58 protein-coding genes, 2 tRNA genes, 1 pseudogene and 1 riboswitch (1 of these 62 running past the window's edge) are annotated in these 54,786 nt (G+C 70.5%); of the genes and pseudogenes, 39 read left to right on the top strand and 22 right to left on the bottom strand.

All coding sequences use genetic code 11. The features are described from left to right. Both K4B79_RS48750 and K4B79_RS39565 read left to right on the top strand, forming a co-directional pair. Positions 1-347, top strand: a pseudogene (locus K4B79_RS48750) (hypothetical protein) (it extends 57 nt beyond the left edge of the window). Between the two features lie 88 nt (positions 348-435). Next, positions 436-1,632 (top strand): SUKH-4 family immunity protein, encoded by a 1,197-nt coding sequence (locus K4B79_RS39565; protein WP_232032260.1) that lies wholly within the window; start codon positions 436-438, stop codon positions 1,630-1,632. Positions 1,633-1,717: 85 nt separating this feature from the next. On the opposite strand, the gene K4B79_RS39560 is transcribed toward K4B79_RS39565, so the two are convergent. Next, positions 1,718-1,789, bottom strand: a tRNA-Cys gene (locus tag K4B79_RS39560). A 427-nt stretch (positions 1,790-2,216) separates the two neighbouring features. On the opposite strand from K4B79_RS39560, the gene K4B79_RS39555 reads away from it, so the two are divergent. From K4B79_RS39555 to K4B79_RS39530, 6 genes are all read left to right on the top strand, one after another. Beyond that, positions 2,217-3,671 carry an MFS transporter gene (locus tag K4B79_RS39555; protein WP_232032259.1) on the top strand — a complete coding sequence of 485 codons (1,455 nt, stop codon included), beginning with the start codon at positions 2,217-2,219 and terminating at the stop codon, positions 3,669-3,671. A 32-nt stretch (positions 3,672-3,703) separates the two neighbouring features. Continuing rightward, positions 3,704-3,901: a FitA-like ribbon-helix-helix domain-containing protein gene (locus K4B79_RS39550; RefSeq protein ID WP_232032258.1), complete on the top strand. Its 198-nt coding sequence runs from the start codon at positions 3,704-3,706 to the stop codon at positions 3,899-3,901. Further along, positions 3,901-4,269 (top strand): type II toxin-antitoxin system death-on-curing family toxin, encoded by a 369-nt coding sequence (locus tag K4B79_RS39545; protein WP_232032257.1) that lies wholly within the window; start codon positions 3,901-3,903, stop codon positions 4,267-4,269. The genes K4B79_RS39550 and K4B79_RS39545 overlap by 1 nt, the downstream gene beginning before the upstream one ends. A gap of 120 nt (positions 4,270-4,389) precedes the next feature. Then, entirely contained in the window at positions 4,390-6,186 is a 1,797-nt protein-coding gene (locus K4B79_RS39540) for a DEAD/DEAH box helicase (RefSeq protein WP_232032256.1), read from the top strand. A gap of 356 nt (positions 6,187-6,542) precedes the next feature. Continuing rightward, positions 6,543-7,184: an IclR family transcriptional regulator gene (locus tag K4B79_RS39535; protein WP_232032255.1), complete on the top strand. Its 642-nt coding sequence runs from the start codon at positions 6,543-6,545 to the stop codon at positions 7,182-7,184. A gap of 75 nt (positions 7,185-7,259) precedes the next feature. Continuing rightward, positions 7,260-8,057: a S16 family serine protease gene (locus K4B79_RS39530; RefSeq protein WP_232032254.1), complete on the top strand. Its 798-nt coding sequence runs from the start codon at positions 7,260-7,262 to the stop codon at positions 8,055-8,057. Here the strand turns inward: K4B79_RS39530 and K4B79_RS39525 are convergent. From K4B79_RS39525 to K4B79_RS39495, 7 genes are all read right to left on the bottom strand, one after another. Continuing rightward, the gene (locus tag K4B79_RS39525) at positions 8,041-8,235 is read right to left on the bottom strand and encodes a hypothetical protein (protein WP_232032253.1); all 195 of its coding nucleotides are present in this window, start codon (positions 8,233-8,235) and stop codon (positions 8,041-8,043) included. The two genes, K4B79_RS39530 and K4B79_RS39525, sit on opposite strands and share 17 nt — an antisense overlap. Before the next feature lie 13 nt (positions 8,236-8,248). Then, complete coding sequence (locus K4B79_RS39520) at positions 8,249-8,827, bottom strand: ArsR/SmtB family transcription factor (RefSeq protein ID WP_232032252.1); 579 nt, start codon at positions 8,825-8,827, stop codon at positions 8,249-8,251. A gap of 102 nt (positions 8,828-8,929) precedes the next feature. Beyond that, a complete protein-coding gene (locus K4B79_RS39515; RefSeq protein WP_232032338.1) occupies positions 8,930-9,853 on the bottom strand; it encodes a glycine betaine ABC transporter substrate-binding protein in 924 nt (307 codons plus the stop codon). A gap of 53 nt (positions 9,854-9,906) precedes the next feature. Beyond that, positions 9,907-10,782 (bottom strand): ABC transporter permease, encoded by an 876-nt coding sequence (locus tag K4B79_RS39510; protein WP_232032251.1) that lies wholly within the window; start codon positions 10,780-10,782, stop codon positions 9,907-9,909. Between the two features lie 35 nt (positions 10,783-10,817). Continuing rightward, positions 10,818-12,131, bottom strand: coding sequence for a betaine/proline/choline family ABC transporter ATP-binding protein (locus K4B79_RS39505; RefSeq protein WP_374208572.1), 1,314 nt, complete (start codon positions 12,129-12,131; stop codon positions 10,818-10,820). After that, positions 12,124-12,771 (bottom strand): ABC transporter permease, encoded by a 648-nt coding sequence (locus K4B79_RS39500; RefSeq protein ID WP_232032250.1) that lies wholly within the window; start codon positions 12,769-12,771, stop codon positions 12,124-12,126. Before K4B79_RS39500 ends, K4B79_RS39505 begins: the two co-directional genes overlap by 8 nt. Before the next feature lie 20 nt (positions 12,772-12,791). Further along, the gene (locus K4B79_RS39495) at positions 12,792-13,280 is read right to left on the bottom strand and encodes an Lrp/AsnC family transcriptional regulator (protein WP_232032249.1); all 489 of its coding nucleotides are present in this window, start codon (positions 13,278-13,280) and stop codon (positions 12,792-12,794) included. A gap of 127 nt (positions 13,281-13,407) precedes the next feature. On the opposite strand from K4B79_RS39495, the gene hppD reads away from it, so the two are divergent. The 4 genes from hppD to nthA are packed head-to-tail and all read left to right on the top strand — an operon-like array spanning position 13,408 to position 15,757. Then, complete coding sequence (gene hppD / locus K4B79_RS39490; protein WP_232032248.1) at positions 13,408-14,553, top strand: 4-hydroxyphenylpyruvate dioxygenase; 1,146 nt, start codon at positions 13,408-13,410, stop codon at positions 14,551-14,553. A gap of 13 nt (positions 14,554-14,566) precedes the next feature. Beyond that, positions 14,567-14,863, top strand: coding sequence for an SH3-like domain-containing protein (locus K4B79_RS48070; RefSeq protein WP_269464511.1), 297 nt, complete (start codon positions 14,567-14,569; stop codon positions 14,861-14,863). Beyond that, positions 14,860-15,174 carry an SH3-like domain-containing protein gene (locus K4B79_RS48065; RefSeq protein WP_269464510.1) on the top strand — a complete coding sequence of 105 codons (315 nt, stop codon included), beginning with the start codon at positions 14,860-14,862 and terminating at the stop codon, positions 15,172-15,174. The genes K4B79_RS48070 and K4B79_RS48065 overlap by 4 nt, the downstream gene beginning before the upstream one ends. Then, positions 15,161-15,757: a nitrile hydratase subunit alpha gene (gene nthA, locus K4B79_RS39480; RefSeq protein ID WP_232032247.1), complete on the top strand. Its 597-nt coding sequence runs from the start codon at positions 15,161-15,163 to the stop codon at positions 15,755-15,757. The genes K4B79_RS48065 and nthA overlap by 14 nt, the downstream gene beginning before the upstream one ends. On the opposite strand, the gene K4B79_RS39475 is transcribed toward nthA, so the two are convergent. Beyond that, positions 15,720-17,156, bottom strand: coding sequence for a tetratricopeptide repeat protein (locus K4B79_RS39475; RefSeq protein WP_232032246.1), 1,437 nt, complete (start codon positions 17,154-17,156; stop codon positions 15,720-15,722). The genes nthA and K4B79_RS39475 overlap by 38 nt on opposite strands. 92 nt (positions 17,157-17,248) lie before the next feature. On the opposite strand from K4B79_RS39475, the gene K4B79_RS39470 reads away from it, so the two are divergent. Next, a complete protein-coding gene (locus tag K4B79_RS39470) occupies positions 17,249-18,655 on the top strand; it encodes an FAD-binding oxidoreductase (protein ID WP_232032245.1) in 1,407 nt (468 codons plus the stop codon). A 59-nt stretch (positions 18,656-18,714) separates the two neighbouring features. Here the strand turns inward: K4B79_RS39470 and K4B79_RS39465 are convergent, their stop codons facing one another. Continuing rightward, positions 18,715-19,197: an SsgA family sporulation/cell division regulator gene (locus K4B79_RS39465; RefSeq protein WP_232032244.1), complete on the bottom strand. Its 483-nt coding sequence runs from the start codon at positions 19,195-19,197 to the stop codon at positions 18,715-18,717. A 252-nt stretch (positions 19,198-19,449) separates the two neighbouring features. Between K4B79_RS39465 and K4B79_RS39460 the strand changes: the two genes are divergently transcribed. Both K4B79_RS39460 and K4B79_RS39455 read left to right on the top strand, forming a co-directional pair. Continuing rightward, a complete protein-coding gene (locus K4B79_RS39460; protein ID WP_232032243.1) occupies positions 19,450-21,126 on the top strand; it encodes an RDD family protein in 1,677 nt (558 codons plus the stop codon). Positions 21,127-21,215: 89 nt separating this feature from the next. Beyond that, positions 21,216-21,890, top strand: a complete 675-nt coding sequence (locus tag K4B79_RS39455) for an RDD family protein (RefSeq protein WP_232032242.1) — start codon at positions 21,216-21,218, stop codon at positions 21,888-21,890. A 45-nt stretch (positions 21,891-21,935) separates the two neighbouring features. On the opposite strand, the gene K4B79_RS39450 is transcribed toward K4B79_RS39455, so the two are convergent. Further along, a complete protein-coding gene (locus K4B79_RS39450; RefSeq protein WP_232032241.1) occupies positions 21,936-22,244 on the bottom strand; it encodes a hypothetical protein in 309 nt (102 codons plus the stop codon). 362 nt (positions 22,245-22,606) lie between these two features. Here K4B79_RS39450 and K4B79_RS39445 point away from each other — a divergent pair, with 362 nt between their 5' ends. Both K4B79_RS39445 and K4B79_RS39440 read left to right on the top strand, forming a co-directional pair. Further along, on the top strand, positions 22,607-24,958 hold the full coding sequence (locus K4B79_RS39445) for an immune inhibitor A domain-containing protein (RefSeq protein WP_232032240.1): 2,352 nt from the start codon (positions 22,607-22,609) through the stop codon (positions 24,956-24,958). 133 nt (positions 24,959-25,091) lie between these two features. Then, on the top strand, positions 25,092-25,433 hold the full coding sequence (locus K4B79_RS39440; RefSeq protein ID WP_232032239.1) for a hypothetical protein: 342 nt from the start codon (positions 25,092-25,094) through the stop codon (positions 25,431-25,433). Positions 25,434-25,687: 254 nt separating this feature from the next. Here K4B79_RS39440 and K4B79_RS39435 read toward each other — a convergent pair whose 3' ends face one another. Then, a complete protein-coding gene (locus tag K4B79_RS39435; RefSeq protein WP_232032238.1) occupies positions 25,688-26,275 on the bottom strand; it encodes an isochorismatase family protein in 588 nt (195 codons plus the stop codon). 137 nt (positions 26,276-26,412) lie between these two features. Then, entirely contained in the window at positions 26,413-27,759 is a 1,347-nt protein-coding gene (locus tag K4B79_RS39430; protein WP_232032237.1) for a nicotinate phosphoribosyltransferase, read from the bottom strand. Positions 27,760-27,817: 58 nt separating this feature from the next. On the opposite strand from K4B79_RS39430, the gene clpS reads away from it, so the two are divergent. The 8 genes from clpS to K4B79_RS39395 all read left to right on the top strand — a co-directional run bounded on the left by clpS (position 27,818) and on the right by K4B79_RS39395 (position 33,743). Continuing rightward, on the top strand, positions 27,818-28,135 hold the full coding sequence (gene clpS, locus K4B79_RS39425; RefSeq protein WP_007382360.1) for an ATP-dependent Clp protease adapter ClpS: 318 nt from the start codon (positions 27,818-27,820) through the stop codon (positions 28,133-28,135). 26 nt (positions 28,136-28,161) lie between these two features. Continuing rightward, complete coding sequence (locus K4B79_RS39420; protein WP_232032236.1) at positions 28,162-28,764, top strand: DUF2017 domain-containing protein; 603 nt, start codon at positions 28,162-28,164, stop codon at positions 28,762-28,764. A 385-nt stretch (positions 28,765-29,149) separates the two neighbouring features. Next, positions 29,150-30,589, top strand: a complete 1,440-nt coding sequence (locus K4B79_RS39415) for an amino acid permease (RefSeq protein ID WP_232032235.1) — start codon at positions 29,150-29,152, stop codon at positions 30,587-30,589. 126 nt (positions 30,590-30,715) lie between these two features. Then, positions 30,716-31,138, top strand: a complete 423-nt coding sequence (locus K4B79_RS39410) for a Mov34/MPN/PAD-1 family protein (RefSeq protein ID WP_232032234.1) — start codon at positions 30,716-30,718, stop codon at positions 31,136-31,138. Between the two features lie 39 nt (positions 31,139-31,177). Further along, the gene (locus tag K4B79_RS39405; RefSeq protein WP_232032233.1) at positions 31,178-32,200 is read left to right on the top strand and encodes a LacI family DNA-binding transcriptional regulator; all 1,023 of its coding nucleotides are present in this window, start codon (positions 31,178-31,180) and stop codon (positions 32,198-32,200) included. An 88-nt stretch (positions 32,201-32,288) separates the two neighbouring features. After that, entirely contained in the window at positions 32,289-32,384 is a 96-nt protein-coding gene (locus K4B79_RS48745) for a putative leader peptide (protein WP_310736469.1), read from the top strand. Between the two features lie 114 nt (positions 32,385-32,498). Further along, on the top strand, positions 32,499-32,777 hold the full coding sequence (locus K4B79_RS39400) for a MoaD/ThiS family protein (RefSeq protein WP_232032232.1): 279 nt from the start codon (positions 32,499-32,501) through the stop codon (positions 32,775-32,777). A 15-nt stretch (positions 32,778-32,792) separates the two neighbouring features. After that, on the top strand, positions 32,793-33,743 hold the full coding sequence (locus K4B79_RS39395; RefSeq protein WP_232032231.1) for a PLP-dependent cysteine synthase family protein: 951 nt from the start codon (positions 32,793-32,795) through the stop codon (positions 33,741-33,743). Between the two features lie 94 nt (positions 33,744-33,837). Here K4B79_RS39395 and K4B79_RS39390 read toward each other — a convergent pair whose 3' ends face one another. Continuing rightward, the gene (locus K4B79_RS39390) at positions 33,838-34,290 is read right to left on the bottom strand and encodes a type II toxin-antitoxin system PemK/MazF family toxin (protein ID WP_232032230.1); all 453 of its coding nucleotides are present in this window, start codon (positions 34,288-34,290) and stop codon (positions 33,838-33,840) included. Between the two features lie 212 nt (positions 34,291-34,502). Here K4B79_RS39390 and K4B79_RS39385 point away from each other — a divergent pair, with 212 nt between their 5' ends. Then, positions 34,503-35,255, top strand: a complete 753-nt coding sequence (locus K4B79_RS39385; RefSeq protein ID WP_232032229.1) for an MBL fold metallo-hydrolase — start codon at positions 34,503-34,505, stop codon at positions 35,253-35,255. 86 nt (positions 35,256-35,341) lie between these two features. Here the strand turns inward: K4B79_RS39385 and K4B79_RS39380 are convergent, their stop codons facing one another. Next, on the bottom strand, positions 35,342-36,595 hold the full coding sequence (locus K4B79_RS39380; protein ID WP_232032228.1) for a PTS transporter subunit EIIC: 1,254 nt from the start codon (positions 36,593-36,595) through the stop codon (positions 35,342-35,344). A 138-nt stretch (positions 36,596-36,733) separates the two neighbouring features. Then, complete coding sequence (locus K4B79_RS39375) at positions 36,734-38,026, bottom strand: PTS transporter subunit EIIC (RefSeq protein ID WP_232032227.1); 1,293 nt, start codon at positions 38,024-38,026, stop codon at positions 36,734-36,736. 127 nt (positions 38,027-38,153) lie between these two features. Between K4B79_RS39375 and K4B79_RS39370 the strand changes: the two genes are divergently transcribed. The 4 genes from K4B79_RS39370 to rdgB all read left to right on the top strand — a co-directional run bounded on the left by K4B79_RS39370 (position 38,154) and on the right by rdgB (position 40,401). Next, positions 38,154-38,387, top strand: a complete 234-nt coding sequence (locus tag K4B79_RS39370) for a glucose PTS transporter subunit EIIB (protein WP_232032226.1) — start codon at positions 38,154-38,156, stop codon at positions 38,385-38,387. A gap of 98 nt (positions 38,388-38,485) precedes the next feature. Continuing rightward, on the top strand, positions 38,486-39,223 hold the full coding sequence (gene rph, locus K4B79_RS39365; RefSeq protein WP_232032225.1) for a ribonuclease PH: 738 nt from the start codon (positions 38,486-38,488) through the stop codon (positions 39,221-39,223). 139 nt (positions 39,224-39,362) lie between these two features. After that, positions 39,363-39,764, top strand: coding sequence for a hypothetical protein (locus K4B79_RS39360; protein ID WP_232032224.1), 402 nt, complete (start codon positions 39,363-39,365; stop codon positions 39,762-39,764). A 34-nt stretch (positions 39,765-39,798) separates the two neighbouring features. After that, on the top strand, positions 39,799-40,401 hold the full coding sequence (gene rdgB / locus K4B79_RS39355) for an RdgB/HAM1 family non-canonical purine NTP pyrophosphatase (protein WP_232032223.1): 603 nt from the start codon (positions 39,799-39,801) through the stop codon (positions 40,399-40,401). Positions 40,402-40,446: 45 nt separating this feature from the next. On the opposite strand, the gene K4B79_RS39350 is transcribed toward rdgB, so the two are convergent. The 4 genes from K4B79_RS39350 to bcp form a co-directional block, all read right to left on the bottom strand. After that, positions 40,447-40,529: transfer RNA gene (locus tag K4B79_RS39350), tRNA-Leu, on the bottom strand. Further along, entirely contained in the window at positions 40,494-41,039 is a 546-nt protein-coding gene (locus tag K4B79_RS39345) for an HNH endonuclease signature motif containing protein (RefSeq protein WP_232032222.1), read from the bottom strand. The genes K4B79_RS39350 and K4B79_RS39345 overlap by 36 nt, the downstream gene beginning before the upstream one ends. After that, on the bottom strand, positions 41,036-41,677 hold the full coding sequence (locus K4B79_RS39340; RefSeq protein WP_232032336.1) for an HNH endonuclease signature motif containing protein: 642 nt from the start codon (positions 41,675-41,677) through the stop codon (positions 41,036-41,038). Before K4B79_RS39340 ends, K4B79_RS39345 begins: the two co-directional genes overlap by 4 nt. A 132-nt stretch (positions 41,678-41,809) precedes the next feature. After that, positions 41,810-42,277 carry a thioredoxin-dependent thiol peroxidase gene (gene bcp, locus K4B79_RS39335; RefSeq protein WP_232032221.1) on the bottom strand — a complete coding sequence of 156 codons (468 nt, stop codon included), beginning with the start codon at positions 42,275-42,277 and terminating at the stop codon, positions 41,810-41,812. Positions 42,278-42,370: 93 nt separating this feature from the next. Between bcp and K4B79_RS39330 the strand changes: the two genes are divergently transcribed. The 3 genes from K4B79_RS39330 to sugE all read left to right on the top strand — a co-directional run bounded on the left by K4B79_RS39330 (position 42,371) and on the right by sugE (position 43,591). Continuing rightward, positions 42,371-42,700 carry a DUF3618 domain-containing protein gene (locus K4B79_RS39330; RefSeq protein WP_067433449.1) on the top strand — a complete coding sequence of 110 codons (330 nt, stop codon included), beginning with the start codon at positions 42,371-42,373 and terminating at the stop codon, positions 42,698-42,700. A gap of 55 nt (positions 42,701-42,755) precedes the next feature. After that, complete coding sequence (locus K4B79_RS39325; protein ID WP_232032220.1) at positions 42,756-43,112, top strand: GroES family chaperonin; 357 nt, start codon at positions 42,756-42,758, stop codon at positions 43,110-43,112. A gap of 57 nt (positions 43,113-43,169) precedes the next feature. Further along, positions 43,170-43,239: riboswitch (guanidine-III (ykkC-III) riboswitch) on the top strand. A 31-nt stretch (positions 43,240-43,270) separates the two neighbouring features. Then, entirely contained in the window at positions 43,271-43,591 is a 321-nt protein-coding gene (sugE, locus tag K4B79_RS39320; protein ID WP_232032219.1) for a quaternary ammonium compound efflux SMR transporter SugE, read from the top strand. A gap of 21 nt (positions 43,592-43,612) precedes the next feature. Here sugE and K4B79_RS39315 read toward each other — a convergent pair whose 3' ends face one another. Further along, the gene (locus K4B79_RS39315) at positions 43,613-46,030 is read right to left on the bottom strand and encodes a transglycosylase domain-containing protein (RefSeq protein WP_232032218.1); all 2,418 of its coding nucleotides are present in this window, start codon (positions 46,028-46,030) and stop codon (positions 43,613-43,615) included. A gap of 295 nt (positions 46,031-46,325) precedes the next feature. On the opposite strand from K4B79_RS39315, the gene K4B79_RS39310 reads away from it, so the two are divergent. The 4 genes from K4B79_RS39310 to K4B79_RS39295 all read left to right on the top strand — a co-directional run bounded on the left by K4B79_RS39310 (position 46,326) and on the right by K4B79_RS39295 (position 49,897). Then, positions 46,326-47,126 carry an ABC transporter permease gene (locus K4B79_RS39310; protein ID WP_232032217.1) on the top strand — a complete coding sequence of 267 codons (801 nt, stop codon included), beginning with the start codon at positions 46,326-46,328 and terminating at the stop codon, positions 47,124-47,126. Further along, positions 47,119-48,012, top strand: a complete 894-nt coding sequence (locus K4B79_RS39305; protein WP_374208571.1) for an ABC transporter permease — start codon at positions 47,119-47,121, stop codon at positions 48,010-48,012. The genes K4B79_RS39310 and K4B79_RS39305 overlap by 8 nt, the downstream gene beginning before the upstream one ends. A 2-nt stretch (positions 48,013-48,014) precedes the next feature. After that, on the top strand, positions 48,015-48,986 hold the full coding sequence (locus K4B79_RS39300; protein WP_232032216.1) for an ABC transporter ATP-binding protein: 972 nt from the start codon (positions 48,015-48,017) through the stop codon (positions 48,984-48,986). 68 nt (positions 48,987-49,054) lie between these two features. Next, positions 49,055-49,897, top strand: coding sequence for a DUF1707 SHOCT-like domain-containing protein (locus tag K4B79_RS39295; protein WP_232032215.1), 843 nt, complete (start codon positions 49,055-49,057; stop codon positions 49,895-49,897). 22 nt (positions 49,898-49,919) lie between these two features. Here the strand turns inward: K4B79_RS39295 and K4B79_RS39290 are convergent, their stop codons facing one another. Beyond that, on the bottom strand, positions 49,920-51,254 hold the full coding sequence (locus tag K4B79_RS39290) for an SGNH/GDSL hydrolase family protein (protein ID WP_232032214.1): 1,335 nt from the start codon (positions 51,252-51,254) through the stop codon (positions 49,920-49,922). A 212-nt stretch (positions 51,255-51,466) separates the two neighbouring features. Between K4B79_RS39290 and K4B79_RS39285 the strand changes: the two genes are divergently transcribed. Both K4B79_RS39285 and K4B79_RS39280 read left to right on the top strand, forming a co-directional pair. After that, entirely contained in the window at positions 51,467-52,846 is a 1,380-nt protein-coding gene (locus K4B79_RS39285) for a DUF445 domain-containing protein (protein WP_232032213.1), read from the top strand. Positions 52,847-52,972: 126 nt separating this feature from the next. After that, entirely contained in the window at positions 52,973-54,427 is a 1,455-nt protein-coding gene (locus K4B79_RS39280) for an MFS transporter (protein ID WP_232032212.1), read from the top strand. The last annotated feature ends 359 nt before the right edge of the window (positions 54,428-54,786 follow it).

Raw genomic sequence — 54,786 nt, 5'->3', positions numbered from 1 at the left:
CGCCACCGGGTGTCGGCCGCCGCGGCGGACGCCTACGCGCGGCCGGGTTCACCGCCGCCGTCGTCGTGCAGGACGTGCTGCTGGGCGCCCACCTGACGGCGTATGCCGAACTGGTCCGCACCCGCCCGCTGTTGTACGTCGTGCTCCTGGCGCCGGGAGCCCAGACGGTGGCCGCCCGGGAGCCGAGACGGTGGCCGTCCGGGAGGGAGCCGGGCGAAGACGGAGAAGATCCTCGCGGGGAGGGAACGGGCGAGGGTGGCCTGAGCGTCTACCGGTGCGGGGAGCGCCGGGTGTTCCGGGGTGTCGCCGGGTTCGCGTTCCGAGGCGTTGTCAGTGGTGGCGCGTAGTGTTCTGGGCAGTGGGAGACGCGCTGCCGGGCCTGCTCGGCGGTGCGTGCCCCGGGGCGGGCGGGACGGCGGGCGAGCGGGGGAGCACATGGGCGGAATCGTGGGGGAGCGGGCGGGCCGGACGGCCGGGGAACACGTGGAGACGATCGAAGCCGTTGTGAGGGCGATCAGACTGACCGAGGCCGAGCTGGATCCGTACGTCACGCACACACCGACGCGTCACTGGCTGACCGGGCCCGGACTGCCGTACGACAGCGGCCTGTTCACCTTCACGGCGCTGGAGCGGCAGGGCCTGCGGACGGTGGCGGACTCGACGGGCGACCCGGACCGCCTGGCCGCCGACCTGCGGGACCAGCTGGTGATGGGCGGACTGCTGGGCGCCGACGGCCTGGAGCGACGCTCGGTCCTGCTGGACGGCGGGACGGGCGAGGTCTCGACGACCTCCTTCCTCCACGACCGCCCGGACCTGATGGGCCGCAGCCCGCTGGCGCCCTCGCTGGAGAAGCTGGTGCGGTTCGCGGCGGCGACCGACGAACTGGCGGCCCTGCGCGGCCAGTTCGCCTCCTACGCCGGACGCTTCGGCCAGAAGGCGGTCGCGGAGGCCTCCCGCCACCTGCTCACCCTCTTCGAGGAGGGCACGAACGGCGAGGTACCGCCGTTCTGGAAACTGGCGGCCCTCATCCGCCCCCTGTCCCTGGTCGCCGGCCCGGGCCGGGTCTCCGGGCTCGCCGTCGACCTCCCCCTCCGCCTGCTGGACCAGGAGTTCGGCCAGGGCCGCGTGGCGCGCTTCGAGGACGTCGACTTCCCCCCGACCCTCACCCACGAGCCCACCCGCCGCTTCCTGCGCGAGACCGGCCTCCCCGAGGACGGCTTCCTCTTCCACCTCGACACGGACGCACCGCTGGCGACCCTCGCCGAGCACCACGCCGACGACTGCGGCGCCCGACTCCCCGACCGCGCCGACCACCTGATACGCCTCGGCGACCTCACGGAGGGCACCACGCTGCTGCTCGACGGCACCACGGGCACGGTCCTCCACTGGAACGGCCCCGAGCGCACCCTCCGCCCCCTGAACACCGACGTCTCCACCCTGGCCTTCACCCTCTGGCTCCTCCACCACGAGCGCGCCCTCGACCCCCGCCCGACGACCGACACCTACGACCACCTCGCCATGCTGATGATCCAGGTCCTCTCCACCGTCGACCCCACCGGCACCGGCACCGACTGGCACTACTGGACCGACCTCCTCCAGGACCCGACGACGCGAGTCCTGTCCCCCGCCTGAACCCTCCGGGAGCGGACAGCCGAAGGGGCGGCCCCCTCACCCTCGGAGAGGTACCGCCCCTTCACACCGCCGTCTCCGGCACCAGAGGCCGTGGCGGGAATCGAACCCGCGTAACTCGCTTTGCAGGCGAGCCCCTCAACCACTCGGGCACACGGCCGGGTTGTCGGTGCGGGGTGGTGGTCCCCGTTCCGAACTCGGTGGATCGACCGTAGGGCGGTGGGAGGGGGCGGCTCAAGGGAATCGCGTGGGCCGCAATGGGACTGCCATACGCCGTTCATGAACGGGGTCGGCCCGGACGTCGGTCGTGGCGGGGATCGGACCCGCGTTACTCCCCGCGAGCGGAGCTCGCTGATGGATGCAGTGCAGGTGAGCCCCTCAACCGCTCGGGCGCACGGCCGGGTTCTCGGTGGGGCGCTGGGTGCCGTGCCGGGCCGGGCTTGGGCGGGTGATCGTAGCGCTCGCTTGGAGGTCGGCTCACATGGTGATTGCTGGAGCGGGAGTAGTGAGTCGTACGACCAAGGTCTCAGGGCAGAGGGATCCTTCGACAGGGGTCATTGTCGGCTTCGGCCCTTACTGTGGCGGGCATGGGCAGCCTGGGACGTCGTGATGTTGATGTTGAGGATGATGCCGTGCCCTCGGTGGTGGGCGGGCGTGGGGAAGGGGTGCTGGGGCGGGAGTACCGGGCGCTGAGTATCGGGATCGTGTCCGTCGTGCTGCTCGTCGCGTTCGAGGCGACGGCCGTGGGGACGGCGATGCCGGTGGCGGCGCGGGAGCTGGACGGGGTGTCGTTGTACGCGTTCGCGTTCTCGGGGTACTTCACGACGAGTCTGTTCGGGATGGTGCTGTCCGGGCAGTGGTCGGACCGGCGGGGGCCGCTCGGGCCGCTGACGACCGGGATCGCGGCCTTCGGGGCCGGGCTGCTGTTGTCGGGGACGGCCGGGGTGATGTGGCTGTTCATCCTGGGGCGGGCCGTGCAGGGGTTCGGGGGCGGGCTGGTCATCGTCGCGCTGTACGTCGTGGTCGGGCGGGTGTATCCCGAGCGGCTGCGGCCGGCGATCATGGCGGCGTTCGCGGCGAGCTGGGTGGTGCCGTCGATCGTCGGGCCGCTCGCCTCCGGTGCGGTGACCGAGCATCTCGGGTGGCGGTGGGTGTTCGTCGGGATCCCGGTCCTGGTGGTCTTCCCGCTGGCGCTCGCGCTGCCGCAGATCCGGCGCCGGGCGTCCGGGGCCGTCGACGGCTCCGCGGGCTCGGCGTCCTTCGACCGGCGCCGGATCCGTCTCGCCCTCGGCATCTCGCTGGGCGCCGGACTCCTCCAGTACGCCGCCCAGGACCTGCGCTGGCTGTCGCTGGTGCCCGGGGCCGCGGGCGCCGCCCTCCTCGTGCCGGCCGTGCTCGGTCTGCTGCCGCGCGGCACCTACCGGGCGGCGCGCGGGCTGCCGTCCGTCGTGCTGCTGCGCGGGGTCGCCGCGGGCTCGTTCATCGCCGCCGAGTCGTTCGTGCCGCTGATGCTGGTCACCCAGCGCGGACTGTCCCCGACGCTGGCCGGGTTCTCGCTCGCGGCGGGCGGCGTGACGTGGGCGCTGGGGTCGTGGGTGCAGTCGCGGCCGCGGGTGGAGCCGTACCGGGAACGGCTGATGACGGTGGGCATGGTGCTGGTGGCCGCCGCCATCGCCGCCGCGCCGAGCGTACTGATCGAGTCCGTGCCCGCCTGGACCGTGGCCGTCGCCTGGGCCTTCGGCTGCCTCGGGATGGGGCTGGTGATCTCCTCCACCAGCGTGCTCCTGCTCCACCTCTCGCCCCCGAAGGAGGCCGGCAGCAACTCCGCCGCCCTCCAGATCTCCGACGCCCTCTCCAACGTCGTCCTCCTCGCGGCGGGCGGCGCGGCCTTCGCCGCGCTCGGGGGCGGCGCGGTGAGTCATGCGGCGACCGAGGCGTCGGGCTCGCACCCGGCCGCGTTCGCCGCGGTGTTCCTGCCGATGGCGGGGGTGGCGTTGGTGGGGGCGTGGGTGACCACGCGGGTGCGTGACCAACGCCGGTGACACCACGTGGTACCGCGTAGTACCGTTGCGGCATGGCTGGACTGAACCTGCGGTTTACGGACGAAGAGCTCGAGGCACTGCGCGTCCGTGCGGCTGCGGAGGGGCGCAGCATGCAGGCCTTCGCGCACGACGCGGTGATCGCGGCCATAAACGAGCACTCGCGGCTGTTCAACGAGGCGGCCGATCATGTGCTGAAGGCGAGCGCCGAGCTGAACCGGAGGCTCGCCTGATGCACTACCTCACCCTGCCCGAGCTGTTGCACCTCGCGAAGCGGCTCGGGGCGGACGAGGTGCGCGACTACGGGCTGCTGGACTCGGCGCTCGCGCGTCCGCAGTCGAGTGTGTTCGGGCAGGACGCCTACCCGGACGTATGGCAGAAGGCTGCTGCGCTGATGGAGTCCCTCGCTCGCAACCACGCCCTTGTCGACGGCAACAAGCGCATCGCCTGGTACGCGACCTGGGTCTTCCTGCACATGAACGGGCACCCGCTGGACGCCGAATTCGATGTCGACGAGGCCGAGCGGTTCGTGCTGGACGTCTGCCAGGGAGCCTTGGACGTACCCAAGATCGCGGCTCAGGTGCCGCGCTTTGCACGCTGACTGTGACCTCGGTCCCACCCACGGGTCACCCGGCCTCGTCCGCACGTTGACACCGCCGGGCCGCCGGTAGGGTGGCCCGGTTGTCATACCCAGCCGAGCCGCCCGACCAAAACGGAGACCGTGTCTACCACCGCCGCCTCCACCACCTCCCACCACCTCTCCCCGGCCTTCCCCGGCCGCGCCCCCTGGGGCACGGCGAGCAAGCTGCGTGCCTGGCAGCAGGGGGCGATGGAGAAGTACGTCCAGGAGCAGCCGCGTGACTTCCTCGCGGTCGCGACGCCCGGCGCGGGCAAGACGACCTTCGCCCTGACGCTGGCGTCCTGGCTGCTGCACCACCATGTCGTGCAGCAGGTGACCGTGGTCGCGCCGACCGAGCATCTGAAGAAGCAGTGGGCGGAGGCGGCCGCGCGGATAGGGATCAAGCTGGATCCCGAGTACAGCGCCGGCCCGCTCGGCAAGGACTACCACGGTGTCGCCGTGACGTACGCCGGTGTCGGGGTGCGGCCCATGCTCCACCGCAACCGGGTCGAGCAGCGCAAGACCCTCGTCATCCTCGACGAGATCCACCACGCCGGTGACTCCAAGTCCTGGGGCGAGGCCTGCCTGGAGGCGTTCGAGCCGGCCACGCGGCGGCTCGCGCTCACCGGTACGCCGTTCCGGTCCGACACCAACCCCATCCCCTTCGTGACGTACGAGGAGGGGAACGACGGGATCCGGCGGTCGGCCGCCGACTACACCTACGGCTACGGCAACGCGCTGGCCGACCATGTCGTGCGGCCCGTCATCTTCCTCTCCTACAGCGGCAACATGCGCTGGCGCACCAAGGCCGGTGACGAGATCGCCGCCCGGCTCGGCGAGCCCATGACCAAGGACGCGATCAGCCAGGCCTGGCGTACGGCGCTGGATCCGCGCGGTGAGTGGATGCCGAGCGTGCTGCGCGCCGCCGACCAGCGGCTGACCGAGGTCAGGAAGGCCATCCCGGACGCCGGTGCCCTCGTCATCGCCTCCGACCAGGACTCCGCGCGCGCGTACGCCAAGCTGATCCGTGAGATCACCGGGAACAAGGCGACCCTCGTCCTGTCCGACGACGCGGGCGCGTCCAAGCGGATCGACGACTTCAGCGAGAGCGACGACCGGTGGATGGTCGCGGTGCGGATGGTGTCGGAGGGCGTCGACGTCCCGCGGCTGGCGGTGGGGGTCTACGCCACCACCATCTCCACGCCCCTCTTCTTCGCCCAGGCCGTCGGCCGCTTCGTGCGGTCCCGGCGGCGCGGCGAGACCGCCTCCGTCTTCCTGCCGACCGTCCCCGACCTCCTCACCTTCGCCAACGAGATGGAGGTGGAACGGGACCACGCCCTCGACAAGCCGAAGAAGGAGGGCGAGGAGGACCCGTACGCCGAGTCCGAGAAGGAGATGGAGGAGGCGAACAAGGAGCAGGACGAGGACACCGGCGAGCAGGAGCAGTTCGCCTTCGAGGCGCTGGAGTCCGAGGCCGTCTTCGACCGGGTGCTGTACGACGGCGCCGAGTTCGGTATGCAGGCCCACCCGGGGAGCGAGGAGGAGCAGGACTACCTGGGCATTCCCGGGCTCCTCGAACCCGACCAGGTGCAGCTGCTGTTGCAGAAGCGGCAGGCCCGGCAGATCGCGCACAGCCGTAAGAAGCCGGACGCCGAGGCGGACCTGCTGGAACTGCCCGCCGAGCGCCGGCCCGTCGTCTCGCACAAGGAGATGATGGAGCTGCGCAAGCAGCTGAACACCATGGTCAGCGCGTACGTCCATCAGAGCGGCAAGCCGCACGGTGTCATCCACACCGAGCTGCGGCGCGTGTGCGGCGGCCCGCCGAGCGCCGAGGCGACGGCCGGGCAGCTGCGGCAGCGGATCGCCAAGGTGCAGGAGTGGGCCACGCGGATGCGGTGAGGTCGTACGACCTCCTGGTCCGCCGGGGCTTGATCCGAGGGGCGTGTGCGCTGCGTGCGAGTGTTGTGCACCGACCGTGCGCGCGCCGTACGTAATGGGGCAAACCCCGATGCTCCGCCTCTGCCGCTGCCCGGATTCTGGACGGAGCCTTCCGCTCAGCGAACCCGCTTCGCTACTGTCCCGCTACGCACACGCCCCGTGGCAGCGCCGCCGCGGAGCGCAGCCGTGAAGCGACGCGGCCCGGACAGGCCGGGCCGCCGGCCGATCGGCGGCCTCTGAAGCGCGTCGCTGACGGGACTCGGTGACGCATCCGCCGCGACAGGGGCCGTCGACCTCACCACTAAGGAGTGGGCGTCGTGACCGCGGAGACCTCTCAGACGCTCGATCGGGGACTGCGTGTCCTCAAGCTGCTGGCAGACACCGACCACGGACTGACCGTCACCGAGCTTTCCCACAAACTGGGAGTGAACCGGACCGTTGTGTACCGGTTGCTCGCCACGCTGGAGCAGCACGCCCTCGTACGGCGTGATCTCGGCGGGCGGGCCCGGGTGGGGCTCGGGGTGCTGCGGCTGGGGCGGCAGGTGCATCCGCTGGTGCGGGAGGCCGCGCTGCCGGCGCTGCGGTCCCTGGCCGAGGACATAGGGGCGACCGCCCACCTGACGCTGGTGGACGGGGCGGACGCGCTCGCCGTCGCCGTGGTCGAGCCCACCTGGACCGACTATCACGTGGCGTACCGGGCGGGGTTCCGGCATCCCCTGGACCGGGGGGCCGCGGGGCGGGCGATTCTCGCCGCGCGGCAGCAGGGCCTGGGGGAGAGCGGGTTCATGCTGACGCACGGGGAGCTGGAGGCGGGGGCGAGCGGGGCGGCGGCGCCCCTGCTGGGGGTCACCGGTGTCGAGGGCAGCGTGGGTGTCGTGATGCTGGCCGACGCCGTGCCCGAGCGGGTGGGGCCCCGGGTGGTGGACGCGGCGCGGGAGGTCGCGGAGGCGTTGCGCTGACGGTTCCCGCGGCCAGGACGTACCCGCACCCCACCTGCGCCTGGCCTGAAGTCACCCCCGCGTTAGATTGATCCCGTGCTCTCTCGTCTCACGCGCCCCCGGGCCGTCGCCGTCTGTGCCGTGCCCGTCGTCGCCCTGATCGCGACGGCGCTCTTCGCGCCGTTGCCGTTCTCGCTGACGCAGCCAGGGCTGACGGCCGATGTGCTCGGGGAGAACAAGGGCACCCCGGTGATCACGATCTCGGGCGCGCCGACGCGCGAGACGACCGGTCAGCTGCGGATGACGACGATCGAGGCGACCAACCCGGACACCCGGGTCTCCCTCGGCGACGTGGTCGACAGCTGGTTCCGCACGGACCAGGCGGTCATGCCGCGCGACGCGGTCTATCCGAGCGGGCAGAGCGTCAAGGAGATCGAGCGGCACAACGCGGCGGAGATGCGGCAGTCCCAGGGTGACGCGACCGAGGCCGCGCTGAACTACCTGGACCTCGACGACCAGAAGGTCAGGGTCACGCTGAAGCTCGCCGACGTCGGCGGCCCCAGCGCGGGGCTCCTCTTCACGCTCGGCATCATCGACAAGCTGAACGGCGACGGCGCCGGCCGCGACCTCACCGGCGGCCGCGTCATCGCCGGTACGGGCACCATCGACGCCGACGGCACGGTCGGCGCGGTCGGCGGCGTGGCCCTGAAGACACAGGCCGCCAGGCGGGACGGGGCGACCGTCTTCCTCGTCCCCAGGGCCGAGTGCTCCGACGCCGAGGCTGAACTCCCCGAGGGACTGCGGCTGATCCCGGTGACCACCCTGAAGGGTGCGGTGAGCGCGCTGACGGCGCTGGAGACCGGGAAGGGCTCCGTGCCTAGCTGCCAGGGCTAGTCCCCGGTGCCAGGACCGGCCTTGGGGTGGCGAGGCGCAGTCCCACCTCTACGAGTGTCCAGCCCAGGCGGGTGCGCAGATCCCGCGGGGGCTTGGCGGCGAGGCGGTGGGCCTCGGCCTGGTCGCGGAGTTCGGCTGCGCGGGCGTGGTGCAGGGCGAGATGGATCTCGGGATGCATCGGGCGGAGCCTCTCAGTCCGTTCGCATGGGGAAGACGTGGTGGTGGATACGCACCTGCTCGGCGCCCGGGGCGCCTTCCGGCAGCGCGTGTGCGCGGTAGCCGTTGAGGAGTGCGTGGACCTTCTCGTTGAGCTCGCTCGCGAGGTCGGGCGTGAGGCGAAGCGTGAAGTCACTCACGTCCGAGGCGCCGACCCACTCCTCGGACCACTCGTGCCGGGTGCCGATGAACGTCGAGAGTTCCTGGGTGTGCCAGTTCGCGACCTCGTGCATGAACACGTTCGCAGCGCCCCGTACCGCCGGATCCGTGTCCTGGAGCAGGGACTCGTCGAACCGCACTCCCTGGTGGACCGCCCGCCACCACCGCTCCCGGCCCTTGCCGTGCTCCGGCGCGTCCTCGACGAAGCCGTACGCGGCGAGCTGGCGCAGGTGGTAGCTGGTGGCGCCGCTGGACTCGCCCAGCTTTTCGGCCAGTTGGGACGCGGTGGCGGGTCCGCCGCGACGCAGTGCGGACAGCAGCCGCATCCGTAGAGGGTGGGCGAGCCCGCGCAGCGTGCGGGCGTCGAGTTCATGAAGCTTCGGGTCCTCGGGCACGCGTACAAAGCTATCGTTGCAAAGCTTCCTTTGCAACGGACTCTTTGCATCGGACTCTTTGTAACGGGTCTTGGTGACTGCCCGCACCCCCTCGCCACCCCCTCACCCCTCCCGGACGAACCCCTCCTTCTCCATCCACTCCAACGCCACCTGGTGCGGATCCTCCCCCTTGACATCCACCTTCGCGTTCAACTCCCGCGCCACCGCGTTCGTCAGCCTCGCGGTGACCGGGTTCAGCACCTCCGCGATGGCCGGCCACTTCTTCAGGCTCTCGCTGTTGATCTCGGGGGCCACGTTGTAGTTGGGGAAGAACTTCCGGTCGTCCGCCATGACGGCCAGGTTCATGGAGGTGATGCGGCCGTCGGTGGTGAAGACCTCCCCGTACACGCAACTGCCCTTCGCGGCCTGGGTGTAGATGATCCCCGTGTCCATCTGGGTGACCCGGGAGGCGGGGAGGCTCATGCCGTACGCCTTCTCCATGCCCGGCAGCCCGTCGGCCCGGTTGGCGAACTCGCTCTCGACGCACACCGTCACCGCGCCGGGGTCCTTCCGGGCCAGCGCGGCCACGTCCGACAGCGTCTTCGTGCCGTACTTCCTGAAGTTGGCCCGGTTCATGGCGAGGGCGTAGGTGTTGTTGAGGGCGGCCTTCGGCAGCCAGGTGAGGCCGTTCTCCAGGTCGGCGTCGCGGACCGCCTGCCACTGGCGCTGCGGGTCGGCGATGGGGTCGCTGTTGCCCTGGTAGGTGATCCAGGCGGTGCCCGTGTACTCGTACATCCCGTCGGCGTCACCGGACTTGACGGCCTCCCGGGCGCCGATCGAGCCCTGGATGCCGGTTCGGTCGAGGACGTCCGCGCCGGCCGCCTGGAAGGCGATGCCCATGATCGCGCCGAGGATCAGCTGCTCGGTGAACTCCTTCGACGTCACGGTGAGATCGGCGCCCTTGAGCGGCAGCCCCCTGCCGATCGAGCCGGGCCGGACGTCGTCGACCATCGGGGAGCCGCTGGTCAGACCGCAGCCCGAGGCCATGACCAGGGTCAGGACCGGGGCCAGGGCACCGGCGATCGTCAGGCGGGCCCGCTTCACTTCCCCACCCCCAACCCCCGCGGCCTGAGCAGCAGTTCGGCCAGGGACGCCAGCCAGTCCACCAGCAGCGCGAGGACGACCGTGAGGATCGAGCCCAGCATCAGCACCGGCATCCGCTGGTTGGTGATGCCGGTGGTGATCAGGACGCCGAGACCGCCGCCCCCGCCGAAGGTGGCCAGGGTCGCCGTGCCGACGTTCAGGACGAGCGCCGTACGGACACCGGCGAGGATCAGCGGGACGGCGAGGGGGAGTTCGACCCGCCCGAGCACGCCCCACGAGGACATGCCGATGCCGCGGGCCGCCTCCAGCAGGGTCGGGTCGTTGGCGTCGAGGCCGGCGATGGTGTTCGACAGCACGGGCAGGACGGCGTAGATGATGATGCCGATCAGGGCGGCCTTCATGCCGGTGCCGAGCCAGATCACCAGCAGGGCCAGCAGGCCGATCGCGGGGGTCGCCTGGCCCATGTTGGCGACCGCCATGGCCGCCGGGGTCGCCCTGCGGAAGGCCCGGCGGGTGAGCAGGACGCCCAGTGGGATGGCGATGACCAGCACGAAGAACGTGGAGATCACCGTGAGTTCGACGTGCTGCCACAGGGCCTTGGACACCTGGCCGTTCGACAGCGCGTTCTCGGAGAGCGGGTCGAGGTCGGCCTGCCGGAACCACAGCCAGGTCGCGAGCAGGACCGCCACCAGTACCGCCGGGAGCAGGGTCAGCTGCTGCCAGGTGATCCGGGGCCTGAGCGGGCCCGGGGGAGCAGGCGACGCCTCGGCCTCCCCCCGCGCCTCCGACCCCGGCGCCTCCGACTCCGGCGCGCCCGACGCTCCCGCGCCCGACGCTCCCGCGCCCGACGCTCCCGCGCCCGACGCGTCCACCCCCGGCTCCCCCACCTCAGGTACCCCACGCCCCGTCACGCCTTCGTCACCCCTCCCGCGCCCTCCTGCTCGGCGTGCGTCTGCGCGGAACGCAGCTCCTCCAGGTCGTGCCGGTGGGCCATCGCCTCCAGCCGGTCGGCCTCCAGGAGGTCGTGGACGGAGTTCATCAGCGTCTCCACGTCGACCACCCCCGTGTACTCGCCGCGCCGCCCGGTGACCGCCACCCGCCCCGAGCTGTCCGTGAGCACCGCCTCCAGGGCGTCCCGCACGGTCGCGTCCCGGGTCACCGTGTCGCCGACCAGGGTCCCGGCGCGGGCCAGGGAACCCTTGGCGCGCATCAGGTCGCCACGCCTGAGCCACTTGTAGGGGCGGCCGCGCGTGTCGAGCAGCAGGATCTCGTTCGTACCGCTGGAGCGGAGCTTGTTGAAGATCTCCTGGAGGGGGTCGTCCACGGTCACCGTCGGATAGCCGGTGATCTCCACGTCCCTCACGCGGGTGAGGTTCAGCCGCTTCAGCGCCGCCCCCGCGCCGACGAACCCGGAGACGAAGTCGTCCGCCGGGTTGGTGAGGATCGCCTCAGGGGTGTCGAACTGGGCGATGTGCGAGCGCTCGCGCAGGACGGCGATGCGGTCGCCGAGCTTGATCGCCTCGTCGAAGTCGTGGGTGACGAAGACGATCGTCTTGTGCAGCTCGTGCTGGAGCCGGATCAGCTCGTCCTGGAGGTGGTCGCGGGTGATCGGGTCGACCGCGCCGAACGGCTCGTCCATCAGCAGCACCGGGGGATCGGCCGCGAGCGCCCGCGCCACGCCCACCCGCTGCTGCTGGCCGCCGGACAGCTGCCGCGGATAGCGGCCGTGGAACTCGCCGGGGTCCAGCCCGACGAGGTCGAGCAGCTCCTCCACCCGGTTCCTGATCCGCCCCTTCGGCCAGCCGACCATCTTCGGTACGAGGGAGATGTTCTGCGCGACCGTCATGTGCGGGAAGAGGCCGGCCGACTGGATCGCGTAGCCCACCTTGCGGCGCAGCCTGACCGGATCGATCTTCGTGACGTCCTCGCCGTTGATCCGGATGCGCCCGCCCGACGGCTCGATCAGCCTGTTGATCATCTTGAGCGTGGTCGACTTGCCGCATCCGGACGGGCCGACGAAGACGACGAGCTCGCCCGCCCTGATCTCCATGCTGACGTTGTCGACGGCGGGGCTGGGATTGCCCGGATACCGCTTGGTCAGGTTCTCCAGCTCGATCGAGGCACCGGACGCCGTCGTGGCGGCACCGGACGCAGTCGTCGAGGCACCGGAAGCCGAGGGAGAAGCTCCGGAAGCCGCCGTCTCAGGCGCTGTCTCAGACACGGATCCCCCTGGGAATGGTCAGCCGTCCGATCAGGACGTACACGGCGTCGAACAGCAGGGCCAGGACGATGATCCCGAGCGTGCCCGCCAGGACCTGGTTGAGCGCGTTCTTGCTGCCCAGGGAGCCGATCCCGCGGAAGATCTCGTTGCCGAGGCCGGGTCCGGAGGCGTAGGCGGCGATCGCCGCGATGCCCATCAGCATCTGCGTGGAGACCCGGATCCCGGTGAGGATCGGCGGCCAGGCGAGCGGCAGCTCGACCCGCACCAGCCGCATCGGCCGGGACATCCCGATGCCCTTCGCCGCGTCCACCAGCGCGGGGTCGACCCCGCGCAGCCCGACGATCGCGTTGCGCACGATCGGCAGCAGCCCGTACAGGATCAGCGCGATCACCGTGGGCGGCACACCGAGGCCGACGACCGGGATCAGCAGGCCGATCATGGCCAGCGACGGAATGGTCAGGATCGTCGAGGTGGCGGTGGTCGCGAGGTTGCCGGCCCAGTCGCTGCGGTAGGTGGCGACGCCGATGAGCACGCCGATCAGCGTGGCCGCGACCATGCACTGGAAGACGGCGGAGGCGTGCTGGTAGGCGTCAGTGAGCAGCTGCTGGTGGCGGCCCGCCAGATACTCCCAGAAGTTCACATCGCCTCACCCCGCGCCGGTTACGTCCGCTCCCGGGCCGCCTCCTGCTGGCTGGCCTGTTCCACCAGCGGGATGATCCGCAGAGGAACGGGGTTCTCCATGACGATCGCGGTGGAGGCCCGGACGATCCCATCGAAACCGACAACCAGGTCGATCACCCGCTGGAGATCGGCGTTGGAGCGCGCCACGAGCCGGCACAGCATGTCCCCGCTGCCGGTGGTGGTGTGCAGCTCCAGCACCTCCGGCACGGTCGCCAAGTGCGCCCGTACGTCGGCCCCTTGCCCCTGCCGGATCTGGAGGGTCGCGAAGGCGGTCACCGGGTAGCCGAGGGCCGCCGGATCCACCTCGGGGCCGAATCCGCGGATGACGCCATTCGACTGAAGCCGGTCCAGCCGCGCCTGCACGGTCCCCCGCGCCACCCCCAGCCGCCGGGACATCTCCAGCACCCCGATCCGCGGCTCCCGCGCCAGCAGCACGATGATCTGTCCGTCCAGATGGTCGATCGCCACAGCAGCCTCCCGAGCGGGTGGTCATCCTGTACAGAGGACCCCCATGATTGCGCACCGCACTGCACATATTGTCCAGCGGAATCGCGAACTATTGCGCACCTTGCCGTCACGGGACCACGCTTCCGCTATGACGCAGACCACAGACCACACTCCCGACACCGCCCGGCAGGCCGACCCCTTCCCGGTCAAGGGAATGGACGCGGTCGTCTTCGCCGTGGGCAACGCCAAGCAGGCCGCGCACTACTACTCCACCGCCTTCGGCATGCGCCTCGTGGCCTACTCCGGGCCCGAGAACGGCAACCGCGAGACCGCCGCCTACGTACTGGAGAACGGCTCCGCCCGCTTCGTCCTCACCTCCGTCATCAGGCCCGCCACCCCCTGGGGCCACTTCCTCGCCCAGCACGTGGCCGAGCACGGCGACGGCGTCGTCGACCTCGCCATCGAGGTCCCGGACGCGCGCGCCGCGCACGCCTACGCCGTCGAGCACGGCGCCCGCTCCGTGGCCGAGCCGTACGAGCTGAAGGACGAGCACGGCACGGTCGTCCTCGCCGCGATCGCCACCTACGGCGAGACCCGTCACACCCTGGTCGAGCGCACCGGCTACGACGGCCCGTACCTCCCGGGGTTCGTGGCCGCGACCCCGATGGTCGAGCCCCCGGCCCGCCGCACCTTCCAGGCGATCGACCACTGCGTCGGCAACGTCGAACTCGGCCGGATGAACGAATGGGTCGGCTTCTACAACAAGGTCATGGGCTTCACGAACATGAAGGAGTTCGTGGGCGACGACATCGCCACCGAGTACAGCGCCCTGATGTCGAAGGTCGTCGCCGACGGCACGCTCAAGGTGAAGTTCCCGATCAACGAGCCCGCGATCGCGAAGAAGAAGTCCCAGATCGACGAGTACCTGGAGTTCTACGGCGGCGCCGGCGTCCAGCACATCGCGCTCAACACCAACGACATCGTCGAGACGGTCCGCACGATGCGCGCGGCCGGGGTGGAGTTCCTCAACACCCCGGACTCCTACTACGACACCCTCGGCGAGTGGGTCGGCGACACCCGCGTCCCCGTCGAGACCCTGCGCGAGCTGAAGATCCTCGCCGACCGCGACGAGGACGGCTACCTGCTCCAGATCTTCACCAAGCCGGTCCAGGACCGTCCGACCGTCTTCTTCGAGATCATCGAACGCCACGGCTCGATGGGCTTCGGCAAGGGCAACTTCAAGGCCCTGTTCGAGGCGATCGAGCGGGAGCAGGCCAAGCGCGGCAACCTCTGAGTAGCCTGACCGCATGGCCAGGATCAACGACGTGGGCGGCACCCAGGGCTTCGGCCCGGTCGACACCACCGACGACACGGAGCCCTTCCACGCCGACTGGGAGGCACGGGTCTTCGGCATCTGGAACGCCCTGCGCGCCCAGGGGGTCTTCAACCTGGACGAGTTCCGGGACACCGTCGAGTCGATGCCGCCCACGGAGTACCTGGCGACCTCGTACTACGAGCGCTGGTACCTGGCCCTCGTCGCCCTCCTGGAACGCAAGGGCGTGATCGCGCCGGGGGAACTGGACGAGCCGGGCGGGGCACGATGACCGACCCGGCAGCCGCCCCGACGGCCGACGACCGCTTCGCCCCCGGCGCCCGCGTCCGCACCTTCCGCCACGACCCGCCGCACCACACCCGCCTGCCGAGATACGCGCGCGGCAAGCGGGGGACGGTGGTCGAACCGGAGGGCCCGGCCGCGCTGGCCGACGTCAACGCGCGGGGCCGCGGGGACGCGCCGGTCGAGCAGATCTACGCCGTCCGCTTCGCCGCGCGGGACCTGTGGGGCGAGGGCGACCATCACGTCGTACTGGATCTGTGGGAAAGCTACTTGGAAGAGGATTCCGATGACGAGCGGTGACCCCGCCGGAGGCCACTCGGACGCGTCGATCTCCCGGAAGGTGCGGCGGCTGGAGACCCTCCTGGAGGAGAAGGGGGTGCTCACCGGCACCCAGCTGGACGAGGCCCTCGACGCGTTCCTCGCCGGGGCGTCCCCCGCGAGCGGGGCGCGGGTGGTGGCCCGTGCCTGGACGGACGCCGGCTTCAGGTCCCGCCTCCTGGCGGACGGCACGGCGGCCGTGCGGGAGCTGGGGTACATGGAGGGTGCCGAGCAGCGGCTGCGGGTCGTGGAGAACACCGCGTCGACGCACAACGTCATCGTCTGCACGCTCTGCTCCTGCTACCCCCTGCGCCTGCTCGGCCCGTCCCCGAGCTGGTACAAGTCCGAGGCGTACCGCTCCCGGGTGGTCCGCGAACCCCGGGCGGTCCTGGAGGAGTTCGGCCTCAGGCTGCCCGAGACGACCGACATCACCGTGTGGGACTCCAGCGCGGAGACCCGCTACATGGTGCTGCCGCGCAGGCCGGAGGGGACGCAGGGGCTGGCGGAGGAGGAACTCGCCGCACTGGTCACGCGCAACGCGCTGATCGGCACGGCGGTCCTGTGAAGTCCGGTACCTCCAGCGAGGGTTCGCCCAGCTCCGTGAGCGCCTCCCGGGCCGCCCGCACCTGGACCGGCGAGAAGTACGGGTTGATCCGCAGCGCCTCCTGAAGATGCCGCCGGGCCGGCCCGTACCGGCCCAACTCCCGCTCGATCATGCCCCGGTGGTACGCGTACGGCGCGCTGCGCACCCCGCCGCCCCGCGTCCCGTCCGTCGCGATCGTGGCGAACCGCAGCGCCTCCTCGTCGTCCCCGGCCCGGTGCAGCGCCCACCCCAGCGCGTCGGCCACCTCGATGCCCGGCTGCCGCGCCCACTGGGTCCGCAACAGCCGTACCGCGGCGGCCGGATCACCGTGGTCCGCCTCGAACCGGCCGAGCACCAGCTCCTCGTCGGCCCCGCCCGCGGCGGCGCTCCGCACCCGCGCCCGCAGCAGCTCGTACTGCGTGCGCGCCGCCCGCACCAGCCCCAGCGACTCGTACAACTCGCCCAGCTCCAGGGTGTATTGAGGGCTGGGCTGCCCGGCGAGTGCCGCCCGGTAGGCGTTCACCGCCGGCGTGGTGCGGCCGAGCGCGGCCAGGGCCCGGCCCTGGCCGGCCTGCGCGGCCCGCTGGTCGGGGTCGTTCCGCAGCGCTTCCCGGAAGTGCCTGAGGGCGTCCTCCCGGTCGCCGCGCTCCCAGGCCAGCTGCCCGGCCCGCTCCAGATACGCCGCCCGCTCCACCGGGGTCCCGGCCCCGGCCACCGCGTCGGAGAGCTGCGCCGCCGCGTCCTCCCGCCACCCCCGGTCCCGGTGGACGGCCGCGGTCCACGCCAGCACGGGCGGCCCGGACCGCAGCTCCCGCAGCCGGTCCAGGGCCGCGCGGGCCGCCCGGTGGTCGCCGAGGCCGTTGCAGGCGTCGATCAGCAGCGGATACGTCGTCCAGCGCCTCGGTTCCAGCTTCCGCGCGGCCTCCGCCCAGGCCCGCGCCGCCCGGAAGTCCCGGCGCGCGTTCGCCAGCGCCGCCAGACCGCCGAGGGCCTGCGCGTTGCCCTTCGCGCGCACCTTCAACGACGTACGCAACGCCTTCTCGGCCCGCGGGTAGTACCCGGCGTCCGCGGTCCGCCGCCCCCGCTCCACATACGCCGACCCCAGCACCGCCCACGACACCGCGTCCCCGGGACGCGCCCGCACCCGGGCCTCGCGCTCACCGATCAGGGCCGCAAGCCCGGGCAGCGACATCGGTACGCCGGCCGCCGCCGCGTGCGCCCGGGCCCCCGGCGTCGGTGCGGGCGCCCGTGGCGCCGTCCGCTCCCAGGGCAGCAGCGTCAGCACCCCGCCGAGCACGGCACACCCGGCGACCGAGGCGATCAGCACCCGAACGCCCCTCGGTCCGCGTGCCGGCGCAGGAGCTTCGTCCTGGTTCTCCATGGCGCTCACTGTGCGTCAGTACGACGACCACATCCGGGCACACGGCAGCCGCCGTACGCGGGGTTCACACCGATGGCCCCGGGTGCGACGCTGTGATCATGAGCCGTATCGAAGCGCCCCGCGACGAGGAGACCGGCAACCTCGTCGACCGTCTGCTGTCCGGACTCCCCACCGAGGCCGTGCTCACCGACCCGGACGTCACGGCCTCCTACGCCAACGACATGGCGAGCTTCTGCCCGGCCGGCTCGCCGGCGGTGGTCGTGCTCCCGCACACGGTCGAAGAGGTCCAGCACGTCATGCGCACCGCCACGGACCTGCGCGTCCCGGTCGTCCCGCAGGGCGCCCGCACGGGCCTGTCGGGCGGCGCCAACGCCTCCGACGGCTGCATCGTGCTGTCCCTGACCAGGATGGACCGCATCCTGGAGATCAACCCGGTCGACCGCATCGCCGTCGTGGAACCGGGCGTCATCAACGCCACGCTGTCCCGGGCCGTCAACGAACACGGCCTCTACTACCCGCCGGACCCCTCCAGCTGGGAGATGTGCACGATCGGCGGCAACATCGGCACCGCCTCCGGCGGCCTGTGCTGCGTGAAGTACGGCGTCACCGCCGAGTACGTCCTGGGCCTGGACGTCGTCCTCGCCGACGGCCGGCTGATGTCCACCGGCCGCCGTACCGCCAAGGGCGTCGCCGGGTACGACCTGACCCGGCTGTTCGTCGGCTCCGAGGGCTCGCTCGGCATCGTCGTACGGGCGACCCTGGGGCTCAGGCCGCAGCCGCCCGCGCAGCTGGTGCTGGCGGCGGAGTTCGCGTCCGGGGCGGCCGCCTGCGACGCCGTGTGCCGGATCATGGAGGGCGGCCATGTGCCCTCCCTCCTCGAACTGATGGACCGTACGACGGTCAAGGCCGTCAACGACCTGGCGCACATGGGCCTGCCGGAGACCACCGAGGCCCTCCTGCTGGCCGCCTTCGACACCAAGGACCCGGCCGCCGACCTCGCCGCCCTCGGCGCCCTGTGCGAGGCGGCCGGCGCCACCCAGGTCGTCCCCGCCGACGACCTGGCCGAGTCCGAACTGCTGCTCCAGGCGCGGCGGTTGTCGCTGACCGCGCTGGAGGCGGTCAAGGGCACGACGATGATCGACGACGTGTGCGTGCCGCGCTCCCGGCTCGCGGAACTGCTCGAAGGCACCGACCGGATCGCCGAGAAGTACCAGCTCACCATCGGTGTCGTGGCCCATGCCGGAGACGGCAACACCCACCCCACGGTCTGCTTCGACGCGGCGGACCCCGACGAGTGCCGACGCGCCCGCGAGTCCTTCGACGAGATCATGGCCCTCGGCCTGGAACTCGGCGGCACCATCACCGGCGAGCACGGCGTGGGCGTCCTGAAGAAGGAGTGGCTGGCCCGCGAGATCGGTCCGGTGGGCCTGGAGATGCAGCGGGCCGTCAAGGCGGCGTTCGACCCGCTGGGCATCCTCAATCCGGGCAAGCTCTTCTGACGCGACCCGGGCGAGCTCCTCCGGCGCGACCCGGCCAAGCTGTTCCCGCACACCTGTTCTCACTCACCGTCCTTCGACTCGTCCGACGGCCACGGGTCACGCAGCCAGAGGTCGTCCTGACAGCCCGGGGTGGGGGCGAGCAGCTCGGCCAGGCCGTCGTCGATACCGAGCCGCTCGGCCTCAGAGCCCGGGGGGACCGCCCGCAGGGTGCGCTCCAGCCAGGCCGACACCTGCGCCGAGGGGGCCTCCAGGAGGGCGTCCCCGTCGGGTGAACTCAGCGCCATCAGGACGACGCTGCGTCCCGCGACCTTCGTCGGCCACACCCGCACGTCCCCGTGCCCGCACGGCCGGAACACCCCCTCCACCAGCAGTTCGCGGGCGAACGTCCAGTACACGGGGTGGTCGGAGCCGATGTGAAAGGTGATGTGGACCGCGTACGGGTCGTCGACGCGGTAGCTCAGCCGGGCCGGGACCGGGATGCTGCGCTCCGGCGACAGGATGAGTTTGAGCTCCAGTTCCCGCTCCACCACGGTGTTGTGCATGTCGTGCCTGTCCTCTCTCGTGACGTCACGCGGCATCTCGCGACGCGCGTACGGCGCCCTGCGGTGGGCCCGTACGAATGGAGAGCGGGGAGGGGCGGGAAGCATTACGCGGGTTCGCCGGACTTTTTTTCGGCCGCGTGACGACCGTGCTCAAAAGGAGTGGGTCCGGTGGGACTGGCGGTGGGGGTTGCGCCGGTCTGATAGATGTGGAGGCCCCCATATTCACCCCCGAGCAGATACGGGACGACGGACATGAGCGCCCCAACCCCGGCCCCCGGTGACGACAGGCCCCGCGACGGGTATTACCCGGACCCGTCCATTCCTGGATACGTCCGGTACTGGAACGGTGCCGCCTGGGTACCGGGCACCAGCCGTCCGGCACCGACCGACGGCGAGCCGCTCGCTCCGCCGCCCGGCGCGGGTCCGGCCCAGCAGACGGGCGCCCCCGCCTCGGGCTCTGCCGCCTCGCCCGCCTCCTCCGCCGCTTCGGCAGCTCCGGCTGCTCCGGTCGAGGAGACGGGCCCGCACTTCTTCGACGAGGACCCGGCCGCGGGACCCGGCGCGGGCGGCGCCCAGCACGGCAGCCGGCCCGAGCCCGCCTCCGCGTGGGGCGCCGACCGCTCCCACCAGTCGGGCTTCGGGGGCGACCAGGAACGCCGGGTCTCGTGGGGCTCGCCCCCGAACGCCCCGCAGGGCGCCCAGCAGGCCGCGGCTCCCCAGGGCGCCCAGCAGGCCGCCGCCCAGCCCGGCACCCCGCAGGCCGCCGATCCTCGGGTGCCGCGTGCCGCGCGGCCCGGTGACGGTCCGGCGCAGCCGGAGGGCCGCGCCGCCCGTACCGACGGCACCGCGACGATCCCGCCCGCCGAGCCGGACCAGGCCGACGCCGACTCCGCCAACACGTTCCTCTTCCGCAGGCCCACGGCCGGACCCGCGGCCTCGGCTCCCGGCGTCCCCGGTCCCGCCGGACCCGCCCGCGACGAGGGCACCGTCACCTTCCGCGCGCTCTCCCCGCGCACGCCGCAGCAGGGCGGGGCGCAGCAGGGGAGCACGCCCGGAGGCCCCGGATCCGCGGGCTCCCAGGGCTCCCAGGGTTCCCCGGGCTTCGGTGCCGGAAAGGCGGCCGCCGCCCGCGCGGGAGCCGCGCAGGCACCCGGAGGAACCTCGGGGCAGGCGCCCGCGGGACCCGCCGCCTCCGCCGCGCCCACGCCGCTCTCCGGCCCGCAGCAGGCGTCCCCGGCGGCCCCGCTCCCGCAGCAGGCCCCCGCCGCGAACGTGCCGCAGCAGTCCGCGGCCTCCTCCGCCCCGATCAGCACCGGCGCCGGGGGCGGCCAGCCGTCCTGGGCGCAGCAGGTGCACCAGCTCGCGGGCCCTTCCGGCGACGAGCAGCCAGCTCCCTGGAAGCCGCCGGTGGAGGACATCTTCCAGGCGGCTGCCCGGCGTCAGGCCTCGGCCAAGCCCGCGGGGCTCGGCAAGCGGCTGGCGGCCCGGCTGGTGGACACCGTCGTCCTCGCGGGCGTCACCGCGGTGGCCGCCGTACCGCTCGGCCTCAAGGCGGTCGACCACGTCAACGAGAAGATCGACGCGGCCAAGCTCTCCGGCGAGACCGTCACGGTCTGGCTGCTGGACGGCACGACGTCGACGTACCTCGGCATCGTCGTCGCCGTCCTGCTCCTCTTCGGTGCCCTCTACGAGGCGCTGCCCACCCACAAGTGGGGCCGCACGCTCGGCAAGAAGCTGCTCGGTCTGGAGGTGCGGGACATCGAGGGCCACGAGCCCCCGTCGTTCGGCGCCGCCCTGCGCCGCTGGCTCGTCTACAGCGTGCCCGGACTGCTCGCGATCGGTGTCCTGGGCCTTCTGTGGGGCCTGTTCGACCGGCCGTGGCGCCAGTGCTGGCACGACAAGGCCGCACATACGTTCGTAGCAGGCTGACGGTATACGGCGAACGGCCCGCAGGATTCCGTACTCCGGACGGCCGCTCGCCGGATGCGGAGCCGGAGGGTTCGCGGTCGACTCGGGCCATGAGCAGCGAACCGCCCCCCGGCTCCGGTCAGCCCCCGGAGGACGACCCGTTCAGGAAGCAGCCCCCGCCCTCCGAGGGCCCGGGCTCGCCGTACGGCGGTCAACCCCCGTACGGAAGCCAACCGCCGCCCCCTCAGGGCGGTGATCCCTACGGCGGTGGCGGCCCCTATGGCGCAGGCGGCCCGTACGGCGGCGGTGCCGGGTATCCCGGCGATCCGCTCGCGGGTATGCCCCCGCTCGCCGGCAGCGGCAGGCGCACGCTCGCCCGGATCATCGACATGATCCTCGTCGCCGTCGTGGTCTGGCTGCTCACCCTGGGCTTCGGCGTCAACGAGTACGACATGGACGGCGACAACATCGAGTACGGCAAGTCGCTCGGTCAGTCCCTCGTCGCCGCCGTGCTCTACATCGCCTACGACACCGTCATGATCACCAGGTCGGGGCAGACGCTCGGCAAGAAGTGGCTGGGCATGCGGGTCGCCAACCTGGACAACGGCTCCACGCCCTCCGTGCAGTCCACGTTGATCCGCTCGGCGGTGCTGTGGCTCCCGTTCGCGTTCTGCTGCGCCTGCATCTGGACCGCGATCTCGGGCGGCTGGAGCTACTTCGACAAGCCCTACAAGCAGGGCCTGCACGACAAGGCGGCGAAGACGGTGGTGGTCAGCACCACCTGAGGTGCGGACGCCGCCCGGTGGTCGGGGCCCGGTGGCCGGGCGCGGTCAGGAAGCGGCCCGCTCGTGCACCGGCTCGGACGCCACCGCGGCGACCGTGGCCGGCACGGGTGCCGCCGTCTGTTCGGCCTGCGGGGCGGCGGGCCGGTTCACCGCGACCACGCGTGGCCTGGTCACCGGGACCGTCATGGCGACCAGCAGCCCGAGGGCGAGTGCCGCGAGGGTGATGACCGCGATCCCCACACCCGAACTCGTCTGGGACAGCAGCAGCATGGCGAACGTCGAGCCGATCACGGTGCATGAACCATAGGCGAGCTGTGCGGCCGTCGGGCGAGGCGTGACAGTCGGACGAGGCATGGCAATCGTGTCCTCGGAAGTGGGGGTCCACGGGGGTGTCGGCCTGGCTTTCCGCCCTGTTTCGGGCGTTCCGCCGACCGACTCTAATCGGCTGCATGCCCGAGTGGAACGGGCAGTAAGCGTGACCTGACCAACAGTGCCGGAGCACGGGGGGCGCACGGTGTCATGGCGTCCAACAAGTGGACAGATGTGCGCGCCTGTTCGGTTCCGTCGAAGTGTCCGTAATGCGAACGCACGTTTCCGATAAAGCAGTTGTCCTGCTCAAGTCAAGGTCTGTCTTTTCCCGCAAACCAGTAGTCAAATGTCGTCACTTGACTACACGCGTATATCCGCGGTGGCGGGCGCGTTAGGGGAGGCATCAAGTGACCAGCAGATCCTGGACGTTCAGAACGGCCTCGACGGTCGTCGCCCTCGCGGCGGCCTCGGTGACGTTCTCGACGTTCGCCGTGGCGCAGGCCGCGGACGACCCGGCCGCGCGGACCGCGGCCGCGGACCGGCACGACCCGCAGCCGGTCGAGAGCAGGAAGCACGACTTCGACGGCCCGCTGTCCCAGACGCAGGCGGCGCAGCGCCAGGAGGCGCTCGACCAGGTCATATCCGGCGCCGCCACGGTCGAGAACCGTGACGGCTCCAAGGTCGTCGAGCTCAAGGGCGCCAAGGGCAAGGACAAGTACGTAGAGCTCGGCCGCGAGAAGACCGACCGGATCTTCACGATCCTGGTCGAGTTCGGCGACCAGGTCGATCCCCGCTACGGCGGCACGCCCGGCCCGCTGCACAACCAGATCGCCCAGCCGGACCGCGCCGTGGACAACAGCACGGCCTGGCAGGCGGACTACAACCGGAAGCACTACCAGGACCTGTACTTCGGCACCGGGAACGGCGTCGAGTCGCTGAAGAAGTACTACGAGAAGCAGTCCTCGGGCCGTTACTCGGTCGAGGGCGAGGTCACCGACTGGGTCAAGGTCCCCTACAACGAGGCCCGTTACGGCTCCAACAAGTGCGACCCCGACAACTGCGCCTGGTACGCGGTGCAGGACGGCGTCAACGCCTGGGTCGCCGAGCGCGAGGCCGCCGGGGACAGCGCCGCCGAGATCAAGGCGGAGCTCGCCGAGTTCGACCGCTGGGACCGCTACGACTTCGACAGCGACGGCGACTTCAACGAGTCCGACGGCTACATCGACCACTTCCAGATCGTGCACGCCGGTGAGGACGAGTCCGCCGGCGGCGGCGCCCAGGGCGAGGACGCGATCTGGGCCCACCGCTGGTACGCCTTCGGCACCGACGCCGGCAACACCGGCCCGGACACCAACAAGCTCGGCGGCGCCCAGATCGGTGACACCGGCATCTGGGTCGGCGACTACACCATCCAGCCGGAGAACGGCGGACTCGGCGTCTTCGCCCACGAGTACGGCCACGACCTCGGCCTGCCCGACGAGTACGACACCGCGGGCGGCGAGAACTCCACCGGTTTCTGGACGCTGATGTCCTCCGGTTCCTGGCTCGGCACCGGCAAGGACTCCATCGGCGACCTGCCCGGCGACATGAACGCCTGGGACAAGCTGCAACTGGGCTGGCTCGACTACGACGTGGCCGAGGCGGGCACGAAGTCGACCCACAGGCTGGGCGTCCAGGCGTACAACACCAAGAACCCGCAGGCGCTCGTGGTGAAGCTGCCCGACAAGACGGCCACCCTCGACGTGGGCACCCCGGCGCAGGGGGCCAACCAGTGGTGGAGCGGGCGCGGCAACGACCTGCGCAACACGCTGACCCGCTCGGTCGACCTGACCGGCAAGAGCTCGGCCGCGCTGACGCTCGACGCCTGGTGGGACATCGAGAAGGACTACGACCACCTCTACACCGAGGTCTCCACCGACGGCACCAACTGGAAGCCGGTGGACGGCACCCTGGCCGACGGCACCGCCATCCCGCGCGACGGCGGCGACAAGCCCGCGCTCACCGGCACGGTCGAGGCCCAGCAGAAGCTGACGTTCCCGCTGGACGCCTACGCCGGCCAGAAGATCAGCCTGCGCTTCCGCTACCAGACCGACGGCGGCACGGTGTTGAAGGGCTTCACGGCCGACGCGATCACGCTGACCGCCGACGGGGCGACCCTCTTCTCCGACGACGCCGAGTCCGCGGACGCGGCCTGGACCGCCAAGGGCTTCTCCCGGATCGGGGCGTCCTTCACCGGTGACTACGCGCAGTACTACATCGCCGAGAACCGCCAATACGTGTCGTACGACAAGGTCCTCAAGGTCGGGCCGTACAACTACGGCTTCTCCACGACCCGTCCGAAGTGGGTGGAGCACTACGCCTACCAGAACGGCCTGTTGATCTGGAAGTGGGACACCTCCCACCTCGACGACAACACCAGCCAGCACCCCGGCGAGGGGCTGATCCTCCCGGTCGACGCCCACCCGACGCCGCTGAAGTGGTCCAACGGGACGCTGATGCGCAACCGCATCCAGTCCTACGACTCGCCCTTCAGCTGGTACCCGACGGACGCGATGACGCTCCACAGCGCGGATGTCGCGACCAAGATCAAGTCGCAGCCGGGGGTTCCGGTCTTCGACGACGGCAGGTCGACCTACTACGACGAGTCCAACCCGCGGGCCGGGGTCAAGATCACTGACACCAATACCCGGATCAAGATCGTCAAGCAGCCGCTGAACGGCTCGACGATCACGGTCCAGGTAGGCCCATCGGCGAAGTAGTTCGTATAACCCCAGGTCAGAGACGTATCGGCGGTGACCCCCTGGCGGGTCGCCGCCGATCGTGTTTAGGTGCGTGCTGTGCCTCGCTTATTGACACCGGTATCGACGTCGACTCGCACGGGGGTGTGACTGCATGTCCGCAGGAGGTTTCTGCAAGCTGCCGACCGGCAGCGTGGTGGTGGCGCTGAACCTGCCCAGCCCCACCGCCCACGGCGCGGGCTGCGTCCGCGTCCTCGTCCACGCCCGTAACCGCGCCCGCGCCCTGACCAGGCTGCGCAACCTCGGCATGCGAGCCGTCTACCTACGCGGCAACGCCGCCCCACCCACCCCCGACGAGATCACCGCCGTCCTCCACCACCCCGACGGCCTCATATGGCGCACAGCCCCTGACAACGGTGTCCCCGCCCCCGACCTCGTCCAAGAACTCTGGCACCCCATCAGAGCCCTCCTGAGACACCCGGCCACACCGGCGTGACCGCTACGGGAGGCGGGGCTGCGCTGTCGGGCTTCCGGGCGAGGTGATGCCGCTAGGGCGCGGTGACGCCGTGGGAGCGGGGTGCGGTGGGTGACGCGGTCGGCTCCTGGGGCGGGGGTGGTGACGCCGTGGGTTCTGGGGCACCCAGGCCCCCGCCCCGCACAGCCTCCAGGTCGCCCCGCGCAGCCCGAGGCTCCCAAGCCGCCCCGTACCCCGTAAAGCCCCTCGGGGCCCGCGCAGCCGGTCTGCGTGGTCTACACGACCGGCTTGCCCGTCAGTTCCACGCCTGCTGCTCGGAGCTCTTCCAGGGCCTGTTCCGTGGTGGTCTCGGAGACGCCGGCGGTGAGGTCGAGGAGGACCTGGGTGCGGAAACCCTCGCGGGCGGCGTCGAGCGCGGTGGCGCGGACGCAGTGGTCCGTGGCGATGCCGACCACGTCGACCTCGCCGACGTCCCGGGCCCGCAGCCAGTCGGCCAGCGGCACGCCGTTCTCGTCGGCGCCCTCGAACCCGCTGTAGGCGGCCGAGTACGCGCCCTTGTCGAAGACGGCGTCGACCGCGCCGGAGGCGACCGCGGGGGCGAAGTTCGGGTGGAAGCCCACCCCCTCGGTCCCGGCGACGCAGTGCGCGGGCCAGGAGTGGACGAAGTCGGGGTTGTCGGCGAAGTGGCCCCCGGGCGCGACATGGTGGTCGCGGGTGGCCACCACGTGCTGGTAGCCGGAGCCGGCCGCCTGCCCGATCAGCTCGGTGACGGCGGCGGCCACATCGGCACCCCCGGCCACCGCGAGACTGCCCCCTTCGCAGAAATCGTTCTGCACGTCAACGACGATCAAGGCGCGGCGCATGGTCGGTGTCCTTCGACTATGTGGGTCGGGGAGAGCGGGAGTGCGAGGAGCGGTGGCCCGGCCGGTGAACTTCCGAGCCTACGGACTGAAGGGACAGGGCGGGAGGGGGCATCGAGGGGCGTAAAAGCGGGCGCACTCTAGCTACCCGACCGTCCGGGGACGTACTCCGTCGGAATGACCGGTTCCCCGCGCGACAGCTGCGTCGCCGACAACGGCAGGTTCCCGCGCGCGGCCGCGTGCCGGTCGCGTACGACGTCCAGCGGCTCCCGCGCGACGACCTCGCCGCCCTTGACGAGCTCCACCAGCAGCTGCCGGTCGGCCAGCTCGCCCGGCACGATCCCGGTGCCCACGACCTCCGCCTCCGCGATCCCGTTCTCGTCGAGCCGCCGCGCCGCCCACTTGCGGCCGCCGACCGAGGTCTTGCCGCCGGAGGACTTCTTCGCCACCGGCACCAGCGGGGCCTTGGGATCCGCGGTCTCGGCGCGCGCGACCAGCTTGTAGACCATGGAGGCCGTCGGATGCCCGGACCCGGTCACCAGCTGGGTGCCGACGCCGTACGCGTCCACCGGCGCCGCCGCCAGCGAGGCGATCGCGTACTCGTCCAGGTCCGAGGTGACGATGATCCGCGTGTCCGTCGCCCCCAGATCGTCCAGCTGCTGCCGTACCCGGTGGGCGACCAGCAGCAGGTCACCGGAGTCGATGCGCACCGCCCCCAGCTCGGGCCCGGCGACCTCGACGGCCATGCGGACGGCCTCGGTGACGTCGTAGGTGTCGACGAGCAGCGTGGTGCCCCGGCCCAGCGCGTCCACCTGGGCCCGGAAGGCGTCCCGCTCGTGGTCGTGCAGGAGCGTGAAGGCGTGCGCGCTCGTCCCCACCGTGGGGATGCCGTAGCGGAAGCCGGCCGCCAGGTCGGAGGTGGTGGTGAAGCCGCCGACGTACGCGGCGCGTGCCGCGGCGACCGCGGCCAGCTCGTGGGTGCGCCGGGCGCCCATCTCGATCAGCGGCCGGCCGCCGGCGGCGGAGGCCATCCGGGAGGCGGCCGCGGCGATCGCCGAGTCGTGGTTGAGGATGGACAGGATGACGGTCTCCAGCAGCACGCACTCGGCGAAGGAGCCCTCGACCCGCATGATCGGCGAGCCCGGGAAGTACACCTCGCCCTCGGGATAGCCCCAGATGTCGCCGGAGAAGCGATAGCCGGCCAGCCAGTCCAGGGTCTCCTCGTCGACGATCTGCCGCTCCCGCAGGAAGCCGAGGACGTCCGCGTCGAAGCGGAAGTTCTCGACCGCGTCCAGGACGCGCCCGGTGCCCGCCACCACGCCGTACCGGCGCCCGTCCGGCAACCGTCGTGTGAAGACCTCGAACACGCTGCGCCGCTCGGCCGTGCCCGCCTTCAGGGCGGCCCGAAGCATCGTGAGCTCGTACTGGTCCGTGAAGAGCGCCGTCGAGGGAACGTCCACCGGCAGCCCAAGGTCCGCTGTGTTCATGGCAACAGATGGTACCCCCATTCGCGTCAGTGTGACGATTTGTGGAGACCGTGGCAGCATGGGCCGTGTGACGTCACCCGCTCCCGTAGAGATCGAACGCACCGAGTCGGCGGAAGAGGTCTTCGCCGTACCCGAGCCGGACGTCCCCTGGGTCACGATCGTCCACAACGACCCGGTCAACCTCATGAGCTATGTGACGTACGTCTTCCAGACGTACTTCGGCTACTCCAAGGACAAGGCCACCAAGCTCATGCTCGATGTCCACCACAAGGGCCGGGCGGTCGTCTCCAGCGGCAGTCGCGAGGAGATGGAACGCGACGTGCAGGCCATGCACGGCTACGGTCTGTGGGCCACCCTCCAGCAGGACCGCAAGTAGCCGGTCGGAAGCAGCGAATCGTCTTCATGCCAGGAACCTTCGAACCGCTCCCCGGCGGCGGCGCGGCCGTCGCCCTCGACGACGTCGAGATCTCCATCATCCGGTCGCTGGCCGTCCAGCTCCTGGAGCTCATCGGGCCCGGTCCCGCCGAGGACGCCCCCGACGACCCGCTGGCCGAGTTGTTCGCCGACGGCCCGAGCGAGCCGCCCGCCGACCCGGTGCTCAGAAGGCTCTTCCCGGACGCCTACAGCGACCCCGAGGGCGCCCCGCAGGCCAAGGAGGCCGAGGAACAGCGTGTCTACTCCGCCGAGTTCCGCCGCTACACCGAGAACGACCTGAGGGCCGGCAAGCGCGACAACGCCCTCGCGGTGATCCGGTCCCTGGACGCGCTGAACTCCGGCGGTGCGGGCGGCGCGGTCCTCAAGCTGTCGCCCGAGGAGTCCAGGCAGTGGCTGAACTCCCTGAACGACCTGCGCCTCGCGATCGGCTCCCGGCTGGAGATCACCGACGAGGAGGACACCGACCTCCTCTACCGCCTCCCGGACGAGGACCCGCGCAAGCCGATGGTGATGGCGTATCTGTGGCTGGGCGGACTCCAGGAGACCCTCGTCTCCACACTGATGCCCTGACTTGTGGCCCCACTGTCCTGACTTGTGGCCTACAGCCCTGACTTGTGACGCTTCTGCCCCGACTTGTGACGCTTCCGTGTTCGCTCAACGGACGCTCAAATCCGGATAACGATCACATCACCGCGCCGTTCGCCTATGCCCCCTCCGAGCGGCTTTTGTCCCCTTCTCCCTGTGTGGCGCGTCACATCTCACCCAGGTGATCTCGGTTGCCGCCGTGATAAATCTTCACGACGGCCCGGCGAACACCACCCGAATGTTCGCCCGGGTGCGCCACCGAGCCGGTCGATCGCCGGCAAGGCACCACTCCATCAATCCGGGGGGATCGAGACCCGATCCGTGGCCGACTACAGGCCCGGGTCGGTATGGAGAAAGGGCACACCACCACATGACCTCCGCTCAGGTCGACACGGGGAACTCCTCCGAGAGCACCTCCGAAGAGGGATACGAGCGCGGCCTCGGCAGCCGCCAGGTCCAGATGATCGCGATCGGCGGCGCCATCGGCGTCGGCCTCTTCCTGGGGGCCGGGGCGAACATCGCCAAGGCCGGTCCCAGTCTCATCTTCATGTACGCCCTCGCGGGCGTGATCATCTTCTTCATCATGCGGGCGCTCGGCGAGCTCCTGCTCTACCGCCCGGTCTCGGGCTCCTTCGCGGAGTACTCCCGCGAGTTCCTCGGCCCGTTCTTCGGCTACTTCACCGGCTGGACGTACTGGCTGATGTGGGTGGTCACCGGCATGGCCGAGCTGACCGCCGCCGCCATCTACGTGAATTACTGGTTCCCGCACATCCCGCAGTGGGTCACCGCCCTGGTCTTCCTGGTGGTCCTGTTCGGGGTCAACCTGATCTCCGTGAAGCTCTTCGGTGAGCTGGAGTTCTGGTTCTCGATGGTCAAGGTCACCGCGCTGATCGGCATGATCGTCATCGGTCTCGGCGTCCTCACGTTCGGCTTCAGCGCGGCCGGCGACACCGCGGCCGTCTCCAACCTCTGGGCCTTCGACGGCTTCTTCCCCAAGGGCATCGGCTCGTCCCTGATGACCCTGCAGGGCGTGATGTTCGCCTACCTCGCCGTCGAACTGGTCGGCGTCACGGCCGGCGAGTCCGAGGACCCGGAGAAGACTCTCCCCAAGGCGATCAACACGCTGCCCTGGCGCATCGCGCTCTTCTACGTCGGCGCGCTCACCGTCATCCTCTGTGTCGTGAAGTGGACCGAGTTCGCACCCGGTGTCTCGCCGTTCGTCGAGGCCTTCGCCAAGATCGGCATCCCGGCGGGCGCCGGCATCGTCAACTTCGTCGTGCTGACCGCGGCCCTGTCCTCCTGCAACTCGGGCATGTACTCCACGGGCCGCATGCTGCGGAACCTGGCCGACAGCGGCGAGGCCCCCGGGGTCTTCAAGAAGCTGTCGTCCACGAAGACCCCCGCCTTCGGCATCACGGTCTCGGTCCTCTTCATGGGCATCGGCGTGGTCCTGAACTACGTCGTCCCCGAGAAGGCCTTCGGCTACGTCACCTCGGTGGCCACCGCGGCCGGTATCTGGACCTGGCTGATGATCCTGATCAGCCACGTCCTCTACCGCCGCGCGGTCGTCGCGGGCCGCCTGCCCGCCTCGTCCTTCCCGGCCCCGGGCGGCTCGGTCTTCTCCTACGTCGCCATCGCCTTCCTGCTCTTCGTCACCGGCCTGATCGCCTACGACGCGGACTCCAGGATCTGCCTCTACGTGATGGCGGTCTGGGCCGCCGGCCTGGGCATCGGCTGGGCGATCCTCAAGAGCCGCAACCCCGGCGTCACCACCCGCGACGGCTCGGAGTTCGCGAAGATCAACGACTAGTTCGCGAAGGTCGACGACTAGTTCGTGAAGGCCGACGACTAGTTCCCGGAGATCGACGCGTCCGGCATATGGGCCGTTCCGTACCACCCACCGGTACGGAACGGCCTTCTGCTTATCCTGACGAGCATGCTGACCATCACCCAGGCCCTCGTCGACCAGATCGTCGCCCACGCGCGCAAGGACCACCCCGACGAGGCGTGCGGCGTCGTCGCGGGACCGGCGGGCTCGGACCGCCCCGAGCGCTTCATCCCGATGCTGAACGCGGCCATGTCCCCCACGTTCTACGAGTTCGACTCCGGCGACCTGCTGAAGCTCTACCGCGAGATGGACGACCGCGACGAGGAGCCGGTGGTCATCTACCACTCCCACACCGCCACCGAGGCCTACCCCTCCCGCACCGACATCTCCTACGCCAACGAGCCCGGCGCGCACTACGTCCTGGTCTCCACCGCGGACACGGACGACGCCGGCCCGTTCCAGTTCCGCTCCTTCCGCATCGTGGAGGGCGAGGTCACCGAGGAGCAGGTGGAGATCGTCGAGGCGTACTAGGCTCGTCCGTACGATCAACTTGGCGTATCGGAGCAGGCGTTGACGCAGCGGACGCACGGCAGGCGGCCCACCCTGGAGGATGTCGCCCGCCGCTCGGGCGTCTCGAAGTCCACGGTGTCGCGGGTGATCAACGGCGAGCCCCGGGTGCGCGCGGAGGTCGTGGAACAGGTCCGGCAGGTGATCGCCGAACTCGGCTACGTCCCCAACCACGCCGCCCGCCAGCTGGTGACCCGCCGCACGGACGCCGTCGCCGTGGTGGCCACGCAGCCGCAGAACAGGCTCTTCCTCGACCCGTTCTTCGACTGCCTGCTGCGCGGCGTGCGCCGTGAACTCGCCGAGCACGGCGCCCAGGCGGCCCTGCTGTTCGTGGACGAGCCGGACGACCACGACCGCGTGGCGGACTTCCTGGGCGGCGGCCATGTGGACGGCGCGATCCTCTTCTCCCTGCGCCCCGACGACCGGCTCGGCGCCATGGTCGCCCGCACCGGCCTGCCCGTGGTCTTCGGCGGCCGCCCGCGCGCCGGGGCGGACGACGCCGGATACGTCCATGTCGACGGCGACAACCGCGGGGGAGCGCGGCAGGCCGTCGAGCACCTGGTCGCGCTGGGCCGCACCCGGATCGCGACCGTCGCCGGGCCCGACGACCAGGAGGCCTCCGCCGCCGACCGGCTGGAGGGCTACCGGGACGTGCTCCCCACCGCCCCGCCCCACCTCGTGGAACGCGCCGACTACACGCGGCAGGGCGGCGCCGACGCCATGGGCCGCCTCCTGGACCGGGAGCCCGGCCTGGACGCCGTCTTCGTCGCCTCCGACCTCATGGCCACCGGCGCCCTGCAGACCCTGCACGAGCACGGACGCCGGGTCCCGGAGGACGTGGCCGTGGTCGGCTTCGACGACCTGACCGACCTCACCGAGTCGGCCCACCCGCCCCTGACCACCGTCCACCAGGACGTGGAGGGCATGGGCCGCCTGATGGCCCGGCTGCTCTTCGACCACACCGCCCAGGCCGCCGGCTCCCGCGTGGTCGTGCCGACCCGATTGGTCCGCAGACAGTCCGCCTGAGCTGCTGCGTCTCACTCCCCGGCCGGATTCCGTCCGGAATGTGGGATCACACTCCGGGGCCCGGGACGGGAATCGATACGATGAGCCCATGGTTTTTGACGACGTGAGCGAAAAGACGCCGGGCATGCTGCTCGTGGCGCGGCTGCACGTCGACCTGTGCAGGCTCGCCAGCGCCATCTGTTGACGCTGCCCTGCCGCCGTACGGCCGTGGGCCGCGGCGCTCATCCACGCACGACCTGCCGTACCAGCGCTGCCGCGCGCCTACCGACCTGACCACATCCGACAGGAGCCCTCAGCCATGGCCATCGAGGTCCGCATCCCGACCATCCTCCGCCAGTACACCGACGGCCAGAAGGCGGTGGAGGGCAACGGGGACACCCTCGCCAAGCTCTTCACCGACCTGGAGACCCGGCATGCGGGCATCCAGGCCCGCATCGTGGACGGCGACCAGCTGCGCCGCTTCGTCAACGTCTACCTGAACGACGAGGACGTCCGCTTCCTGGACGGCATCAACACCAAGCTCACCGACGGCGACAACGTCACGATCCTGCCGGCCGTCGCCGGCGGCATGCGCTAGGGCCGCTGACCACCCATGCGTTACGACTCCCCGCTGGCCGCGGTGGGCAACACCCCTCTGGTGCGCCTGCCGCGGCTGTCGCCGTCCGCCGACGTCCGTATCTGGGCGAAGCTGGAGGACCGCAATCCCACCGGCTCCGTCAAGGACCGCCCCGCCCTGCACATGATCGAGCAGGCGGAGAAGGACGGCCGCCTCACCCCCGGCTGCACGATCCTCGAACCCACCTCCGGCAACACCGGCATCTCCCTCGCCATGGCGGCCAAGCTCAAGGGCTACCGCATGGTCTGCGTGATGCCCGAGAACACCTCGCAGGAGCGCCGCGACCTGCTCGGCATGTGGGGCGCGGAGATCATCCCCTCCCCGGCCGCGGGCGGCTCCAACACCGCCGTACGCGTCGCCAAGGAGCTCTCCGCCGAGCACCCCGACTGGGTGATGCTCTACCAGTACGGCAACCCGGACAACGCGGGCGCCCACTACGCCACCACCGGCCCGGAGATCCTCGCCGACCTCCCCTCGGTCACCCACTTCGTCGCCGGCCTCGGCACCACGGGCACCCTGATGGGCGTCGGCCGCTACCTGCGCGAACACAAGCCCGACGTGAAGATCGTCGCCGCCGAGCCGCGCTACGACGACCTCGTCTACGGCCTGCGCAACCTGGACGAGGGCTTCGTACCCGAGCTCTACGACGCCTCCGTCCTCACCACCCGCTTCTCGGTCGGCTCGGCCGACGCGGTCACCCGCACCCGGGAGCTCCTCCAGCAGGAGGGCATCTTCGCGGGCGTCTCCACCGGCGCCGCCCTGCACGCGGCGATCGGCGTCGGCAACAAGGCGGTCAAGGCGGGCGAGAGCGCCGACATCGTCTTCGTCGTCGCCGACGGCGGCTGGAAGTACCTCTCGACGGGCGTCTACACGGCGGCGACGACCGAGGAAGCGATCGAGACGCTGCAGGGCCAACTCTGGGCATGAGCAGCCAACCCAGGGGCGCGGGGCTGTGGCCGATGTGCGGCTACCGCCGCGCGGGCGCGACCAGCCCCCACAACCCGCACCCGACGAACGACCCCTAGCCGGCCAGGTGACGGACCTGATCCCAAAGGATCGGGTCCACCACCCCCACCCGGCGCCGGAAGTCCCCTACCGATACCTCGCGCAACTCGTCGGTCTCCAAAAAACTCGCCCGCCCCTGAGCATCGCCGACGGCACCCGGTGGCAGCGGAATCACCCCGCCGCGCTCGTCGTGGTACTTGCTGGTGATCTTCGCGACGACCGCCCGCCGCCCCCGCACCGAGAGCACCAGACACGGCCGGTCCTTCTGCCCCGGCCCGTCCTCGAACGGAACGTTCGCCCACCAGATCTCCGCCGGCCGGGGCCAGCGCTGGGCCCGCCCCTCCGGATACCCCGGCGGCCTGCTCCGGCGCCCCGCCGGCCGGCGCCCCCGCCCCCATCCGTCGACGAGCGTGGCGACGAGCGCCAGCAGTACTACCGCCGCGAGCGCGAGCCACCAGGACGTGTCCATACGGACGACGTTACCGGCGTGCGAGCGCCCTCGCGCCCTATCGCGCGCCTCACGCGCCCCCGGGCCAGCCGAACCGGTGACAGCACAGGTGAGTTCGCCCACAACAGCCCCTGGTGGAGGAGCGACCGGGGGTTTTGCGCCTTACGCTCGACGGACCGCACGACCCCCGACGCACCCAATTGTCCATTCCCGCCAGCGGAGGTTTCTGCTTCATGAAGCTCACCGTCGTCGGCTGCTCGGGGTCGTTCCCGTCCGCGGAATCGGCCTGCTCGAGCTACCTCGTAGAGGCCGACGGCTTCCGGTTGCTTCTCGACATGGGCAATGGTGCCCTCGGCGAGCTGCAGCGCCACTGCGGTCTCTACGACCTCGACGCGATCTTCCTCAGCCATCTGCACGCCGACCACTGCATCGACATGTGCGCGTACTTCGTCGCGCGCTACTACCGCCACGACGGCGGCCGCTGCGACCCGATCCCGGTCTACGGCCCCGAGGGCACCGAGCACCGTCTCACCACGGCCTACGCCGACACCCCCACCGCCTCCTCCATGAGCGAGGTCTTCGACTTCCACACGGTCAAGCCCTCCACCTTCGAGGTCGGCCCGTTCACGGTCCACACCGAACGCGTGGCCCACCCGGTGGAGGCGTACGGCATCCGCGTCGAGCACGGCGGCAAGTCGCTCACGTACTCCGGCGACACCGGCGTGACCCCCGTCCTGGACGAACTCGCCCGTGACGCCGACCTGTTCCTGTGCGAGGCCGCCTTCACGCACGGCAAGGAGAACATCCCCGACCTGCACCTCAACGGCCGCGAGGCGGGCGAGACGGCACGCAGGGCGGGAGCTCGCCGCCTGGTCCTCACCCACATCCCGCCGTGGACGGACCCCCAGGCCAACCTGACCGACGCCCGCGCGGTCTACGACGGCCCGGTGGAGCTGGCGGCGCCGAGGGCGACGTACGAGATCTAGCCCGTACGGGGTTCAGGCCCGTACGTGCGCGAAGGCCCCGGAACCGTGTCCTTGGTTCCGGGGCCTTCGTCACGCGGTACGGCGGCTCACGCCTTGGTGAGGTCCTCGACCTCCTCCTCGGGCTCGCGGCCCGGGGTGGCGATGTTGAACCTGATGATGGCGAAGCGGAAGGTGACGTAGTAGATCGCGGCGAACACCAGGCCGATCGGGATGATCATCCAGGGCTTGGTGGCGAGGTTCCAGTTGAGGAAGTAGTCGATCGCGCCGGCCGAGAAGCTGAAGCCGTGATGGACGCCCAGGGCCCAGGTGACGGCCATCGAGACGGCGGTCAGGACCGCGTGGATGACGTACAGCACCGGCGCGACGAACATGAACGCGAACTCGATCGGCTCGGTGATGCCGGTGACGAAGGACGTCAGGGCGAGCGAGAGCATCATGCCGCCGACGGCCTTGCGGCGCTCGGGACGGGCGGTGTGCGTGATCGCGAGGGCGGCGGCGGGCAGGGCGAACATCATGATCGGGAAGAAGCCCGTCATGAACTGGCCGGCGGTCGGGTCGCCGTGGAAGAAGCGCGGCAGGTCACCGTGCCAGACGGCACCCGAGGCGTCCTTGAAGGAGCCGATCTCCTGCCAGGCCACCGTGTTGACGAACTGGTGCATGCCCACGGGGAGCAGCGCGCGGTTGATGGCGCCGAAGATGCCCGCGCCGATCGCGCCGAGCCCGGTCATCCACTCGCCGAAGTTGGTGATGACGTCACCGATCGGCTCCCAGACCAGGCCGAAGAAGACGCCGACGGCGGTGCCGATGAAGGCCATCAGGATCGGGACCAGTCGGCGGCCGTTGAAGAAGCCCAGCCAGTCGGGGAGCTTGGTGCGGTGGAAGCGCTGCCACACGACGGCGGATATGAGGCCCATGATGATGCCGCCGAAGACCTTGGGGTCGTTGTAGGTGGCGGCCACGTCCGCGCCCTTGGTGACCTGGGCCTCGGTGATCGGGAACGCGGTCAGGACGTTCTTGTAGACGAGGAAGCCCACCAGCGCCGCGAGGGCGGTCGAGCCGTCGGCCTTCTTGGCGAAGCCGATGGCGATACCGACGCAGAACAGCAGTGGGAGGTTCGAGAAGACGGCGTCACCGGCGGTGGCGAACACGTCCGCGACCTTGCCCCAGCCCAGGCCGTCCTTGCCGAAGACGTCGGGCTGGCCGAGGCGCAGCAGGATGCCCGCCGCCGGCAGCACGGCGATCGGGAGCTGGAGGCTGCGGCCGACCTTCTGAAGGCCCTGGAAAAGACCGGATCCCCACTTCTTCGTGGGGGCCGCCGTTGGCGAGGTGGCGGTGCTCATAGACTTCCTCCATCGGGTGGTGGTCTACACCACTCAGTGGTGTAGACCATGTTGTAGCACGATGAAGGACGCATAAGGAACCCGCGGTTCCCGTGACGAAACGGCTACCGCGGGCTACCTGCCGGGGACCTGCGCGGACTACACCTTCGTGACGTCCTCGACCTCCTCCTCCGGCTCCCTGCCCGGCGTCTTCAGATCGAACCGCGTGATCGCGAACCGGAAGATCACGTAGTAGAGGACGCCGAAGCACAGGCCGATCGGGATGATCGCCCACGGTCTCGTCGCCAGGTTCCAGTTGATGACGTAGTCGATGAGGCCGGCCGAGAAGCTGAACCCGTCGTGCACCCCGAGCCCCCACGTCACCGCCATCGACACACCCGTCAGCACCGCGTGCACCGCGTACAGCAGCGGCGCGACGAACAGGAACGAGTACTCGATCGGTTCCGTGATCCCCGTGACGAACGACGTCAGCGCCACCGACAGCATCAGACCGCCGACCTCTTTGCGGCGCCCCGGCCGCGCGCAGTGCGTGATCGCCAGGGCCGCCGCCGGCAGCGCGAACATCATGATCGGGAAGAACCCGGAGGTGAACTGCCCCGCGTCCGGGTCGCCCGCCAGGAACATGTTGATGTCGCCGTGCACCACCGAACCGTCCGGCTTGGTGTAGCTGCCGAACTGGAACCAGATGGGCACGTTCAGGAACTGGTGCAGCCCGATCACCAGCAGCGCCCGGTTCGCGATGCCGAAGACACCCGCGCCCCACGCGCCCGCGTCGCTCAGCCAGTCGCTGAAGTTCTCCAGCCCGTCACCGATCGGCGGCCAGATCCACAGACACAGCGCCGCGAACACGATCGCGACGAACGCCATGATGATCGGCACCAGCCGGCGGCCGTTGAAGAAACCGAGCCAGTCCACCAGCTTCGTACGGTGGTAGCGCTGCCAGAAGAACGCCGCGAGCAGCCCCATCACGATGCCGCCGAAGACACCCGGGTTCTGGTAGGTGAACGCCGTCACCGCGTGGTCCGTCGTCGCCTGGCAGCCGATGTTCGGCACCGCCGTCGACCCGTCCGGACAGTCCTCCGGGAACTGCCGCAGCACGGTGTAGTAGACGAGGAAACCCGCCACCGCCGCGAGCGCCGTCGAGCCGTCCGACTTCTTCGCCATGCCGATCGCCACACCGACACAGAAGAGAAGGGGCAGGCCCAGCTGGCTGTCGAGCAGCGCGCCGCCCGCGCCCGCCATCACCTTGGAGACGTTCGTCCACCCCAGGCCGTCGTCCCCGAACACGTCCGGCTGGCCGAGCCGGTTGAGGATACCGGCGGCGGGCAGGACGGCGATGGGCAGTTGAAGGCTGCGGCCCATCTTCTGGAGTCCCTGGAACGCGGTGTTCCACCGGGCCCGGGCCGGGCTCACCTCGCTGTCGGTACTCATCGGTTGGCGACCGCCTGTCATGTGGTGTAGACCAGTCATCGACGATTGGGTTGCTGTGACGTCATCTTTCGGTACACACGCCGCAATCGCTCGCGAAGTTGGGCCACCTGTGTGTGAGGAGACCGAAATGGCCACCAAGGCAGAGAAGATCGTCGCCGGGCTCGGCGGCATCGACAACATCGAAGAGGTCGAGGGCTGCATCACCCGCCTGCGGACCGAGGTCAAGGACCCCTCGCTTGTCGACGACGCCGCCCTGAAGTCCGCCGGCGCCCACGGCGTCGTCAAGATGGGCACCGCCATCCAGGTCGTCATCGGCACGGACGCCGACCCCATCGCCGGGGAGATCGAAGACATGATGTGAAGCCTGGGGATCATCCCGGGCTGAGGGGCCCTCCCGACAAGGCCGTCCGGCAAGGGAGCGGCCCCTTCCGCATCTCTCGCTGCGGCTAGGCTCAGCGCATGTCTCGAATCGACGGCCGCACCCCCGAACAACTCCGCCCGGTCACCATCGAACGCGGCTGGAGCAAGCACGCCGAGGGCTCCGTCCTCGTCTCCTTCGGCGACACGAAGGTCTTCTGCACCGCCTCCGTCACCGAAGGTGTCCCCCGCTGGCGCAAGGGCAGCGGCGAGGGCTGGGTGACCGCCGAGTACTCCATGCTGCCCCGCGCCACCAACACCCGCGGCGACCGCGAGTCCGTCCGCGGCAAGATCGGCGGCCGCACCCACGAGATCAGCCGCCTCATCGGCCGGTCCCTGCGCGCGGTCATCGACTACAAGGCCCTCGGCGAGAACACCATCGTCCTCGACTGCGACGTCCTCCAGGCCGACGGCGGCACCCGCACCGCCGCCATCACCGGCGCCTACGTCGCCCTGGCCGACGCCGTCGCCTGGGCCCAGGGCAAGAAGCTGATCAAGGCCGGCCGTCAGCCGCTGACGGGAACCGTGAGCGCGGTCTCCGTCGGCATCGTCGGCGGTGTCCCGCTGCTCGACCTCTGCTACGAGGAGGACGTGCGCGCCGACACCGACATGAACGTCGTCTGCACCGGCGACGGCCGCTTCGTCGAGGTCCAGGGCACCGCCGAGGCCGAACCCTTCGCCCGCGAGGAGCTCAACTCCCTCCTGGACCTGGCGGTTTCCGGCTGCACGGAACTCGCTGTCCTGCAGCGCAAGGCGCTTGATACCGTCCTCGAAAAGTAAAGGACGTACCAAGGAGAACGGCCGCCGCGGGCAACCGCGCCGACCGCCCTCGCGTCACTAGAGGTACGGGCGCGTGGCACACCACCACGCGCCCGGCCAGCACGAGGGCCGTCGAGGCCGACCAACGGAGGGAACCCCCATGGCCGCGAGCCGTCGCCGCAGTCGCCGTACCGCCATCGCCGCCGCCGTCGCGGCCGTAGGCCTGACGGTCGGACTGACCACGGGCTGCGACGCCGTCAGCAAGGCACTGGACTGCGTCCAGACCGCCGAGGCCGTCGCCGACAGCGTCACGGACCTCCAGCAGGCCGTCGAGAGCGCGACGAACGACCCGACCCAGATCGACGAGTCCCTCGACGCCATCGACAAGAACCTCCGCGAGGTCGGCGACAAGACCGACAACGCCGACGTCAACAAGGCCGTCGACGACCTGAACGCGGCCGTCGACAACGTCCGTACGGCCGTCAAGAACGGCGACGAGACGCCGGACCTCAGCCCGGTCACCGACGCGGCCGGCGAACTGACCAAGGTCTGCACGCCGTAACGAACGGGGTGGCGGGGCCGGAATACTGGTGGGCATGACCCGCCTGATCCTCGCCACCCGCAACGCCGGAAAGATCACCGAACTCAGGTCGATCCTCGCCGACGCAGGCCTGCCCCACGACCTCGTCGGCGCGGACGCCTACCCCGAGATCCCCGACGTCAGGGAAACCGGCGTCACCTTCGCCGAGAACGCCCTCCTCAAGGCCCACGCCCTCGCCCGTGCGACGGGGTTGCCGGCGGTGGCCGACGACTCCGGCCTCTGCGTCGACGTCCTGAACGGCGCCCCCGGCATCTTCTCCGCCCGCTGGGCCGGCAAGCACGGCGACGACCGCGCCAACCTCGAACTCCTCCTCGCCCAGCTGTCGGACATCGCCGACGAACACCGCGGCGCCCACTTCGCCTGCGCGGCGGCCCTGGCCCTGCCCGACGGCACGGAGAGGGTGGTCGAGGGCCGGCTGCGGGGTGTGCTGCGGCATGCCCCGGTCGGCACGAACGGCTTCGGCTACGACCCCATCCTCCAGCCCGACGGCGACACCCGAACCTGCGCCGAACTGACCGCGGACGAGAAGAACGCGATCAGCCACCGGGGGAAGGCGTTCCGGGGGTTGGTGCCGGTGGTTCGGGAGCTGTTGGGCTGACTCCACAAAAAGGCCCCGCGCCTTCGGTTTGAAGGTGCGGGGCTGTGCGGCCGATGGGATTCGAACCCACACGGGCTTTCGCCCAAGGGTTCCTAAGACCCTCGCGTATGCCGTTCCGCCACGGCCGCATGCACGGCCATCGTACCGGGCGTCCCTCGCCGTTTTCTGCCTCCCCTGCACCAGGTGCTGGTGATGGCATGACAGTTGGGGCACAGCAACCGCAGGTTCTCCCGCCGGTCGTCGCTCCAGTCCCCGTTGATGTGATCGACCTCCAGCGTCATGGGCTTGCCGAGCCATTCGGGGCCTGTTCCGCACTCGACGCACTCCTCGGGCACGCCCACTTCCACGAGCGCACGCCGGAGCAGGTGGGTTCTGGTCCGACGGGTGCCGTTATGCCGGACCAGGATGTCCTGTGTCCGCCGGAGCGGTGTGGTGCCCGGCCCGCCGCGTTGATGCGCCTGCCCCAGGAAGTGGGAGATGTCGAGACCGTCCTCGGCCACCCAGCGGTGGAACTGGGTGCGCAGCTTGCTGTTGTAGGGCTCCCTTCCCAGAGCGCGGAGTGTGCCCGCGACGGAGGTCGCTCCTTCGACCGCTCGACGCAGCTCCTCGGGGCCTGGTTTGGCAGGCGTTGCGCTCATGAAGCCCGGTCCTTACCGCGCCCCCGGTAACTGTCCGTCGTCGAGTGGCAGTTGGGACACAGAAACCGAAGGTTCTCGATGCGGTTGTCCCGCCAGTTGCCATCGATGTGGTCGACCTCCAGGGGGAGCGGGTGTCCTCGCCACACCGCCTCCGTCCCGCACATCGCACACTGCTCCGGCACGCCTGTGGTCGCCATCGCCCACCGGAGCCGATCGCTCGGAATGCGCCTGGCTTGCCCGACCGGCTGCTCCACGAGAAAGGCTTCCGGTGTCCGAGGCCGCCACACCTTGCCGCGCCGTGTCGGCACCTGGAAGTGCGACGTGTCGATACCGTACGCCTTGATCCGCCGACTGATGTGCGTGTGGTGCCCGCCGACGACCTCAAGCCCGAGATGCCGCAGCACCTCGCACATGTTCGTCGCCGCCGAAACGGCCTCTTGGAGGACCTCCCGCGTCCACTTCACGCCCTCCCGCTCGAAGTGCGTGACGTCCACTCCCAGCTTCTTCATCCGCTCGAACACATACCGTCGAGTCGAACTCCGCGGATCCACCCCCAACCGCTCCAACGCCTCCGACAACGTCCGTGCCCCCCGAGCCGCCTCCTCCAGCCGCTCCTTGGTGTACGCACTGACCCCCATCAAGCCCCCTCCGGTCACGACCACCCGTTCGTGGCCCGTACGGAGTAACGAACCGCTTATCGGACAGTCACGCCCGGAACGTGAAGCGGCCCGCCCCGGGTCGCTCCGGGGCGGGCCGCTTCAGGGTGGGGGTCAGATCCCCAGGTCCTTGATGATCTTGGCGACGTGGCCCGTCGCGCGGACGTTGTACAGGGCCCGTTCGACCTTGCCCTCCTCGTCCACGACGATCGTGGAGCGGATGACGCCCATGTAGGTCTTGCCGTAGTTCTTCTTCTCGCCGTAGGCGGCGTAGGCCTCGGTGACCTTCTTGTCGGGGTCGGCGAGGAGGGTGACCTTGAGGGACTCCTTGTCGCGGAACTTGGCCAGCTTCTCGGGGGAGTCGGGGGAGATGCCGAGGACGTCGTAGCCCGCGCCGGCCAGCACCTCCAGGTTGTCGGTGAAGTCGCAGGCCTGCTTCGTGCAGCCGGGGGTCAGGGCGGCCGGGTAGAAGTAGACGATGACCTTGCGGCCCTTGTGGTCCGACAGGGAGACCTCGTTGCCGTCGGCGTCGGGCAGGGTGAAGGCGGGGGCCACGTCCCCGGGCTGGAGTCGCTCGCTCATTGGGTCAGCGTAACCGGGGGTCCTGACAGTGCGTGCGCGGCCGGAACTGACAGACTGTGCGGGACACACAGCAGCGACTTCGGAGGCCCCACCGTGGCGGACACGTCGGACATCAGAACCCCGGCGCAGATCGAGGCGGACATCAAGCGCCGCCGCGAAGTGCTGGCCGAGACCCTCGACGAACTCGGGGTGCGGGTGCACCCCAGGACGATCGTGGGCGACGCCAAGGCGAAGGTGGTGTCCAATATCGATCACACGCTCGGACGTGCCTACGTCGGCGTCAACCGGGTCGTCAGCGATGTGAAGGCCCAGTTCGTGGACGAGGAGGGCGCCCCGCGGCTGGAGCGGGTCGTGCCGGTCGCCCTCGTCGCCGTGGGCCTGGTGGGTCTGCTGGCCCTCGGCACCCGGCGCCGCAAGGGCTGAACCGGGGGCGACCCGGCAGCGTACGGACGCGCCGAAGACAGGTAGGTTCAGGGGCGTGAGCGCCAACAGAAACGACCACAGCACCCAGCACGACAAGCTGCCCATCCGGATGTTGCACGACCGTGTACTCGTGCGGCAGGAGACCGGCGAGGGTGAGCGGCGGTCGGGCGGGGGCATCCTGATTCCCGCCACCGCGGCGGTCGGCCGTCGGCTGGCCTGGGCCGAGGTCGTCGCGGTGGGCCAGAACGTGCGGACGGTGGAGCCCGGCGACCGGGTCCTGTTCGATCCGGAGGACCGGGCCGAGGTGGAGGTGCGCGGCATCGCCTACGTGCTGATGCGCGAGCGCGACCTGCACGCCGTGGCCGCGGACCGCTTCGAGGGCTCCGAGGACTCGACCGGGCTGTACCTGTAGAACACAGGCGAAAGGGGCTGGTGACCGTTGTCACCGGCCCCTTTCGGCTGTGCTTTTGCTATCTTCGAAGGAGCCCGACGAGACGCGCCGTACCGGGTCCTCGCAGTATCGGCAAAGACGACGCACCCCTTGTGACTTCTGTTCTCGGAGGTGCCGTCATGGCCTGGGTCCTGCTCGTCGTCGCCGGTCTGCTGGAGGTGGGCTGGTCGGTCGGTATGAAGTACACCGACGGCTTCACCCGGCTCGTGCCGAGTCTGCTCACCGGTTCCGGCATCGTCGCCAGCATGCTGCTGCTGTCGTACGCCACCCGCTCCCTGCCCATCGGGACCGCCTACGGCGTGTGGGTGGGGATCGGGGCGGCCGGTGCGGCGGTGGTCGGCATGGTGGTGCTGGGGGAGCCGGCCACCGCCGCCCGGATCTTCTTCGTGTGCCTGCTGCTGGTCGCCGTGGTGGGCCTGAAGGCGACCTCCGGGCACTGACCGGTCAGCAGCCGAAGACGGTCAGGGGCTCAGCTGGCGTCGGGTGCCGAGTTGGGGGCCCGGGCCCACGGTCGTGCCGCCCTGTTGGGTGCCGTCGGTCGTGCCGCCGCCGTTGGTGTCCCCGGTGGTGCCGCCGTCCGTCGTCGTTCCCCCGTCGGCGGTGCCGCCGTCCGTCGTGGTGCCGCCGTCGGTGGTCGTGCCGCCGTCCGTGGTGGTGCCGCCGTCGGTGGTCGTCCCGCCGTCGGTGGGGTCTCCGGTGGTGCCGCCCGTCGTCGTGGTGTCGCCGGTCGTGCCGCCCTGCTGCCCGCCGTCGGTGGTGCCGCCGCCCGTGGTGTCCCCGGTGGCGGCGCCGCCGTCCTGGCCGCCCGTGGTCGGGTCCGCCGGGGCGTCGGTGCTCGGCGCCTGGGACTGCTCGGCGCCCGGCTGGAGCTGGAGGTCGAAGTCGGTGACCGGCTCGCCCTTGAGGGCCTCCTTGGTGAACTGCGCCCAGATGTCGGCCGGGGCGCCGCCGCCGTTGATGCGGGGCAGGCCCATGGCGCCGTAGAGCGACTTGTGGGCGCCGGTGACCGGGTCCTGGCCCATCACGGAGACGACGGTGGCCAGGTCGGGGGTGTAGCCGGCGAACCAGGCGGCCGTGTCCTCCTCGGCGGTGCCGGTCTTGCCCGCGGCGGGGCGGCCGGCGGCGAGGGCGGCGGTGGCGGTGCCGTTCTCGACGACGCTCTGGAGGACCGAGGTCGTGGTGTCGGCGGCCTCGCGGCTGATGGCCTGGCGGGTCTGCCGCTGGGGCAGTTCGACGGTCTGCTTGCCGTCCTTGGTGACCTTCGAGACCAGGGTGTACGTGCCGTGCCGGCCGTGGTTGGCGAGCGTGGCGTAGGACTCCGCCATGTCCAGGACGCTGGCGGTGTTCACGCCGAGCGCGATGGACGGGGTGGGGGTCAGGTCGGGGGTGTCGGACGGGATGCCGAGGTCGATCGCGGTCTGCTCGACCTTGTCGGAGCCGACGTCGACGGCCATCTGCGCGTACACCGCGTTGACGGACTGGTCGGTGGCCTCGCGCACGGTGATGTCGCCGTAGTTGTGCTGGTCCTCGTTCTCGGGGGCGTAGCTGCCGCCGGTCCAGCCGACCACGGGCCGCTTGTTGGTGCCGTCGTAGATCGTGTTCGGGGTGATGACGGTGCCGTCCTGCGTCTCGGAGTGGTTCTGGACGGCGGAGGCGAACACGAAGGGCTTGAAGGTGGAGCCGACCTGGAAGTCCCGGCGGGTGGCGTTGGGCGTGTACTGCTTGACGTAGTCGATGCCGTTGTACATCGCGACGACCTTGCCGGTCTTCGGGTCGACGGCGGCGCCGCCCGCGCGGACGTAGTTGTCGACCTTGTTGTTCTTCTTGTCCAGCTTGGAGATCAGCTGGTCGTTGACCGCGTCGACGAAGGCGTCCTGCTTGTCCTTCTCCAGCGTGGTGGTGATGCGGTAGCCGCCCGCGTTGAGCTCGTCCTTGTCGACGATCTTGTTGTCGGTGAGGTAGTCGTTGATCACCTGGACGATGTAGCCGCGCTGCCCGGACAGACCGGTGGAGACGGTGGCCTCCCTGGGCATCGGGAACTTCAGGCCGGCGCGCTCGGACTGCGGGAGCCAGCCCTGCTTGACCATGCCGTCCAGGACGTAGTTCCAGCGGGCCTCGGCCGCCGACCTGTTCTCCGGGTGGGCGACGACGTCGTACTCGCTGGGCGCGTTCACCAGGGCGGCGAGATAGGCGCCCTGGGCGGCGCTGAGGTCCTTGGCCTCGACGCCGTAGTAGGCCTGCGCGGCGGCCTGCATGCCGTAGGCGTTGCGGCCGAAGAAGCTGGTGTTGAGGTAGCCCTCGAGGATGTGGTCCTTGGACTCGGTGCGGTCCAGCTTGATCGAGATGAAGAACTCCTTCACCTTGCGGGTGACGGTCTGTTCCTGCGCCAGGTAGTAGTTCTTCACGTACTGCTGGGTGATCGTGGACCCGGACTGCTTGCCCTTGCCGGTGGCGGTGTTCCAGCCGGCGCGGAGCATGGCCTTGGGGTCGACCGCGGACTCGCTGTAGAAGTCGCGGTCCTCGGCGGCCAGGACGGCGTGCTGGGCCGCCTTGGAGATCTGTGCGAGGGGGACGCTCTCGCGGTTGACCTTGCCGTCGCGGGCGATCTGGCTGCCGTCGGCGTAGAGGTAGACGTTGCTCTGCTTGGTGGCCAGGGCGTTGGCGGCCGGGATCTTGACCATGGAGTAGCCGAGGAAGAACAGGCCGACCACCAGCAGGACGCCGAGGACGAAGGTGCCGAGCACCATCCGCCAGGTCGGGATGACGCGTCGCCAGCCGGTGCGCCTGGGTCGCTTGGGCTTCTTGCCCGATGCTGCGGCGGCCGCTTCCGGCTCTCTGGGTGCCCAGCCCTCGGTCGGCTGCTGCGGCTCGTCGTTCATGTCGTGCACGGACTCCTGTTTCGCGTCGTACGTTCCCGTACGACCTCGTACGCCATCTACGCCCCCGTATGAAGACTGTCCCATCCTGCGATCAGTTCCCTGACCTCGGCACGCGTCCGCGGAGCGGGAAGCGGGACGACGGGGGCCCGGTGGAACAGCCATACCGTCCGAGAGGGCCCGGCGGAAAATCCGTGGCGCCCTCCTCGGCCCGCCCACTAGGCTCCTGCGCTTCGGTGCCGGGCGGCCCCTGCCGCTCCTTCGGTGGTGTTGGTGCAGGTGAGGAGGGCGGTTTGCCGTGGGTTCGGCGCGGTTGTACGCGGCCGTGGCGGCGGGCGGATTCCGGCGGTACGCGACCTATCGGATGGCGACGGCGGCGGGAATCTTCACCAACACCGTCTTCGGTGTGATTCTCGTCTACACCTATCTGGCGCTGTGGGACGAGCGTCCCCATCTCGGGGGCTACGACCAGGCGCAGGCCGTCACCTATGTCTGGCTGGGCCAGTGCCTGTACTCGACGCTCGCCATCCAGGGCGGCGGCGCGGAGAAGGACCTGATGGAGCGCATCCGCACGGGTGAGATCGCCGTCGACCTGTACCGGCCGGCCGATCTCCAGCTGTGGTGGCTGGCGAGCGATCTGGGCAGGGCGCTGTTCCAGGTGCTGGGGCGGGGTGTGGTCCCCTTCGCGTTCGGCGCGCTGTTCTTCCCGACGGCGCTGCCCTCGGACGTCACCGTCTGGGCGGCCTTCTCGGTGACGCTCGTCCTGGCGATGGTCGTCAGCTTCGCGATCCGCTACCTGCTCGCCCTGAGCGTGTTCTGGATCATGGACGGCATGGGCGTCAGCCAGTTCCTGATGGTCACCGGCATCTTCTTCTCGGGTATGACCTTCCCGCTGAACGCCTTCCCGGAGCCGTTCGGCGACATCGCGCTGGTGCTGCCGTGGGCGGCCCAGATCCAGATGCCGGCCGACGTGCTGATGGGGGAGACCTCGCCGCTGACGGCGTACGCCTTCCAGGCCCTGTGGGCGGTGGTGCTGCTGACGGCCGGACGGCTGCTCCAGTCCGCGGCGACCCGAAGGGTGGTGGTCCAGGGTGGCTGAGACGCTCGGAACGTCCCCGGGACCGGAAGGCTTCCGTACGTCCCCAGGACCGGAGGGCTTCCGTCCGGTCGAGGGCTCGCGTCTGGTCGAGGGGCTGCGGACCTACCGGCTGATCGCCGGGATGTGGGTGCGCTCCAGCATGACCTACCGCACCTCCTTCGCCGTCACCGTCCTCGGCAACCTGCTGGTGACCGGCCTGGACTTCGCGACGATCCTGCTGATGTTCTCCCAGGTCGACACGCTCGGCGGCTGGTCGCTGCCCGAGATCGCCCTCCTGTACGGCCTGTCGGCGACCGCCTTCGGGATCGCCGACCTGCTCCTCGGCTCGATGGACGTCCTCGGCGGCCGGATCCGCGACGGCTCCTTCGACACCCTCCTGGTGCGCCCCGCCCCGGTGCTCGCCCAGGTCGGCGCGGACCGTTTCGCGCTGCGCCGCCTGGGCCGGATCACCCAGGCGGTGGCGGTGCTGGGGTACGCGCTGGCCGCCGTCGACGTCGACTGGACCGTGGCGAAGGTGCTGCTGGTGCCGGTGATGGTGATCAGCGGTGCGGCGATCTTCTGCGCGCTGTTCGTGGCGGGCGCCGCCTTCCAGTTCGTCGCGCAGGACGCGGCGGAGGTGCAGAACGCGTTCACCTACGGCGGTACCACCCTGTTGCAGTACCCGCCCACCGTGTTCGGCAGGGACCTGGTGCGCGCGGTGACCTTCCTGGTGCCGCTCGCCTTCGTCAACTGGGTACCGGCGTCCTACGTGTTGGGGCGGCCGTACCCGCTGGAACTGCCCCAGTGGACGGCCTTCGCGCCCCCGCTGGTGGCGGCGGGCTACTGTGCGCTGGCCGGGCTGGCCTGGCGGGCGGGGCTCAGGTCGTATCGGAGCACGGGGAGTTGAGCGTGACAGAGCAGGCGTTCATCGAGGTGGACCAGGTCGAGAAGGTCTTCGACGTGCGCAGGAAGACCGGCTTCCTGAAGCGGGAGCGGCGCGAGGTGCGCGCGGTCGACTCGATCTCCTTCACCGTGGCGCGCGGCGAGATGGTCGGCTACATCGGGCCCAACGGCGCCGGGAAGTCCACGACGATCAAGATGCTGACGGGGATCCTGACGCCGAGCGCGGGCAGGCTGCGGGTGGCCGGGATCGATCCGTCCCAGGAGCGTACGCGGCTCGCGCACCGCATCGGTGTCGTCTTCGGCCAGCGGACCACCCTGTGGTGGGACCTCCCGCTGATCGACTCCTACAAGCTGATGCACCGCATGTACCGCATCCCCGACGCCCGTTACCGCGAGAACCTCGACCGGCTCGTCGAACTCCTCGACCTGCGCGACCTGTTGGACTCCCCGGTACGACAGCTCTCGCTCGGCCAGCGGATGCGCGGCGACATCGCGGCGGCCCTGCTGCACGACCCGGAGGTGCTCTACCTCGACGAGCCGACGATCGGCCTGGACGTCGTCTCCAAGGTCAGGGTGCGGGAGTTCCTGAAGGAGGTCAACGCCGAGCGCGGCACCACGGTCCTGCTCACCACCCACGACCTCCAGGACATCGAGCAGCTGTGCTCCCGCGTGATGGTCATCGACCACGGACGTCTCATGTACGACGGTCCCCTCGCCGGTCTGCACGAGGCCGGGGAGAGCGAACGCACCCTGGTCGTCGACCTGGAACGGGAGGTGCCGCCCATCGACGCCCCCGCACCCGCGCGCGTGGTGAAGGTCGACGGGCCCCGGCAGTGGCTGGCCTTCCCGGCCTCCGAGTCGGCGGCACCGCTGGTGGCGCGGATCGCGGCGGAGTACCCGCTGGTCGATCTGTCGGTGCGGGAGCCGGACATCGAGGCCGTGATCGCCAAGATGTACGCGGAGCGGGCGGGGGCGTGAGTTTGGGCGTAACAGTCAGGTGCCCGCGCCGCATAGTGTGCGGCGCTCCCAGCTCGTAGGCTGCTCGTATGACCGAGGATGCCCCGGAGCTGCGCGCCTCCGACGCCGACCGTGAACGAGTCGCCGAGGTTCTGCAGGACGCCCTCGCCGAGGGCCGGCTCGACATGGAGGAGTTCGAGGAACGCCTGGACGCCACCTACAAGGCGCGGACCTACGGCGAGCTGGCACCGATCACCCGGGACCTGCCCGACCACGCGGCGCCCAAGGTGTCGATGACCAAGGAGCCTGCGGCGAGCGGGAGTTGGGCCGGTCGGATCGTCGGCGGCGAGGGCTCGTCGAGCGGGGCCGTCGCCATCATGTCCGGGTTCCAGCGCAAGGGCCGCTGGACGGTGCCCAGGCGGTTCACCTGCTTCGCCTTCTGGGGCGGCGGCGAGATCGATCTGCGCGAGGCGAACTTCGCGGCCGGCGAGGTCGAGATCAACTGCATCGCGATCATGGGCGGGATGCAGGTCATCGTGCCGCCCGGCGTCGAGGTCCTGGTGCGCGGGATCGGCGTCATGGGCGGCTTCGACCACCGTGAGGAGGGCGAGCCGGGGGAGCCGGGCGCCCCGCGCGTCGTCGTGACCGGGTTCGCCTTCTGGGGCGGCGTCGGCGTCGAACGCAAGCTCACCCGGACCGAGCGGCAGCGGCTGAAGGCGGAGCGGCGGCAGGAGAAGCTGGAACGCAAGCAGTCCCGGCGGGAGCTGGGGGAGTTGGGGGAGCGGGGGGAACTGGGGGAGTCCTACCGGGACGACGTCCACGACGCCCACCGCCGGATGCTCGACGGCCACCACGACCTGATGCGCGAGCGCAGGCGGGAGCGGCGCGAGGAGCGGGAGGAGCGGGACCGGCGGCGGCACGGGGAGCACTGACGGTCTCTTCCGCGCCTTCGCCTCACAGCTCGGCCGGTGCTCCGCCCTTCAGGTCGTTCAGGTCGAACACGGAGGCCATCCGCTCGTAGCCCCGGTCGCTGGGGTGGAGGTTGTCGCCCGAGTCGTAGTCCGGGCGCAGGGCACGCGGGTCGTAGGGGTCCCGTACCGCCTTGTCGAAGTCCACGACGGCGTCGTAGACCGTGCCCGCGCGGATCGCCGCGTTGATCGTCCGGCGTACGTCCTCCCGGGCCTCGGTGTGGCCGCGGTGGCCGCCGAAGGGCATCAGGGTGGCGCCGACGACCTTGATGCCGCGCGCGTGGGCCTGGCGGACCAGGTCGCGCAGCCCGGCCAGGATCTTGTCGGGGTCGGCGAGGCCGCGGTTGCGCAGGATGTCGTTGACGCCGAGGTCGATGACGACGACCTTGACGTTCGGCCGGCCGAGCACGTCCCGGGCGAAGCGGGTCAGGCCGGCTTCGTTCTCCGAAGGTCGTCCGAGGCCGCTGACCAGGACCTGGTTGCCGCCGATGCCCGCGTTGACGACGCTGTAGCGGGGCAGGTTCCGGCCCGCCGCGAGGGCGGTGCGCAGCCGGTCGGACAGGTAGTCCGGCCAGCGGTTGTTGGCGTTCAGGCTGGAGTTCTTGCCGTCCGTGAGCGAGTCGCCGAAGGCGACGACGGTGCCGACCGCCTCGTCGCTCAGCACGTCGAGGGCGGTCAGATAGCGCCAGTACTCGACCTGCCCGGTGTACGGCGTCCCGGTCACGTCCTCGGTGAGGTCGCCCTCGGCGACGTAGGAGGTCTGCCGGGCCGTCGGGTGGTAGGTGACCGGGCCGGCCGGGGTGGGGGAGTAGGTGGTGACCAGGACGTCGCTGTCCGCCGGGATCCGCAGGGCGACGGCGTCGCTGAGCACCTGCTGTCCGGGTGGGACGACGACCGTGGCGGTGCCGCCGAAGGTGAGCCGGCGCATGGAGTCCGCCGTCGCCGCCGCGGTCCCGGAGCCGGCGGCCACCGCGATCGAGGCGTGGGTGACGGTCAGCGGAGACTGGCCGTAGAGATTGGACAGCGTGATGCGGGCACTCGTACCGCCGACGCTCGTGTGCACGACGTTGCGGACGGAACGGCCCGCCAGGCCCTCGGTCTCGGTGCCGGGCTCGGCGCCGACCGGGGAGGCGGACCAGGAGCCGACCCAGACGCCGGTGGACACCGGGGCGGCGGGGTTGCGGGGGGAGCGGCCGCCGGACAGCGAGGCCCGGTCGTTCGTGCCGTCGTCGGTCGCCACTCCGACGTAGATGGCGGCGGACAGGGCCACGATCACGGAAACGATCGCGGCGAGCAGGGCGTAACCACGACGCCGGGTCATGCTGTGCTGTTCTCCTCGGGCGATGGGAGCCCGGGGCTCCGATCTGATGAGCTCATGATGCGCCATGAGCCTGGGGAAAACGGGCAGGACCCCGTCGCGTTCCCTCGACCGGACAGACGTCGGGAACTCTTGTTCCGTTCCGGGAGTCGGTCAGGAAGGGACAATGTGTGAGGGATCACCGAACGGTGGAGCGGGTGGAGCGAGTGGAACGGATGGACGATACGGAAACGGGATCAAGGGGTGAGGCCGCGCGGGCCTCGGGGGCTGCGCGGGCCTCGGGGGCTGCGGGGGCTGCGGGGGCTGGGCCCGCTGGTTTCGTGAATCGGGCCATGAACACCTTCAGCGCCGCCGATATCGAGAAGCAGCGTGGCGTGCGGCGGATGAAGCTCACGGCCGCCGGGCTGCTGCTGTTCGTGGCCGTCGTCTACGTCCTCGCCAAATGGGCCGCCCACGAAGGCGCCGGCGCTTGGACCGGCTATGTCGCCGCCGCGGCCGAGGCCGGCATGGTCGGCGCGCTCGCCGACTGGTTCGCCGTCACCGCCCTCTTCCGCCGTCCCCTCGGCCTGCCCATCCCGCACACCGCGATCATCCCCACCAAGAAGGACCAGCTCGGCGTCTCCCTCGGCGAGTTCGTCGGGGAGAACTTCCTCTCCGAGGACGTCGTACGGCAGCGGCTGCGGGCCGTCGGCATCGGCAGCCGGCTCGGTGCCTGGCTCGCCGAACCCGAGCACGCCGACCGGGTCACGGCCGAACTGTCCGCCGCGCTCAGAGGCGCGCTGACCGTGCTGCGGGATTCCGACGTGCAGGCCGTGGTGGGCGAGGCGATCACCCGGCGGGCCGACGCGCAGGAGATCGCGCCCGGCATCGGGAAAATGCTGGAGAAGGTCGTCGCGGACGGGGGGCACCGGCGGGCCGTCGATCTGATCGTCAGCCGTGCGCATGACTGGCTGGTGCTGCACAGCGACTCCGTGATGGACGCCGTTCAGGGCGGGGCGCCCGGGTGGACGCCCCGGTTCGTCGACAAGAAGGTCGGGGAGCGGGTCTACAAGGAGCTGCTGCGGTTCTGCGTGGAGATGCGGGACATGCCCTCCCATCCGGCGCGCGGGGCGTTGGACCGGTTCCTGACCGACTTCGCCTCCGATCTCCAGTCCGACACGGACACGCGCGCGCGTGTCGAGCGGCTCAAGGGCGAGGTGCTCGGGCGCGGTGAGGTCCAGGACCTGATCGCCTCCGCCTGGACCGCCGTGCGGTCGATGATCGTCTCCGCCGCGGAGGACGAGCGCAGCGAGCTGCGGCTTCGGGTGCGGGCCTCGCTGCTGTCCCTCGGTGCGCGGATGGCCGCCGATCCGAAGATCCAGGGGAAGGTCGACGGGTGGCTGGAGGGGGCGGCCGTGTACGTCGTCACCACCTACCGCCGCGAGATCACCTCCCTCATCACCGACACCGTGGCCGGGTGGGACGCCGAGCACACGACGAAGAAGATCGAGGCGAACATCGGGCGGGATCTTCAGTTCATCCGGATCAACGGCACGGTGGTGGGGTCTTTGGCCGGGTTGTTGATCTATACGGTGTCTCGGGCGCTGGGGGCGTAGGCGGGGTGTGGGTGTGGGCAGGTGCAGGCGGTCCCAGGCGTAGGCGGGTCCAGGTATAGGCGGGCGTAGGCGTGCAGGTCGGGGGAACCCGGCCCGGGTTCTCACTCGATGAGGAGGAGGGAGCCCATGACCACCGCGCAGGCCGAGACCGGCCGGACCGTCACCACCGACATCCCCGCCCGGCTCGACCGTCTCCCATGGTCGCGCTGGCACTGGACCATCGTCATCGGTCTCGGCACCGTGTGGATCCTCGACGGCCTCGAAGTCACCGTCGTCGGCAACATCGCGGCCCGCCTCTCCGAACCGGGGAGCGGGCTGCCGATCACCTCCGGGGAGGTCACCGGCATCGCGGCCGCGCTGTATGTGGCCGGGGCGTGTGCGGGGGCGCTGTTCTGGGGGCGGCTGACCGACAAGTGGGGCCGCAAGAAGCTGTTCATGATCACCCTCGCGGTGTATCTGGCGGCCACGGCTCTTACCTCGATCGCCTTCGACACCTGGTGGTTCTTCGCGTTCCGCTTCCTGACCGGGTTCGGGATCGGTGGTGAGTACGCGGCGATCAACTCCGCCATCGACGAGCTGATCCCCGCGAACTATCGGGGGCGGGTCGATCTGATGATCAACGGGAGCTTCTGGCTGGGGGCCGTCGGTGGGGCGCTGCTGTCGATCGTCGCGCTGAACACCGCGATCTTCCCGGCGGACGTGGGCTGGCGGCTGACCTTCGCCCTCGGTGCCGTGCTCGCGCTGGTGATCCTTCTCGTACGGCGGCACGTGCCGGAGAGCCCGCGGTGGCTGCTCATCCACGGGCGCGACGAGGAGGCGGAACGCATCGTGTCCTCGATCGAGACGCGGGTGGAGGCGGAGCGCGGGGAGGCGCTGCCGGCGGCCGAGGGGTCGATCACCATCCACCAGCGCCGGAGCGTGTCGTTCGTCGAGATCGGCCGTACGGTCTTCTCCGACTACCGTCGGCGGGCGGTCCTCGGGTTCTCGCTCTTCATCGGGCAGGCGTTCCTCTACAACGCGATCACCTTCGGCTTCGGCGCGATCCTCACGACGTTCTACGACGTCCCGGCGGACCGTACGGGTTATTACTTCGCCGTGATAGCGGTGGGCAACTTCTGTGGTCCGCTGCTACTGGGGAAACTGTTCGACACGGTGGGCCGGAAGATGATGATCTCGTCCACCTACCTCCTGTCCGGCCTGTTGTTGTTCGGCACGGCGTGGCTGTTCGACCGGGGTTCGCTGAGTGCGAGCACGCTGACGGCGTGCTGGTGCGCGGTGCTGTTCTTCGCCTCGGCGGGGGCGTCGAGTGCGTACCTGACGGTCTCCGAGGTCTTCCCCATGGAGACCCGCGCGATGTCCATCGCCTTCTTCTACGCCATCGGCACCGCCGCCGGCGGCATCAGCGGCCCCCTCCTCTTCGCCGACCTCACCGGAACCGGCCACGTCGGCGACACCGTCCTCGCCTTCCAGATCGGCGCCACCCTCATGTGCGCCGCCGGCCTCGTCGCGGCACTCCTCGCCGTCCACGCCGAACGCCGCTCCCTGGAAGACATCGCCAAGCCCCTCACCGCCACGGCCTAATGCCTGCGGCGCGCTGTGCGGCTTCGGTGGGGGTGCGCGTAGCGCCTACGGTTGTGGGGTGGGTCGGGGCCGGGTCGGGGGGTCTCCGTCCTCGGTCCGGCGGAACTGTTCCGGCAAGAGGTCCTGCGTGTCGGACGCCGGCCGCTGCGGGCGGACACCCCCCGCCCCGTCCCCTTCCCGCCGTGGGCGGCCCGGGTGCCTCATGTCGCCGGGCGACCGCAGCTTGCTCAGGGGCGCGGGGCTGTATCGATGTGCGGCTCCGCCGCGTGGGCGCGACCAGCCACAACGCACCCGCACTCGCCCTACGACCGCACGCGGCACCCCCCCATGGGCGCACGGCACCCGCACCCACCTAAGGG

It is taken from the genome of Streptomyces lincolnensis (genome assembly GCF_021173675.1).
Taxonomy (GTDB): domain Bacteria; phylum Actinomycetota; class Actinomycetes; order Streptomycetales; family Streptomycetaceae; genus Streptomyces; species Streptomyces lincolnensis_B.
The sequence above is the reverse complement of the archived record's forward strand: the minus strand, read 5'-3'. Positions and strand labels throughout refer to the sequence as shown.

Coding starts and splice junctions, on each gene's coding strand:
- K4B79_RS39315 (WP_232032218.1), bottom strand. CDS start 46,030: ATGAACGACGAGCCGCAGCAGCCGACCGAGGGCTGGGCACCCAGAGAG.
- K4B79_RS39455 (WP_232032242.1), top strand. CDS start 21,216: ATGAGCAGCGAACCGCCCCCCGGCTCCGGTCAGCCCCCGGAGGACGAC.
- nthA (WP_232032247.1), top strand. CDS start 15,161: ATGACGAGCGGTGACCCCGCCGGAGGCCACTCGGACGCGTCGATCTCC.
- hppD (WP_232032248.1), top strand. CDS start 13,408: ATGACGCAGACCACAGACCACACTCCCGACACCGCCCGGCAGGCCGAC.
- K4B79_RS39295 (WP_232032215.1), top strand. CDS start 49,055: ATGACCGAGGATGCCCCGGAGCTGCGCGCCTCCGACGCCGACCGTGAA.
- bcp (WP_232032221.1), bottom strand. CDS start 42,277: ATGAGCGAGCGACTCCAGCCCGGGGACGTGGCCCCCGCCTTCACCCTG.
- K4B79_RS39370 (WP_232032226.1), top strand. CDS start 38,154: ATGGCCACCAAGGCAGAGAAGATCGTCGCCGGGCTCGGCGGCATCGAC.
- K4B79_RS39280 (WP_232032212.1), top strand. CDS start 52,973: ATGACCACCGCGCAGGCCGAGACCGGCCGGACCGTCACCACCGACATC.
- K4B79_RS39515 (WP_232032338.1), bottom strand. CDS start 9,853: ATGGCCTCGGGCTGCGGTCTGACCAGCGGCTCCCCGATGGTCGACGAC.
- K4B79_RS39450 (WP_232032241.1), bottom strand. CDS start 22,244: ATGCCTCGTCCGACTGTCACGCCTCGCCCGACGGCCGCACAGCTCGCC.
- sugE (WP_232032219.1), top strand. CDS start 43,271: ATGGCCTGGGTCCTGCTCGTCGTCGCCGGTCTGCTGGAGGTGGGCTGG.
- K4B79_RS39400 (WP_232032232.1), top strand. CDS start 32,499: ATGGCCATCGAGGTCCGCATCCCGACCATCCTCCGCCAGTACACCGAC.
- K4B79_RS39550 (WP_232032258.1), top strand. CDS start 3,704: ATGGCTGGACTGAACCTGCGGTTTACGGACGAAGAGCTCGAGGCACTG.
- K4B79_RS39460 (WP_232032243.1), top strand. CDS start 19,450: ATGAGCGCCCCAACCCCGGCCCCCGGTGACGACAGGCCCCGCGACGGG.
- K4B79_RS39285 (WP_232032213.1), top strand. CDS start 51,467: ATGGACGATACGGAAACGGGATCAAGGGGTGAGGCCGCGCGGGCCTCG.
- K4B79_RS39390 (WP_232032230.1), bottom strand. CDS start 34,290: ATGGACACGTCCTGGTGGCTCGCGCTCGCGGCGGTAGTACTGCTGGCG.
- K4B79_RS39555 (WP_232032259.1), top strand. CDS start 2,217: ATGGGCAGCCTGGGACGTCGTGATGTTGATGTTGAGGATGATGCCGTG.
- rph (WP_232032225.1), top strand. CDS start 38,486: ATGTCTCGAATCGACGGCCGCACCCCCGAACAACTCCGCCCGGTCACC.
- K4B79_RS39415 (WP_232032235.1), top strand. CDS start 29,150: ATGACCTCCGCTCAGGTCGACACGGGGAACTCCTCCGAGAGCACCTCC.
- K4B79_RS39525 (WP_232032253.1), bottom strand. CDS start 8,235: ATGCATCCCGAGATCCATCTCGCCCTGCACCACGCCCGCGCAGCCGAA.
- K4B79_RS39340 (WP_232032336.1), bottom strand. CDS start 41,677: ATGGGGGTCAGTGCGTACACCAAGGAGCGGCTGGAGGAGGCGGCTCGG.
- K4B79_RS39430 (WP_232032237.1), bottom strand. CDS start 27,759: ATGAACACAGCGGACCTTGGGCTGCCGGTGGACGTTCCCTCGACGGCG.
- K4B79_RS39395 (WP_232032231.1), top strand. CDS start 32,793: ATGCGTTACGACTCCCCGCTGGCCGCGGTGGGCAACACCCCTCTGGTG.
- K4B79_RS39475 (WP_232032246.1), bottom strand. CDS start 17,156: ATGGAGAACCAGGACGAAGCTCCTGCGCCGGCACGCGGACCGAGGGGC.
- K4B79_RS48065 (WP_269464510.1), top strand. CDS start 14,860: ATGACCGACCCGGCAGCCGCCCCGACGGCCGACGACCGCTTCGCCCCC.
- K4B79_RS39360 (WP_232032224.1), top strand. CDS start 39,363: ATGGCCGCGAGCCGTCGCCGCAGTCGCCGTACCGCCATCGCCGCCGCC.
- K4B79_RS39375 (WP_232032227.1), bottom strand. CDS start 38,026: ATGAGTACCGACAGCGAGGTGAGCCCGGCCCGGGCCCGGTGGAACACC.
- rdgB (WP_232032223.1), top strand. CDS start 39,799: ATGACCCGCCTGATCCTCGCCACCCGCAACGCCGGAAAGATCACCGAA.
- K4B79_RS39345 (WP_232032222.1), bottom strand. CDS start 41,039: ATGAGCGCAACGCCTGCCAAACCAGGCCCCGAGGAGCTGCGTCGAGCG.
- K4B79_RS39380 (WP_232032228.1), bottom strand. CDS start 36,595: ATGAGCACCGCCACCTCGCCAACGGCGGCCCCCACGAAGAAGTGGGGA.
- K4B79_RS39545 (WP_232032257.1), top strand. CDS start 3,901: ATGCACTACCTCACCCTGCCCGAGCTGTTGCACCTCGCGAAGCGGCTC.
- K4B79_RS39440 (WP_232032239.1), top strand. CDS start 25,092: ATGTCCGCAGGAGGTTTCTGCAAGCTGCCGACCGGCAGCGTGGTGGTG.
- K4B79_RS39410 (WP_232032234.1), top strand. CDS start 30,716: ATGCTGACCATCACCCAGGCCCTCGTCGACCAGATCGTCGCCCACGCG.
- K4B79_RS48745 (WP_310736469.1), top strand. CDS start 32,289: ATGGTTTTTGACGACGTGAGCGAAAAGACGCCGGGCATGCTGCTCGTG.
- K4B79_RS39565 (WP_232032260.1), top strand. CDS start 436: ATGGGCGGAATCGTGGGGGAGCGGGCGGGCCGGACGGCCGGGGAACAC.
- K4B79_RS39290 (WP_232032214.1), bottom strand. CDS start 51,254: ATGACCCGGCGTCGTGGTTACGCCCTGCTCGCCGCGATCGTTTCCGTG.
- K4B79_RS39465 (WP_232032244.1), bottom strand. CDS start 19,197: ATGCACAACACCGTGGTGGAGCGGGAACTGGAGCTCAAACTCATCCTG.
- K4B79_RS39435 (WP_232032238.1), bottom strand. CDS start 26,275: ATGCGCCGCGCCTTGATCGTCGTTGACGTGCAGAACGATTTCTGCGAA.
- K4B79_RS48070 (WP_269464511.1), top strand. CDS start 14,567: ATGGCCAGGATCAACGACGTGGGCGGCACCCAGGGCTTCGGCCCGGTC.
- K4B79_RS39385 (WP_232032229.1), top strand. CDS start 34,503: ATGAAGCTCACCGTCGTCGGCTGCTCGGGGTCGTTCCCGTCCGCGGAA.
- clpS (WP_007382360.1), top strand. CDS start 27,818: ATGGGCCGTGTGACGTCACCCGCTCCCGTAGAGATCGAACGCACCGAG.
- K4B79_RS39420 (WP_232032236.1), top strand. CDS start 28,162: ATGCCAGGAACCTTCGAACCGCTCCCCGGCGGCGGCGCGGCCGTCGCC.